This is a genomic window from Sphingomonas sp. (genome assembly GCF_019749955.1).
Classification (GTDB): Bacteria; Pseudomonadota; Alphaproteobacteria; order Sphingomonadales; family Sphingomonadaceae; genus Sphingomonas.
Genome location: NZ_JAIEPC010000025.1, coordinates 1 through 54439 on the forward strand (window position 1 = coordinate 1; position 54439 = coordinate 54439).

Sequence of the window (54439 nt, forward strand, 5' to 3'; positions counted from 1 at the left end):
CCCGCGACCTTCGGTTTACAAAACCGCTGCTCTACCAGCTGAGCTAAACCGGCATCCGCGCCCCAAATGCGTCAGACGACGCCGAAGGTCCAGCCCTCTGTGCGGGCAATTGCGGGCGTCAGCGCTAGCGGTGTCCAAAGGTCGCCCAAATCGGCGTGCCGCCGCAGCCACGCCGCGGTCAGCAAGGCGTCGCTGGCGTGATCGTCGATCGCACCAAATCCAGCGACGGGCGCACTCGCAATCGCAGGCGTGGCGAGCGCGGCATTTAATTCGGCGATCGTGCGCATCTTGCTGCGCCCGCGCGCGCGTCCGGCGGCGATGGCGGCGAGGCTGGTGTAGATTTCGACCACCACCGATCCGCTGGCAGGCAGGGGGTCGAACGGCCATACCGGCAGTCGGTCGCCCAGCCGGTGGAGCAAGCGCATGCCCGTCAGGCTCGACTTGCCGACTTGGGCGGCGCCGACGAGATTGAAGTTTGAATAGGGATTGAGGCCTTGTGCCTGTTGCGCGACTTCGGTGATGCGCAGCCGCCCGCGCCCGCCACCAAAGGCTGCGCCTTCGCGCCCGCCGTGCCGCCGGAAGTGCGGCGCGGCATCGGGATGGTCGACGAAGCGTGATGCGGCTAGGTGCGGCTCGTCGGCGCACAGCCGCTCAACCAACGCCCAAAGCGCGCGGGCATCGGCTGGGCTCGCTTCCCATCCGGGAAAATAGGCGCCTTGGTCCACGAAGGGCAGCGCTGGACCAAGATCGAAACCGACCAGCGAGTCGTCGGGCAGCGTCAGGGTCAGCCAGTCAAGCACCGCGCTGCGTGACCAATAGCGTTCGGGTGGCGGCACCAGCCGTGGGGCGACGTCCCCCGCCGCGCAGGTCGCCACCGCGATCCCGCGCTGGGTCGCCCCGACCGCGCCAGACCAGTCGATCGCCACGAAATGGCCAAAGCGGCTCACGCCTTCTTGCGCGCTTTCGCCTTCGGTTTTGCGGCCGCCTGATCATGCGCCAATTCGATCATCGCGAGCACGCGCTGGGGATCGTCGCTGCCATAGCGGACCAGCACCGCGCCCCAGCCCTCATAATGCGGTGTCTGGTGATAGGTCGCCGGATCGGTTTCCTTGAGCATCTCGATCGTGTCGGGGTCGAGGTGCAGGCAGAAGGAATCGGCCTCGCGCCCCGGCGACAGGAACGGGCGACCGTTGGGTGCGATCTTCGCCGTCGGGCGCCCGTAATAGGGCTCGACGAAGGTATCGGGCAGCCGAAGTGCGGCGGCCAAGGTCTCATCCCAGTCGTTCATTTGACCTCCGCGAGAACATCGGCGGTGAATTTGGAGATGTCGAAACCACTACTCGCCGGGTCCTCGCCGCGCCGGACGATGACGATGCCCCGGCTCGGCACGATCACGACATATTGGCCGCGATTGCCGTTAGCAGAAAAAGTGTCGGCGGGGACGCCCGGCACCTTGTTCATCAGCCAGAAGGTCGCGCCATAGCCAACGCCGCTCGCCGGCTGCGGGCCGCTGGGCGTGGTGACATAGGTCCGCCAGCCCTCGGGCAGGATGCGTTCGCCGTTCCAGACGCCGTCGTCCAGATACAGCAGCCCGAACCGCGCGAGATCGCGCGCGGTCGTCCAGACCTGGCTCGACGAGATGTAATTGCCCTGCCAGTCGGTCTCGGCGACGGTGTGCTTCATCCCGATACGGTCGAACAATGCGCGCGCCGGAAAGTCGCGGTGGCGTTCCTCGCTCAGTGCCGCCCGCAGCGTCAGCATCGCCAGCAAGATGTCGTTGTTGGCATAGCGGAAGCGCGTCCCCGGCTTGGCTTCGACCGGCCAATGGACGGTTTCCTCGGTCACGGCAGTGCCGCCGAAATAGACCGCATCGGTGCGATTACCCGCTGTGTCGCTGTGCAGCCCCGATGCCATGCGCATCAGATTGTCGAGCGTGATGTGGCGCCGCGCGTTGGCGAACGGCTCGGCATCCCATGCGGGAATCCGCACTTGCGCGTCGATGCGGACCCGACCGTCCTTGACCGCGATACCGACCAGCGTGCCAGTGATGCTCTTGGCGACCGACCAGGTGCGTTGCGCGGTGAAGGGGCCGAACCCCTCGGCATAGCTCTCGGCAATCAGCCGCTTGCCGCGCAGTACCACGACTCCGGTGGTCTTGCCGCCATAGCCGCCTGCCAGTGCCTTGCCGACCGCCGGAATGGGGGGATAGGCCATGCGCGGGAGCGAGTCGCCGAGCGGCCACAGCGCCGGGTCGGCAGGGGCGGGACCGAGCTTGGCGTATACGGCGGTCACGGGCGGCGCGACTGCACCGATCGGCTCGTTGGTGCAGCCGGTGCCGGGGTGGAAGACGGCGCGGCGCGGCGGCAGCGCTGGATCGAAGGCGACGGTGACGGTGCCCGTGCGGGCATCGACCTTTGCCTCGAGCGTCGGCACGATCGCATCATATTCGGGATAAATCCCGCTCAGCTCATCCTTGGCGATCTGCGCTTCGGTGCGCCCGCCGATGAATATCGCGCTGCACGTGATCGCAGCCTTGTATCCGGCCGCAATCGCCAACGTGTAAGGAGCCGGCGCCTTGGCCTGTTGCGCGGCCAGCGGCGACGCGATCAGCGCCGCCCCGAGGATCAAAAGTTCAGCCCTTGGCACCCCGCAATTCCTCCCAATAAGCCAGCCGTTCGGCGATGCGCTTTTCGTGGCCGCGCCCGGTCGGCTGGTAAAAATCCTGCCGCGCCATTCCTTCGGGCCAATAGTCACTGCCCGAAAAACCGGTGTCGGTGTCGTGATCATAGGCATAGCCTTTGCCATAGCCGATGTCCTTCATCAGCTTGGTCGGCGCGTTGAGGATATGCGCGGGCGGCATCAGCGATCCGGTCTCACGCGCGCTCTTCCACGCGGCCTTCTGCGCCTTGTACACCGCATTCGATTTGGGCGCGGTCGCGAGGTAAAGGCACGCCTGCGCGATCGCCAATTCGCCTTCGGGCGAGCCGAGAAAGTCATAGGCATCCTTGGCCGCCAAGCATTGCACCAGCGCCTGCGGGTCGGCGAGGCCGATGTCCTCGCTCGCAAAACGCGTCAGGCGGCGAAGGACGTAGAGCGGTTCCTCGCCCGCCGTCAGCATCCGCGCGAGGTAATAGAGCGCGGCCTGCGGATCGCTCCCCCGCAGCGATTTGTGGAGCGCCGAGATGAGGTTGTAATGCCCCTCGCGATCCTTGTCGTACACCGCCACCCGCCGCTGGAGGAAGGCGCCGAGCGCGGCGGGGTCGAGCGGTTCGGGCAGGTCGACCGACCAGAGTGTCTCGGCCTGGTTGAGCAGGAAGCGCCCGTCGCCATCGGCGGATGCTACTAAAGCCGCGCGCGCATCGGGCGTGACGGGCAGGGGGCGGCCCTCAATCGCCTCGGCACGGTCGATCAGCTCGGCCAGCGCGGTCGCGTCGAGCCGGTGGAGGATCAGCACCTGCGCGCGGCTGAGCAGCGCGGCGTTGAGTTCGAACGACGGATTTTCGGTAGTCGCACCGACCAAAGTTACCGTGCCGTCCTCGACATAAGGCAGGAAGCCATCCTGCTGCGCGCGATTGAAGCGGTGGATTTCGTCGACGAATAAAAGCGTACGCTTGCCCGCCCGCGCATGATCACGCGCCTCGGCAAAGGCCTTCTTCAGATCTGCCACGCCCGAGAACACCGCCGAGATCGCGGTGAAGCGCAGCCCGACCGCATCGGCAAGCAACCGCGCGATCGTCGTCTTGCCGGTGCCGGGCGGCCCCCACAGGATCATCGACGACAAGCGCCCAGCCGCCACCATCCGCCCGATTGCGCCCTCGGGGCCGGTCAGGTGCCCCTGACCAACCACCTCGCCGAGCGTGCGCGGGCGCAAGCGTTCAGCGAGCGGCGCATCGGCGGCGGGTGCCGTCGGGGTAGGGGGATCGGCAGGGCCGAAGAGGTCATCCATCCGGGGCAACATAGGCGGCGCGGAAAAATTTGCAGCCCCGCTCTTGCAGAAGTCCATCTATGATATATCTTAGTGCCATCATGAACCATAAAGGAAGCAACATGCTTTACGCATTTCGCCACGGGGGCTGCGGCCCCGAAGGCCATCACATGGGCGGTCGCCGCGGCTCACGCCGTTGGGGCGGCTTCGAAGTCAGTTGGGAAGCCGGACCCGAAGTCGTCGGCGCGCGCGTCCGGCGTCGCGTGTTCGACGGCGGTGAACTCCGCCTCGTGCTGTTGAAGCTCATCGCCGATCAACCGCGCCACGGCTATGACCTGATCCGCGAGATCGAGGAGCTGACCGCAGGCGCCTATGCCCCGAGCCCCGGCATCGTCTACCCGACGCTGACCTTGCTCGACGACATGGGCTTGATCGAGGAACAACAGAGCGAAGGCGCCAAGAAGCAGTTCGCCGCGACCGAAGCAGGTCGCGCGCATCTCGCCGAGCGCGCCGAGGAAGTCGCCGCGCTGATCGCCAGACTGACCGAACTCGGCACCGAGCGGACGCGCACCGAAAGCGCGTCAGTCCGCCGCGCGATGGGCAATTTGCGCCATGTGCTGATGCACCAGCTGCGCGCGGGCGACGTCCCGACCGAAAAGCTGCACGCAATCGTCGCGCTGATCGACGAAGCCGCCCAGAAGATCGAGCGGCTCGATTAATCCCGGCGGCGCGGCGGGGTCAGCGGCCGCGTCGCGCCAGCACGGCCAGATATTTGTCGATCACTTTCTGGTTGATCGCGTCCCAGCCATAGGCGCCCGCCTTGGCTTCGCCTGCGAGCCCGTCGGTATCGGCGAGATCGCGGTCCTCGGCATAGGCTTGCAACGCGTCGGCATAGCCGGGGATGTCGCTGGGGTCGACGATGCGGCCGTTCACGCCGTTTTCGATCAGGCTGGTCGCGCCGGTCGCATTGGCGGCGACGACGGGCACCGCGCAGGCCATCGCTTCGAGCGTCACATTGCCGAACGTCTCGGTGACGCTGGGGTTGAACAGCACATCCATCGACGCGACCGCGCGGCCCAGATCCGTGCCTTCCTGAAAGCCTGCGAACACCGCCGTGGGTACATGGCTGACGAACCAGTCGCGCGCGGGGCCTTCGCCGATCACCATCACCCGGTGCGGTACGCCGCGCCGCATCAACTCGCCGATGACGGCGGCAAACACGTCGAGTCCCTTTTCGAGCACCAGTCGGCCGAGAAAGCCGATCACGAATTCCTGATCGCCAATGCCCAGCTCGCGTCGCCACGCCAGGCTGCGCGCCGAGGGGGTGAAGATCGTGCGATCGACCCCGCGCGACCAGATGCCGATGTCATGGTTCATCCGCTGTTCGCGCAGAAGATCGACCATCGATTGCGACGGCGGCAGAATCGCGTCGCAGCGCCGGTAAAAGCGCCGCAACAGCGCGACGGCGGCGGGCTCCAGGAAGCCACCGCCATAATAGCGCAAATAGGTTTCGAACCGCGTGTGGACCGACGCGACCACCGGAATGTCGCGCCGCCGCGCCCAGCTAACCGCGCGGTGGCCGAGGATGTCGGGCGCCGACACATGCACCAGATTGGGCTTGAACGTATCGAGATCGGCGCGCAGCCGCTTTGGCAGGCCGATCGCCACGCGATATTCGCTGCGGCCGGGGATCGCGAACGAGGGCGCGCTCACCAGATCGCCGGTCGGCTCAAACGCAGGCTTGGCGACCGTCGGCGCATAGACTCGCACGGCCGCGCCCTGTGACAGCAGATAGCCGACCAGCCGATTAAGTGCCTGAGTCGGTCCGTCGCGCACATAATTGTAATTGCCGCTGAACAGCGCGACGCGGAGTTCGGAAGTCATCATCTAGGCGCGCCATAGCGGGGCGATTGGCAAAAGGGAATTGCGCCGCGTCAATCGACCAATCGCTCGGATTCGAATGGCGGCGGTCGTCCGCGCTCCCTATTTAGGCGGGAACCCCGGTTCAGGAGTCCGCATCATGATCGACCCCGTCGCTTTCCCCGCCACCACGCGCTGGCCCGCCGCGCACCCCGACCGGCTGCAATATTATGGCGTGCCGACGCCCAATGGCGTCAAGGTGTCGATCATGCTGGAGGAAACCGGGCTGCCTTATGAGGTGCATCTGGTCGATTTCGCGAAGAACGACCAGAAATCACCTGAGTATCTGGCGCTCAACCCGAACGGCAAGATCCCGGCGATCCTCGATCCGGCGGGGCCGGGCGGCGCACCGCTTGCCTTGTTCGAGAGCGGGGCGATTTTGCTCTATCTGGCCGATAAGACCGGGCTGTTCATGCCGCCGGGCGCAGCCGAACGCTGGCAGACGATCCAATGGGTGATGTTCCAGATGGGCGGCGTCGGGCCGATGTTCGGCCAGCTTGGCTTCTTCACCAAATTCGCCGGCAAGGACTATGAGGACAAGCGCCCGCGCGACCGCTATCTCGACGAAACAAAGCGGCTGCTCGGGGTGATGGATGTGGCGCTGACGGGGCGCGACTGGTTCATGGGCGATTATTCGATTGCCGACATCTCGATGCTGGGGTGGGTCAACGGGCTGGTGAATTTCTACGGCAATGGCCCACTGGTCGGGTTCGACGACTTCGCCAACGTGAAGGCATGGCTCGCGCGCGGGCTGGAGCGGCCGGCGGTACAGCGGGGGTTGGCGATTCCGGCGCGGGGTTGAGGGTAGAAGTAATCGCGTCGGCAGTGTATGTGTTTTTCCCAAGGGAGCGTTGATGATGGCGAAGAACGGGCAGCATGTTGTGCCAAGTTCAAATGGTTGGAGCGTGAAGCGTGCCGGTGCAATGCGGGCAAGTGGAGTCTATGCCACGCAGTCTGAAGCCATTGACGCTGCAACGCGAATCGCACGAAATCAAAAAACTGAATTATACGTCCATGGCCGCGACGGGCGAATTCGGGAGCGAAATTCTTACGGGAATGATCCGTTTCCGCCGAAGGGGTGAAATTGCCCAACTTTGAGCAATCGGTCTTCATTAACTGCCCTTTCGATGACGGTTTTGCGCCGATACTGCAGGCAGTGTCTTTTTGCGTGACGCTGCTCGGCTTTGTGCCAAGATTAGCGCCCGAGAACGCGGATAATGCGGAATCGCGCCTCGACCGCATTGTCGAACTCGTCCGGACCTCGAAATACGGTATTCACGACCTCAGCCGATGCAAGGCTACGGTTGTTGGCGAATATGCAAGAATGAACATGCCATTCGAGCTCGGCCTGGATTTCGCGTGCCGCAAGTTCGGCGTTGCTCAGCTCGCGTCCAAAGCTATCTTGGTGCTGGAAGCTGAGCGATATGAGTACCAGAAGACACTTTCTGATATTTCGGGGTGGGATATTCGTAGTCATCGGGGGGAGTGGCAGCGAGCGTTGGCTCACACTCGAGCGTGGCTCGTTGCAAGCGCGGGGGCGCCTGGGTTAGGAATCTCCAAAATTCAGAGCAAATATTTCGACTTTCAGGAATGGTATTACGAACGCGAGCTGGCGGCAGGCTCATCCGAGGCAGACATCCAGGAATATCCAAATACAGAGGTGCTTAGGGCGATGTCTGAGTGGGTGGCATTAGGGCAACCACCGACGTTCGATTAACGTTGTTCCCTTCCCGTTCCACCTCTGCTAATCCGGCTGCATGGCAAAACCCCAGAAACGCTATGTCTGTCAGTCGTGCGGGTCGGTGTCGCATCGTTGGGCGGGGCAGTGCGCCGATTGCAGTGACTGGAACACGCTGGTCGAGGAAGCGTCGGGTCCGGTTACGCCGTTTCAGGCCAAGCATAATCTGCAAGGCGGCGGACGGACGCTGCAACTCGTTGGGCTCGACAGCGAGATTGCGCTGCCCGACCGGCTGCCTACCGGCATTGCCGAGCTCGACCGCGCGCTTGGCGGCGGCTTCGTCGAAGGCTCAGCGACGCTGATCGGCGGCGATCCGGGGATCGGCAAGTCGACACTGTTGCTCCAGGCCGCCGCGCGGCTCGCGCTCGCCGGACATAGTGTTGCCTATGTCTCGGGCGAGGAAGCTGCCGATCAGGTGCGGTTGCGCGCGCGGCGGCTCGGGCTGGGCAACGCGCCGGTGATGCTCGCCGCCGCCACCTCGACGCGCGACATCCTCACCACGCTCGGCATGGGCACCCCGCCGCGCCTGCTGGTGATCGATTCGATCCAGACGATGCATTCGGATTTGATCGAAGGCGCGCCGGGCACCGTCAGCCAAGTGCGCGCCTCGGCGCAGGAGCTGATCCGCTTTGCCAAGGAACGCGGCACCGCAGTCGTCCTCGTCGGCCATGTTACCAAGGACGGCAGCATCGCGGGGCCGCGCGTGCTCGAACATATGGTCGATACCGTGCTCAGCTTCGAAGGCGAGCGCAGCCACCAATATCGCATCCTGCGCGCGATCAAGAACCGCTTTGGCGGCACCGACGAGATTGGCGTGTTCGCGATGGTCGAGGAAGGACTCAGCGAAGTCGCCAATCCTTCGGCGCTGTTCCTCACCCAGCGCGATGAGGGCGTGAGCGGGACCACCGTCTTCCCCGCGCTCGAAGGCACGCGGCCGGTGCTGGTCGAGATTCAGGCACTGGTGGTGCGGCTCGCCAGCGGCGCCACCCCGCGCCGCGCAGTGGTGGGGTGGGACAGCGGGCGGCTCGCGATGATCCTCGCGGTGCTGGAGGCGCGCTGCGGGCTCAGCTTTTCGTCGAGCGAAGTCTATCTCAACATCGCCGGCGGCTACCGCGTGCAGGACCCCGCTGCCGATCTCGCGGTGGCGGCCGCGCTGATCTCGGCGCTGAGCGAACGCCCGGTGCCCGTCGGCGCGGTCGCGTTCGGCGAAGTCGCGCTGTCGGGGGAGATTCGTCCCGTGGCGCACGCCGGGCTCCGGCTGAAGGAATCGGGCAAGCTCGGATTCGAACGTGCGCTGCTCCCGGCAGCGTCGACCTCCGAAAAGTCATCGCTCAAGCTCGCGGGGTTCAAGTCACTCGCCAGTTTCGTTGACCATATGCTCGGGCGTGGCTAGCGGTCGGCCAATGCGCTGGCGCTAAGGAACACGGATTTCATGGGATTGACCGCTCTCGACATCATCGTGCTCGTGCTCGTGCTCGGCGGCGCGGTGCAGGGCGCGATCAAGGGCTTCGTCACCGAAGTGCTGTCGCTGGTGGCGTGGCTGTTCGTCGTGCTGGCGCTGCGCGTGCTGCACGAGCCGTTGACGAACCTGCTCTCGGCCAAGATTGCGACCTATGGTGGTGCCACAGTGCTGTCGTTCGTGCTGATCGCCGGCGTGACCTATCTCGGCGGGCGCTGGGTCGCTCGCGCCATCGGCGAACGCACGCGTACCTCGATCCTCGGCCCGGTCGACCGCGCGCTCGGCTTCGGCTTTGGCGGGTTGAAGGGATTGGTGTTTGCCAGTCTCGTCTTCCTGTTGATCGTGCTGATCATCGACACCACTTATGGCGGGGCAAAGCAGCGCCCCGAATGGATCACCAAATCGCGCACCTATCCGCTGCTCAAGGTCACGAGCGCGGGGATCGCCGATTTCGTCGATCGGCGGCGGCGCGGGGCGGCGATGTTCGGCAATGACGCGACTCCGGTCGATAATGAAAGCGATTCGAACCCGTGAGCTCGCCGCTCTACAACCAGCAAATCCTCCGCCTCGCCGCGAGCACGCCCGCGACCCGGCTGAGCGCGCCGATGGCAAGCATCGAGAAGCGCTCGCCGGTGTGCGGCAGCCGGGTGACGGTCGACGTCGATGTCGACCGCGACGGACGTGTTGCAGCGATCGGGATGCTGGTGCGGGCCTGCGCGCTGGGGCAAGCGAGCGCGACTCTGATGGCGGATGACGCGGTCGGCAAGTCGCCCGCCGAGCTTGCCGCCGCGCGCGATGCATTGACCGCTTGGCTGGCGGGGGCAGGCGCCATGCCCGACTGGCCGGGAATCGACATTTTCACGCCGGCACTGCCGCACAGCGCGCGCCACGCTTCGATCCGGCTCGCCTTCGAAGCCGTGACCGAGGCCGCTGCGGTCGCCAGCGCCAACGCGCAAGCTGCCGCATGAGCGAATCGGCACTGCGCGACGGCGTCGTCCTGCTCGGCTTCGCGCTGGTTTTCGTCCTGTTGTTCCGGCGCCTCGGCCTTGGTGCGACGCTGGCGTTCCTCGTCGCCGGCGCCGTCGTCGGCCCGCAGGCGCTGGGCCTCGTCGGCAATGTCGAGCAGAAGCGCGGGATCGCAGAGCTGGGCATCACTCTGCTGCTGTTTCTCGTCGGGCTTGAGCTCAGCCCGTCGCGGCTGTGGCGGCTGCGCGACGATATCTTCGGGCTCGGCCTGTTGCAGGTTGGGCTATGCGCGATGGCGCTGACCGGCGTAATCTGGGGCATCGCGAGCTTCTCGCCGACCGCAGCCCTCGCGGTCGCGCTGCCGCTCGCGCTGTCGTCGACGGCGCAGGTGCTGCCGATGCTGCAATCGGCGGGGCGCCTGCGCACCCCGTTCGGCGAGCGCGCCTTTTCGATCCTGTTGTTTCAGGATCTGTCGATCGTGCCGCTGATCACGATCATTGCCGCACTGTCGCGCGCGCCTGCGCCGCCGGGCGCGACGCCGGGGTGGTTGCTGGCGATCTACACGATCCTCGCGGTCGGCGGGTTGGTAGCAGCTGGTCGCTTCGTCTTGCGGCCGATGTTCCGGCTGATCGGCAATCTCGGCGAGCGCGAGATGTTCATTTTTGCCGCGCTCTTCACGGTGATTTCGGCCGCTGCGATCATGGAGTGGCTCGGGCTCTCGACCGCGCTCGGGGCGTTTATCGCGGGCGTGATGCTCGCCGACAGCCCGTATCGCCACGAACTCGAGGCCGATGTCGATCCGTTTCGCTCGATCCTGCTGGGCCTGTTCTTCCTCAGCGTCGGGATGCTGCTCGATCTCCACGCGATTGCCGCGCGGCCGGTGTTCGTGATCGGCATGGCGGCGGCGCTCATCGCCACCAAGACGGTGATCATCACCGGCATCGGCATGATCTTTCGCATGGGCTGGCGCCAAGCGCTCGGGCTTGGCCTGTTGCTGAGCCAGGGCGGCGAGTTCGGCTTTGTGCTGTTCGCGCAGGCCCAAGGCGCGCTGCTGATCGCGCCCGAAGCGGCGAGCTTGTTCGGCGCCATCGTCACCCTGTCGATGGCGACCACGCCGTTCCTGATGGCTTTCACCAAACGCTTCCGTACCGCCCCCGAGCGGACTTCGGAAGGGATGGAAGAACCCCGCGCCGACGGGGCGAGCGCGCTCGTCATCGGCTATGGCCGGTTCGGCCAGACGGTCGCGCAAATGCTGAGCGCCCAGCAGATCAAGGTCACGCTGATCGACCGCGATATCGAGATGATCGAGACCGCCGGCAGCTTCGGCATGAAAGTCTATTATGGCGACGGGATGCGGATGGACCTGCTGCGCCAGGCCGGTGCCGGCGACGCGCAGCTGATCGCCTTTTGCACCGATGGCGACCAGCTCGACCGGGAATTTCTGGAAGCCGTGCACGTCGCTTTCCCCGATGCCGCGATTTTCGCGCGCGCCTTTGATCGCCGCAGCCTGATCAAGATGGATGGCGCGCCGATCGTCGGCACGGTGCGCGAAGTGTTCGAATCGGCGATTGTGATGGCACGCGATGCCATGGCCAATCTGGGCGTCGACAGCGAGCTGATCGCACGCACTGAAGACGAATATCGCCGTCGCGACGCGTCCCGGCTCCGCGCCCAGGCCGACCAGGGCGATCTGCACGCCCAAGCCGACCAGATGTTCACCCACAGATCGATCGCTGAGGCCATCGAACAGGAAAGCACCCCGGGATGAACTGGTTGGTGATTGCCGCCGCGCTCTCCGGCGCCATAGCTGTCGGCGCAGGCGCGTTCGGCGCGCATGGGGCGAGTGGGCAGGCGGCCGAATGGCTCAAGACCGGCGGGCAATATCAGCTCGCCCACGCCGTCGCCGCGCTGGTGGCGGCGCAGATGGGTTTGCGCGGGGCAGGGTGGTGTTTCGTCGCGGGGGGCGCGCTGTTCGCGGGGACGCTCTATCTGATGGCGCTGGGGCTGCCCAAATGGCTCGGCGCGATCACGCCGCTGGGCGGTGCGCTGCTGATCGTCGGCTGGCTATGGTTCGCCTGGGTCAGCGCGCGCAGTTAGCGCCCGACCGCGCGGCATTTGTCCGAGCAATAGACCACCGAGTCCCAGTCACGCGCCCACTTCTTGCGCCACGCGAACGGGCGCCCGCACACCGGACAGGTCTTGCTCGGCAGGTCGCGCTTGGCGACACCGTTCGGCATCAGCACGGCTGATCGTCGAGGAAAGCCGCGACATCGGCGAGATCGACCGACCGGTCGAGGAAGGTCTCGCCGATACCGCGCGCGAGCAGGAAGGGCAGGGTGCCGCCGTCCATCTTCTTGTCGTGCCGCATATGCTCGACCAGCGTCGCCCCGGATGCCGTAATCCCCGCCGCCGCCAGCCCATCGGGCAGCCCGACCGCGCGCAGATGCGCCGCGACCCGTGCGGCATCCTCCGGCGCGCACAGCCCGCGCCGTGCCGAATAGGCGAAGGCCAGCGCCATCCCGGCGGCAACGCCTTCGCCGTGGAGCAGTCGATCCGAAAAGCCCGTCTCAGCCTCCAGCGCATGGCCGAACGTATGGCCGAGATTGAGCAGCGCACGGGTGCCGCTCTTTTCATGCTCATCGGCGGCGACGATCCGCGCTTTTGCCGCCACCGCATGTTCGATGGCATGGGTTCGTGCCGCCAGATCGCCCGCCAGCAATGCGGCGCCATTCGCTTCGCACCAAGCGAAGAAGCCTGCGTCATCGATCAGGCCGTACTTCACGACTTCGGCATAGCCCGCGCCCAGCTCACGCAGTGGCAGCGTGTCGAGCGTCGTTGGATCGATCAGCACCAGCGCGGGCTGGTGGAAGGCGCCGATCAGATTCTTGCCCGCCCGCGCGTTGATTGCGGTCTTGCCGCCGACCGACGAATCGACTTGCGCGAGCAGCGTGGTCGGGATTTGCACGAAACCGCAGCCGCGCTTCAGGATCGCACAGGCAAAGCCGACCAGATCGCCCGTGACCCCGCCGCCGAGCGCAATCACATGATCGCCGCGCTCAACGCCGAAATCGAGCAGACCCTCGCATAATTCCTCAAGCATCGCCCAGCTCTTGGTGCTTTCGCCCGAGGGCAAGACGATCGATTCGCTGCGCACTCCGGCTGCGGCCAGCGCGTCGCGAAGCACCGCCAGATGCGGCGCGACCTGCGCATCGCTGACGATCACCATCGCCCGCCCGCGCGCCAAGGGGGCAAGTCGTGCCGCGCTCCCCGCCAGCAGTCCCGCCTCGATCACTACCGGATAGCGGCGCGCGCCGAGCTCAACCCAGACGTCACTCATGCGTCGATCGCCTCCAAAATCGCGCGCACCGTGGCGTCGTGCGGCGCCTGATGACTCGAAACGCGCACCGGCGCCATCGCATAGATGGGGTTTCGCACCGCAGCGAGCTCCTGCAACACCTTGGCGGCATCGCGCCCACGCAGCAGCGGGCGCGTGTCGCGCCGCTTGACCCGCTCTGCCAGCACAGCGGGATCGGCATCGAGCCAAACCGCAATCGCTTCGGCCAGAATCAGCGCGCGCGTTTCCAGATTGATGAACGCCCCGCCGCCGGTCGCGATCACCTTCGGCGTGCCGTCGATCAGCCGCGCGATCACGCGCCGCTCCCCGTCGCGGAAATAGCCCTCGCCGAACCGGTCGAAAATTTCGGTGATCGTCATCCCCGCTGCCGCTTCGATCTCGACATCGGCGTCGACGAACGGCAGCCGCAGCCGTTGCGCGAGCCGCCGACCCACTGTCGACTTGCCCGCGCCCATGAGTCCGATCAGCACGATCGGCTTGCCGTGCCAGCGTTTTTGCGCCCCGCCATCTTCTAACATTATGACAGGGGCTATACAGCGTCGTTGCCGCTCGGCAAAAGGCCAGCGCACTTCGTCATTGGGTATTGTTTCATGTCTCGGCTGCTTATCGCCCTCGTCGTCGTCATTCTCGTGATCGGGGGTGGCTTGTTCGCGCTCGCCGGTCGCAACAGCGAACGGCCGCAGACGCGCGTCGAAAAGGTCGTGCCGCTTGCGTCGCTCCAGCAATAAGGCTGTTGTCGGCGGCGTCGTCCTCGCGCTCGTCGCGGGGGCGGCGATTGCGCAGGAGCGGCCCGAATCGATCCTGCCGCCCGGCTTCAACGAAACAACTCCGCCACCGCCGGTCGACCGCGCGCCGCCCCGGGCGCAGCCCAACCCGACGGCGCCCGGTCCCACGCCGCTCACGCCGCCGCTGTCGCCGGACGAGAGCGCTGAACTGACTGACAATAGTCTGGCCGATGAGACGGCGGGAACGCCCGCCCCGGTCGATCCGGCGGCGCTCGCGAGTTACGAGCTGCCGAGCTACGCGCGCCGCTCGCTCGACCGGGTCGGGATCATCGGCGCCGCGGACGGTGGCCTGCCCGCCAATGGTTTCGGCACGACGCAAGGGCGTTTCCTCGAAGTTCTGATGGGGCGGCTCAACGCACCGCTGCCGTCACGCTGGTTGTCGATTGCACTGCGGCGTACGCTTGCGTCGCAGCTCGATACGCCCGTGGGCGTCAATGGTGCCGATTTTGCTGCCGAGCGCGCATGGCTGCTGGTCCGCATGGGCGAATCGCAGGTCGCCCGCGCGGTTGTGCAGGCGGTCGATCCCGACAATTTCACCCCGAAACTGCGCGAAGCAGCGATGCAGACGGCGCTTGCGACGGGTGATCCTGGCCTGGTGTGCCCGGTGACCGACGGCGCGCTGGCGGGACCACAAGACCGCGCGTGGGTGCTGATGGCGGCTATCTGCGCCGGGCTCTCGGGCGTCGCCGGGGAGGGCGGTCGCCAGATCGACGCGGCGCGCAAACAGGGTGTCGCCCGGGGCATTGATCTTTTGCTCGCCGACAAGGTGGTGGGCACCAGCAGCAAGCGCCGCGCCGTCACGATCGAATGGGATTCGGTGTCGCAGCTCACCGCCTGGCGTTATGGCCTTGCGACCGCTACTGCGACCGAAATTCCCGAACCTTTGTTCGCGACCGTCGCGCCACGCGTGCAATTCTGGCGCGCGCAGGCACCGATGCTCGACGCGCGCGCGCGGGCGGGCGCCGCCGAACTCGCGGCGGCGCAAGGCGTGTTGTCGAGCACTGCGCTGATCGACCTGTTCGGCGAAATCGACGAGGCCGAGGAAGGCAGCTCGGCCGAGGCCGGCGTCGCCCGTGACTTGCGCAGCGCCTATAGCGAGAATGATCGCGCCCAACGGATCGCGGCGATGACTCGGCTATGGGATGAACCGCGCGGCCCGCGTGGCCAATATGCCCGGTTGGTCCTGACATCGCAGGCCGTCGGTGCGCTGCCCCCGGCGAGCGATGCCGAAGCCGACCGGCTGATCGCGTCGATGCTGTCGGCGGGTATTGAAGGCCGCGCGGCGCGCTGGCGCTCGCTGGTCAGCACCGGTGGCGACGGCTGGGCAATGCTGACGCTTGCCGATCGCTTTGGCGGCACGCTCGGGCGCGGCGACGTGCGGCGCTATGGCGGCGGCGCGCGCGGCGACACCCAGCGCAAGCGCCAGATGTTTTTTGCCGCACTTGCGGGGCTCGGGCGCGTCGATCCGTCGGCGATGGAATCGCTCGCGGGCGATCTCGGTGTCGACTTGACCCGCGACAATAGCTGGACCCGCGCGATCGACCGCGCGGCGGGGCGCGGCGAGCCGGCTACCGTCGTGTTGCTGGCGGCGGTCGGCATGCAGACGGCGAATTGGCACGGCGTTTCCGCCGATGCGCTTTACCGGATCATCGCGGCGTTCCACCGGGTCGGGCTCGATGCCGAGGCGCGGATGATCGCGGTTGAGGCGCTGACCCGGCTTTGAGCCAGCCCGCCGCCGGTGATCGCGCGCTGATCGGGCGCTTTCTTGAAATGATGGCGGCGCAGGCGGGTGCCGCGCGCAACACCGTCGCGGCCTATGAAAGCGATTTGCGGCTGGCATCCGAAGCGCTAGGGGGCGGACTCGCGCAGGCGGACGCAGCGGCGCTGGCCCGACTCGGCGATGGCTGGGCCGACCTGTCCCGATCGAGCGTCGCACGCAAATCGGCGGCACTACGGCGCTTCTTCGCCTTTCTGGCCGAAGAGGGCTTTCGCAGCGATGATCCCGGCGCCGCGCTGCCCCGGCCGGGTGCGGCCCGCGCGCTGCCCAAATCGCTCGATCACGGCGATGTCGACCGACTGTTTGCCGCCATCGCCGCGCGGCTCGATCGCGCGCCGCCCGATCCGCTTGACCTGCGGCTCGCAGCCCTGGTCGAGCTGCTCTACGGGTCAGGCTTGCGCGCGAGCGAGCTGATGACGCTGCCGTTCGCCGCCGTCGCGCCCGATCGCCCCTATCTCATCCTGAAGGGCAAGGGCGGGCGCGAACGACTGGTGCCGATTTCGGATCGCGCGCGCGCCGCCGTCACCGCGTGGCGCGCAACGCTGCCGCCCCGCACCGCGTGGCTGTTCCCGAGCGGCGCAAGCCATCTCAGCCGCATTCGGCTCTATCAGCTCCTCAAGGACCTCGCCGCCGAAGCCGGTATCCCGCCCGACCGCGTCAGCCCGCATGTCTTACGCCATGCCTTTGCCACGCATCTGCTCGAAGGTGGCGCCGATCTGCGCGCGCTCCAGCTCATGCTCGGCCATGCCGATATCGCGACTACCGAAATCTACACCCATGTCGACAGCCGCCGTCTGGTCGAGCTCGTGAACAGTCGCCACCCGCTTGGGGATCGCCCAATCCGTTGACGGCGGGCCGTGCGGCGCCTAACCGAGCGCGCCTGATGGCCAGTTTCCTCGATTTCGAAAAGCCGATCGCCGAGCTTGAAGCCCGGATCGCCGAACTACGCGCAACCGCCTCCGCCAGCGCCGGGGCAATCGACATCGGCCCTGAGGTCGCGCGGCTGCAACTCAAGAGTGATCGGTTGCTGCGCGATACCTATGCCCGGCTGACGGCGTGGCAAAAGACGCAGGTGGCGCGCCACGGGGACCGCCCGCACTTCAAGGATTATGTCGCGGGACTCTTTGAAGATTTCACGCCGCTCGCGGGCGACCGTGCGTTCGGTGATGATCTTGCGATCATGGGCGGGCTGGCGCGCTTTCGCGGGCGCCGCGTGGTCGTGATTGGCCATGAAAAAGGCAATGATACCGCGAGCCGCATCCGCCACAATTTCGGCATGGGCAAGCCCGAGGGCTATCGCAAGGCGATCCGGCTGATGCAGCTCGCCGGTCGTTTCGGCTTGCCGGTCATCACGCTGGTCGACACGTCCGGCGCGTTCCCGGGCATCCAGGCCGAGGAGCGCGGGCAGGCCGAAGCAATCGCGCGATCGACCGAGCAATGCCTCGCGCTCGGGGTGCCGCTGGTCGCCGCGATCGTTGGCGAGGGCGGCTCGGGTGGCGCGGTCGCCTTCTCGGCGGCCGACCGGGTGCTGATGTTCGAGCACGCAATCTATTCGGTGATCTCGCCCGAAGCGGGGGCATCGATCCTATGGCACACTTCCGACAAGGCTGCGGAAATGGCCGAAGCGATGAAGATCACCGCCGGGGATCTGAAGGGCCTTGGCATCATTGATACAATCGTTCCCGAACCCGTTGGCGGCGCACACCGCAATCCGGCGCTGGCGATTGCGACTCTGGGCGATGCGATTGCGACGGCGCTGGACTCGCTGGTTGGCCAGCCCCGCGCTGCGCTGATCGCAGCCCGCCGCGCGAAGTTTCTGGCGATCGGCCGATTCTAGCCGTCGGTTTCTTCGCAACACGCCGTCACCTCGAAACGCGAAAAGGGCAGCAGACCGAAGCCTGCTGCCCTCCTTCGCTACGCTTAAGCTTGGGAGAAGCTTAGTTAGCCTTCATGTTCGACGTCACGTTACCGAACGTGGTCTTCAGCTGGTTGCCCAGGCCCGACATTGCGGCAATGGCGGCAACGGCGATCAGAGCTGCGATCAGGCCGTATTCGATGGCGGTCGCGCCCTTGTTGTTCTTGATGAACTTGCGGATGGTCTGCATTTTCCGGTCTCCAGTTTGAATGTCTTCAGTTACCCGGCCGACCGGATAACCGGTTCAGCTTGGAGACATGTAAGCGGTGGAGCCTAACAAAGGTTTAAGCGATTCGCCGGATTTTGGCGAAAATCTTCAGCCGCCGTTCGCGGTCGTCACTTTGTTGCTCACATTGCCCCACATGCCGACCGTCTGATTAGCCAGCGCGCCAAGGCTCGCGATCATCGCAATAACGACAAGCGCCGCGATCAGACCATATTCGATCGCGGTTCCGCCCGTGCGGTCGGCAATTAGCTGGCGAATTAGCTTGCCCATCAGCGACCCCGTGTCTTTACGCTTTTCACGCCACCCTAAGCTTACCCCCGGGAGGGTTAATGAATGGCGAAGTCGCCGCCTGATTTATCGCTTTTTCCAATTTTGCCGGTGGTGGCGGCCGCGCTGGTCGATCGCGAAGGCCGCGTGTTGCTCGCCCAGCGACCGGCGGGCAAGCAACATGCTGGATTATGGGAATTTCCCGGCGGCAAAATCGACGCGGGCGAGCGCCCCGAAGCCGCGCTGATCCGCGAACTCAACGAGGAACTCGCGATCGACGTCAACGCCGCGTGTCTGGCGCCCGCGACTTTTGCGAGCATGTCGATCGGCGAGCGCCAGTTGCTCCTGTTGCTCTACGTCTGCCGCAAGTGGCACGGCGTGCCGCGCGCGGTCGAGGCATCGGCGCTGCGCTGGGTGCGCCCGGTCGAGATGCACGCGCTGCCGATGCCGCCCGCCGATCGTTCGCTGATCGGGCTGATCGAGGCGCTGCTCTAGCGCCGCATAACTGCATCCACCCGTTCGTTTCGAGCGCAGTCGAGAAACAGGCAAAGGGCGGTGCGCAGCGTGTCTCGACTTCGCTCGACACCAACGGACAGGGCGTGACTCGCGCTAGAGTTCAGTTGCTGTGCTGGGCAATCGCAGCGCATCGGCCAGCGACGTTCGCCCGCTACCGCGCCGTGCGGGTTGGGGTTGCGAGGCGTCGGGGGCCCAGCCGGTCATGAAGACGATCTCGAATCGCTCAGGCGTGCGACCGTCGGGATCCGCCCGCGCGGCAAAGGCTTCGGCGGTGCGCGCGAGCGTGTCGCGGCGCAGTGGTGTGCGGCCGGGCATGATGTTTGCACCCGCCATCCCGCGCAGGTCGCCGAGCAGGCCGAACAGGTCGCGGTAGCGCACCGTCAGCGTCTCGCCATCGGCGACGGGCAGCGCGAAGCCCGCGCGCATTAGCAGGTCGCCCGCCGCGCGGACATCGACCTGCGGGTGCAGCCGCGCCACGGGTCGGTCGCCCTCGGCTTCGCGCAAGCACGCGCGCAGTGTCGCCAGGCTTCCCGCACCGACGAAGGCCGCGAGGAACAGCCCATCGGGCCGGAGCACGCGCCGCGCGAGCGTGAGTGCGCCGGGCAGGTCATTGACGCTGTCGAGCACCCCCGCCGACACCACCAGATCGAACGACGCATCGGCGAAGGGCAGGCAATCCTCGTCACCCTGCACCCCGCTCATTGCTCGGGCAAAGCCGAAGCCGGCGTCGACCCGTGCGATTCGTGCACCTCCAGGGATCGCCAATCCGCCCGCGAAACAGCCGAGATCGAGCACATCGGCAAACTCACGCCGCACCATCGTCAGCCGATCGGCGATGCCTTCGAGCATGAAGTCGCGCAGAAAATCATGCTCGCCATAATTCGCAAGCGCGCGGTCGCGGCGGGCACGGCGCAGGGCGCGGTCGAAGATGTCGGGGGCGATCACGCGTCGAGCTTGTGGCGTGCGCCCGCGCGCGCGACAAGGGGGCGATGGGCCTGATGACTCCCTTGATCGCGCCGTTCCGGTTGATCGCCGACGCGGCCTTGCCCCCGCGCTGCCCCGGCTGCGGCGCGGTAACGCGCACCGATCATCGCTTCTGCGCGGATTGTTGGGGGCAGTTGCGCTTTCTGGCGCCGCCGTGGTGCGCGACGTGCCACACGCCCTTTTCGATCGATCGCGGCGCCGATGCCCGCTGCGCCGACTGCCTCGATCACACGCCGCGCCATGCAGGGGTGCGCGCGGCGGTGGCCTATGGCGATATCCCGCGCGCGATGGTGCTGCGGCTGAAATATGGGCGGCACTTGGCCTATGCTGCGACGATTGCCCAGCACATGGTGCGGCTGGTGCCCGACGATGCGGACTTGCTGGTGCCCGTGCCCTTGCATGCACGGCGGATGTGGGGGCGCGGCTTCAACCAGGCGGCAGAAATCGCGCGCGGCGTGTCGGCTGCTATTGGCGTCCCGACCGACCTCGACGTCCTGGTGCGCCGTGCCGCGACGCCCCTGCTGCGCGGCTTGGGGGCCAAGGCCCGCGCCCGCGCGGTGGCAGGCGCCTTTGCCGTGCCCGCCGACCGGCGCGCGCGGCTCGCGGGGAAGGCCGTGGTGCTGGTCGACGATGTCTATACCAGCGGCGCCACCACCGACGCCTGCACCCGCGTTTTGCGCGCGGCAGGGGCCAAAAGCGTGACGATCCTGTGCTGGGCCCGCGTGCTCGACTCCGCCGCCGCCGATTGACAATCGGCTATCCCGACCACAATTGTGGATAATGGCAAAAGTCGAAATCTACACCAAGGCATATTGTCCCTATTGCGCGCGCGCGCTGCGGCTGCTCGACAGCAAGGGCGCTGCCGTCGAGGAATATGACATCACCATGGGCGGCCCCAAGCGTGCCGAGATGCTCGAGCGCGCACCGGGCGCCTCGACCGTGCCGCAGATTTTCATCGACGGGCGCCATGTTGGCGGGTCTGACGATCTCGCCGCGCTCGACCGCGCGGGCGAGCTCGACGCGTTGCTCGCGGCATGACCCGGCTGGCGCTGCTCCAGATGACGAGCGGCGTTGATCCGGCGGCGAACGCGCGGCTCGTGACGGATGCCATCGCCGAAGCCGCGGCGGGCGGCGCGACGATGCTGTTTACCCCCGAAATGACGGGTCTCGTCGATCGCGACCGCGCGCGCGCGGCTGCGGTACTGCGCAGCGAAGCCGATGACCTCGTCCTTGCCGCCGCGCGCGATGCCGCCGCCACGCACGGCATCTGGCTGCATCTCGGCTCGCTGGCGCTCAAACTGCCCGACGGCAAGCTCGCCAATCGCGGTTTCGTGATTGATGCCGCGGGTGCGATCCGCGCCCGCTACGACAAGCTCCATTTGTTTGACGTCGATTTGCCGACCGGCGAGAGCTGGCGCGAATCGGCAAGTTACACGGCGGGCGAGGGGGCTGTCGTGGTCGATACGCCGCTTGGCACGCTGGGCCTCTCGATCTGCTACGATCTCCGCTTCGCCGCGCTCTATGCGGCGCTCAGCGCGGGCGGCGCGACCATACTCAGCATTCCTGCCGCCTTCACCCAGCCGACTGGCGCGGCGCATTGGCATTTGCTCCAACGCGCGCGCGCGGTCGAATCGGCAGCCTTCGTCGTCGCCGCCGCGCAGACGGGCACCCACGAAGATGGCCGCGCAACCTATGGCCATTCGCTCGTTGTCGATCCTTGGGGTGAGGTGCTGCTGGACATGGGCACTGATCCCGGAGTCGGCTTTGCCGAAATCGATCTCGCGCGCGTTGCCGATGTGCGTGCGCGCGTGCCCGTGCTCGATCATCGCCGCGCAATCCCTGACGTGGCGCGCGCGTGATCGTCTTCGACCTTCGCTGCGGCCAGGATCATGTGTTCGAGGCGTGGTTCGGCTCGTCGGCGGCCTATGAGGATCAGCGCACGCGCGGCCTGGTCTGCTGCCCCATTTGCAACGACAGCGATGTCACCAAAGCTGTGATGGCGCCCAATGTCGGCGCGAAGGGCAATCGTGCATTGGCGGCGCCAACGCCATCCGCGCCCGATGCGAAATCGGTGCTGGCCAAGCTTGCCGAGCTGCAGGCAGCCATCATCGACAAGTCCGAATGGGTCGGGCGCAGCTTCCCCGATCGCGCGCGCGCCATGTACCTTGGCGAGGAGACGGCGGCGCCGATCCACGGCGAAACCACCGCCGCCGAAGCGCGCGAACTGATCGACGAAGGCGTGCCGATTGCGCCGCTGCTCATCCCGTTCGCGCCGCCGTCAGCGCGCAATTGACCGCACGCCTGAGCGCGGATAGTCAAGCGCGCGCGTGCCCCCGTAGCTCAGCCGGATAGAGCGACGGTTTCCTAAACCGCAGGTCGGAGGTTCAAGTCCTCTCGGGGGCACCATTTTGTGGCGCCCCCGATCACACGCATCAGAATTTGAAGCCGACTTCGAACCCGGCGATGCGCGGTTCGTTGACGAAGCCGGTCAGATTGTTGAAATCGACGCCGCCGACCGCCGACTGATCGTCGGCGATGTTGCGGACATAGGCAGCGAAATCGAACGGCCCGGTCTTGTAGCCAACGCGCAAGCCGCCTTCGAGCAGGAAGCGATCGCGATATTCAACCGAGCGATAGAGGAAGAACTGGATTTCCGAACGGAACACCCAGTCGGTCCCGACGTAAAGCTCGCCATTGCCGACCGGATGCGCATAGCGCGCGGTCCAGTTGGCGGTCCACTTCGGCGACTGCGGCAGACGGTTACCGTTGATCGAGAAGATCCCAGGCGATCCGACGCGCTGGGTGTTGAGCACCGTGCAGTTTGAGCCGCAACCCGCGACGAACGCATTGGGATCGTTGATCCGGTTGTTGTTCAGGCTGATGCCGGCCGTGAAGTTCAGTCGCTCGATCGGCGTCGCTTCGAGCTCGGCTTCGAGCCCATAGCCATCGACGTTGCGCGCGTTGAACAGCGTCGTGAAGTTCGACGCGCCGCCCACCGCTGTCAGCTGCAGATCATCGGTGGTGAAGTAGAAGCCGTTGACGTTCAGCCGCAGTTTGCCGCCATAATAGACCGACTTGAAGCCGCCTTCGACCGACAATGTCCGTTCGCTGTTCGCCACCGACAAAGTGCGCCCGAACGCCAGACGGCCCTGGATCGACGGTGCGCGATAGCCGCGCGCGACGCGGGCATAGAAATTGACCTCGTCGGTCACCTTCTGGGTCGCGCTCACGTCCCATGTGACGATGTCGCTGCCGACCCGTGCGGTCTGGAGCGGCACCGGGCCGCCGAAGCCGAGGAAGCCGGGGCGGGTGTCGATCGGGCGCGACGCGGTGAGCGTGCGGCGATCATTGTTGTACCGCACGCCGCCCTGCAGTGTCAGGCCGAAGTCGAACTTATAGGTCGCCGAACCGAAAACACCAAAGGCGTCGCTCGACTGACGCTGGATCGCGATCGCAGCGGGGTTCAGATCACTGGGCGTGCCGAAATCAAGCGAATCGATCCGCAGTTTTTCGTTGAAGTAGAAGAAGCCGCCCTGCCAGTTGAACGGCCCGCTGCCGTTCGACGCCAGCCGCAGTTCCTGCGTAAACTGGTCGAGGCTCGGGATATTGTCCTGCGACTGTGCTGAGAAGGGGATGAACCCGGGGCCGAAGGGCGGCGCGAACTGGTTGCCAAAGCCGCCATCGATGTCGCCGCGCGTGAAGATCGTCCCATTCCAATAGGACGATACCGACGTCAGCGTGACAGGTCCAAAGTCATAATCGACCGTCAGGCCGCCATTATAATTGCGCAGCCGTTGGAAATTGACGCCGTCCTGGCGGACCTGGTCGCGGCGGAACGGCGTGCCGGGGCCGCCCAGTCCGATCAGCTGGCTGCTGCCGCGGGCAAACAGATTTGCGCGGAACACGCGTGCGGTGCCGTCAAGAATACGGACCTGACCGGTCGCCCGCGCGGTCAGCGCGTCGGTCGGCTTCCATTCGAGCTGCACGCGGCCGGCCCAATCGCTGTAACCTTCGAGGTCGCCGCGCTGGGGCGTCGCGACATTGTCGACCCAATTGCCGCGCCGCTGATAGATCGTCGAGAAGCGCGCCGAGAAGGTGTCGCTGACCTTCAGCGTCGCGGCGCCTTCGATATTGACGGTGCCATAGCTGCCGCCGCTGGCGCGCAAATAGCCGCCCGGCGTGCTCGGGCGGACCGAATCGAACTTGACGATACCCGCAGGCGTGTTGCGCCCGAACAGCGTGCCCTGCGGCCCGCGCAGCACTTCGACGCGCTGGAGATCGAAGATCGGGAAACCCTTCAGGATCGGGTTTTCGAGCACGACATCGTCATAAACCAGGCTGACCGGCTGCGATGCGTTGAGATCGAAGTCGGTATTGCCGAGGCCACGAATGTAGAAACGCGGGAAGGCGCGCCCGAACGAGCTTTCGATGTTGAGGCTGGGCACGCGACCGGCCAGCGCGCGAATGTCATTGCCGCCCGACTGAACCAGATCGAGTCGGTCGCCGGAGATTGCCGCAACCGAGACCGGCACGTCCTTCAGCCGTTCTTCGCGCCGCTGCGCGGTGACCACGACGTCGTCGCTGCTGGCCTTGGCCTCAGGCGTGGCAGGCGCGTCCTGTGCAATGGCCGGCGCTGCCACTGAACCCAGCAACGCCGCTGCCAGCAGCCGCTTGCGAACCGAAAAACCGATCATCGAGCTTGTTTCCCCACTCAGGTTGCAAAAATTGCGAAGTGAGCAAGTGCCGCGACGAGGCATTCCCGGTCAAGCATTTGACCGGGTCGTTTCGCGTTTGATCATCGGAGTTGCAAAATTGTGACACCCCGCGCGTCGTGGCGCGCGGGGCAGCGATACTCAGGCCTTCACATGCGCCGAGATGTATTTGTTCATCTCGAACATCGTCGCCGATTTCTTGCCGAACACCTTCTCCAGCGCCGAATCAGCCAGAATCTCGCGCTTGTTGGCGGGGTTCTGCAGGTTATGCGCCTTGATATAGGCCCAGACCTTGCTGATAACTTCGCTGCGCGGCAGCCGATCGGCGCCGACAATCGCGGCGAGCTCGGGCGAGGGGGTGACAGGCGCGTGGATGCCGCCGGTCTTGGGCGCAGTCGACGTCGCAGGTGCTTTGGCCATGAGTAATCCTCCCGCAGGTCGACTTTGGCGTCGACCCATTGCGATCCCGACGCGGGTCGCTTCTTGTTTACCTCTCGCCTTTTAGCCCTTGTTGCGCGCGCCGCAACGGGGCGGCGCAGGAAAATTGTCATAATTGGGTCGCAGTCGATTCGGCCTGGTCGCGCGCCTTGACGACCAGACGATGGACCGTGATGACAGGCATGCGGCAGCCAGCATCCGATTGGTCACCGTGGACGCATCAAGGAGCAATCTGCATGTTTTCGCATATCATGGTCGGCGCGAACGATCTCGAAAAGTCGCGCACCTTTTACGACGCACTGCTCGCCACGCTCGGCGCCAAGCCGGGCTTCAGCAATGGCAACCGCTATTTCTGGCGGCAAGGCGGCGGCACCTTCTCGATCAGCATTCCGATCGACGGCAATGAGGCGTGCCACGGCAATGGCGCGACGGTGGGCTTTGCCGCCGAAAGCCCCGAACAGGCTGATGCGTGGCACGCGGCCGGGCTCGCAGCAGGCGGCAGCACCTGCGAAGATCCGCCCGGCTGGCGCGAAGGTGCGATGGGCAAGCTGTACCTTGCCTATCTGCGTGATCCCGACGGCAACAAGCTGTGCGCGCTGCACCGCCCGGCGGCATAGGCCCCGGCATCTCATTAGCCGCACAAGAAAAAGGCCCCCGGTTCGCACCGGGGGCCTTTCGCATTTGGGTAGGTAGCGATCAGAACTTGAAGCGCACCGTGCCGCCATAAGTGCGCGGCTGGCTCGGATAGCCCGACAGGCTGCCCGCCTGCGCCACCGACGGGAAAATCGTCGAGATAAACTGCTTGTCGAACAGGTTACGACCCCAGAGCGACAGTTCCAGCCCGTTCTTGAACTGCAACGACACCGATGAGTTGAGCGACGTGATCTGGCGGCGGAACTGCGGCGCCCCTTCAGCGATCTGGGTGTTGCTCGACCATTGATAGTCGCTGCGCAGGAACAGCTTCACATCCTGCGCGATGTCGCGCTTGTAGGTGAAGCCCGTCGACAGCGAGATTTCGGGGATGCCCGCTGGCGTCAGACCGGTCAGGTTCGCCGGGCTGGTGGTGAACCCGGCATTGATTGCCGCGCCATTGACGAACGAGTCGTAACGCGGCTTCAGATAGGTGATGTCGAAGTTGAGTGTCAGCGCGCGCACCGGCGAGTAGTTGCCGTCGAATTCGATACCGAAGGTCGACTGCTTGCCGGCGTTGGTGAGGACGAAGCCGGTCCCGGTGAAGATGTTCCCTTGGAAGTTGTTAATCTCCTGCTGGAACACCGCAAGGTTGAACGCGCCCTTGGGGAACTGGCCCTTGATGCCGCCTTCGATCACGCGCGCCGTTTCAGGCGCTGCGAAGCGCGACCCGGTGGTAAGGTTTGGCAGCGCCAGCCCGGCCGAGCGAATGCGCGAGGCGCCAGGTGCCGGCGTTGCAGCCGATGAACCGGGGGTGAAATCGGCCGCAGTCGGGCGCGAATCCGGCCCCAGGTTGATCGACGACGCTTTGAAGCCCGTGCCATAGGTAAAATAGAAGCTGAAGTTGTTGGTCGCCTTCCAAGCCAGCCGCAGCGAATAGGCAACATTGTCATCGGCCGTCCGACCCGGCTCGACCGCGTTTGGCACGTTGAGGAACGGCGGCAAGAACTGGAGCGCCTGGAGGCCGAGCAGCGGGTTGACCGCCGCATTGGTCGCGTTGGTTGCGCCAAACGCATTGGCGCCCGCCTGGACCTGCGCGAAGGCTGCCGGGTTGGCTTGCGCGAAGGCACCGATCTGGGCTGCCGAAGCCAGCCTGCCTGCGGGGAGGCCAATCAAGCCGCCGACGGTGGTTGCCAATGCCTGCTGCGACAATACGTTCCGACCGATCGCGACGAAATCGAGCGCCGAGAAGCTGTCGGTGCTGAAGCTCGCCGACGAGAAGCGCTTCTTGTCATTGGTATAGTTGACGCCGCCGGTGAAGATCAGGCGATTGGTGATCTTGAAATCGGCGCTGCCGAAGAATGAATAGGCGTTGTTGCGATAGACCCAGTTTTCAAACCGGCCCTGGCCACGCTGGCTGAAGGTGTTGGCGGGCACGCCAATCAGGCCCTCAACCGTGCTGATGCCATTGCCGCTGAGGGCCTGCGCATAGTTGCGGAAATCGCGACCGAAGGTCAGATCGGCTTTAACGTCGATGCTTTCGTTGAAATAATAGCCGCCAACGAGGAATTCGAACCGACCACCGAAATTCGATGCGAGCCGGACTTCGTGGGTCAGCGTGCGAATGTTGGTCCGGTTATTGTTGGTACCGATCAGGTCGGCACTGGTGAAATCCGAATCCTGGTTGGTCAGGCTGTCGACGCCGCGTGCCGAAGAGATCGACGTCAGCGTAAACTTGCCAAAATCCTTGTCGCCCTGCAGCGAGATACCGTAATTGTCGATCCGGTTGGTCGACCTGAAGTTATTGAAAACCGTATATGAGAACGGATTACCGGTCACGACATTGCCGCCAATCGCGCGGATGGCGCCGACCGTCGGGCCAGCAACCAGATTGACGACCGCGCAGCAATTTTCGTCGATGCTGTCGAAGTCGGCGATCAAGCGGAATTTCAGGTCGGCGCTCGGCTGGAACAGCAACTGCCCGCGGAAACCATAGCGATTGCGATCGTTGAAGTCGGTGTTGAGCGCGAGATCGCGAATATAGCCGTCGCGGCGGTTGTAATTGCCGCCAATCGAGAAGGCGACGGTATCAGTGATCGGGCCGGTAATGTCGCCCTTCAGGATGAAGGCGTTGAAGTCGCCATAGGTCGCTTCGATGTTGCCGCCAAACTTGAACGCGGGCTCTGCCGTCACGATCGAGATGATACCGGCCGATGCGTTCTTGCCGAACAGCGTCGACTGCGGCCCGCGCAGCACTTCGACGCGCTTCACATTGGGCAAGTCGGCGATCTGTGCGGCCGAGCGCGAGCGATAAACGCCGTCGATGAACACGCCGACCGAAGGCTCGATACCCGCGTTGTTCGCGCCGTTGCCGAAGCCGCGGATGATGAAGTTGGTATTGGCCGAGCTCTGGAGCTGCGAGACGCGGAGCGACGGGACCACGGTCTGCAGATCGATCAGGTCGCGAATCTGCGCTTCCTGGATCGTCGCGCCGGTGGTGACCGACACCGAAATCGGCGTGTCGAGCAGCGTCGTCTCGCGCTTGGTGGCGGTCACGACGACATCGTCGGCCGGCGATGGCTCTTCCTCTGCGACGGGTGCAGGCGCCGGCGCGGGTGCCGTCTGGGCCATGGCGGGCGTCGCGGCGAGCATCGCAATCGCGGTTGCAGCCAATAGGTCAATCTTGGTCATTATTATCCCCTCCTGATGCCCCGACCGCTATGTGCCGGATGCGCGATGGCATTTGTGCCGTATTGCGTTGAATCTACCCCCGGAGGATTCACCGCGTCAACGGGAGATGCGCCAAATTCTGCGGGCTTGCGTGAATGTTGCTCAAATGAGACAGTTTCTTTTGACAACGGAATTACACCAGAATGACGGTTGACGTAGCGTCTGACCTGAATCGCGGTTTGAGGAGGGCAGATGAACGGGCATTTCGACCATGACGATACTGGCGATCTGGTGGCGTCGCCGACCAAGATTCCCGTGCCCGACGATATCGCTGACGCCATTCGCACGCTGATTCGCTGGACCGGCGACGATCCGGCGCGCGAAGGGTTGATCGACACGCCGCAGCGCGTGGCGCGGGCGTGGAAAGAATATTGCCAAGGCTATCAAGACGATCCCGCCCAGCATCTGGCGCGTGTGTTCGAAGAGGTCGGCGGCTATGACGAAATCGTGCTGCTGAAGGACATTCCGTTCCAGTCGCACTGCGAACATCACATGGCGCCGATCATCGGCAAGGCGCACATCGCTTATCTGCCGTCGAACTGGGTGGTCGGCATCTCAAAGCTCGCGCGCGTGCTCCACGCTTATGCCCGGCGCCTGCAAATCCAGGAGCGGCTGACCGCCGAAGTCGCCAATTGCATCTGGGATAACCTGAAGCCGCAAGGCGTCGCGGTGGTGATCGAGGCGAGCCACGCGTGCATGACCGCGCGGGGTGTCCGCACGCCCGGCGTCAGCATGGTCACCAGCCGGATGATGGGCATTTTCCGCGATGACGAACGCAGCCGCAAGGAAGTGCTGGCGCTGATGGGGGTCGGCAAAGTCGCGTGACCAAGCCTGTTGCAATCGTAACAGGCGGTGCGCGGCGAATCGGCGCGGGTATCGCGGCGCGTCTCGTCGCGGGCGGTTGGCGGGTCGTGGTGCATCATCACCGCTCCGCCGCCGATGCAGCGGCGCTGGTGGCGCGGCTCGGCGCGGAGGCGGTTGCGCTCGATCAGGACCTAGCCGAGCCCGATGCCGCTGGTGCGCTGCTGCTGGCGGCGCGCTCGGCCTTTGCCGCGCCCGTTTCCGCGATCGTCAACAATGCCTCGCTGTTCGCGCATGATTATCCGCCCGATGTCGAGGCCGCCGCGATCGACCGCAACCATGCGGTCAATCTGCGTGCGCCGGTGTTGCTCGCCGAAGCGCTCGCGCGGCAGGACGATCTCGCGCGCGGCGCGGTGGTGAATATTCTCGACCAGAAAATCGCTAATCTGAATCCCGATTTTTTTGCCTATAGCTGCGCGAAGATCGCGCTTGCGGGCGCGACGGTGATGCTGGCGCAGGCGCTGGGGCCTCGGATCGCGGTCAATGCCGTCGCTCCCGGCCTGACCTTGCCGAGCGCCGACCAGACGGACGATGAGTATCGCACCGTTGCTGCGATCAACCTGCTCCGGCGCCCAGTCCCAGCCGAAGCTGTCGCTGATGCGGTCGCGTTCCTGCTCGGTGCGCGCGGGGTGCATGGCCAGACGCTCTATGTCGACAATGGCCAGCGTTTCCTGCCAAGGGCGCGCGACGTGATGTTTGCGACGCGGGGACATTGATGGCCGAGTTTACGACTTTTCTCGATGGGCTGGACGTGCCGATGCGGATCGGCATCCACCCCGAGGAGCGCGCCGGACCACAGCGGGTGACGCTGAGCGTCTGGCTGCACTGCGACTATGGCACGGCGCCGATGACCGACACGATCGGCGCGGTCGTCGATTATGATTTCCTGCGCCGCGAGATTTTGTCGCTCGCCGCGAGCCGCCATTTCGACTTGCAGGAAACCTTGGTCGAGGCCGTCGCCGCGATCGCGCTGGCCGACCCGCGCGTGCGGCGCGTGCGCGTGCGATCGGTCAAGCCCGACATCTATCCCGACGCCGCGATCGGCTGCGAGATCGAACGCATCAACCCGCAGCCGATTGCCTGAAGTCCAAGATACTTCCCCTGCATCCGCTTCCCCGCCGCCGCCCAGGCCCCAGCAGCGACGAGCCGGACGCGACCCCGCGACCAGCAATGCGTATGCTCGCAGTTTTTTAGCGCTTTTTGGTTAGTGCTGACATCGGCGACACTGTTTTTCTGCGCTGCCGAGTTGGGAAAATGACTGCCATGACTGAACAAAATCGGGTTCCTGCATCTTTAAACGGCTCAATCGATGCGGCAAAGGACCAGATCGACGATCCAGATATGCTAGCATTCGTTGGACGGCGCACGCCGCTCGAGCGCCATGCCATTGCGAGGCTTCTCGATATCGATGGCGCAGCGCTGGCCGTTTTGAAATGGATTGCCGAACAGGCGGATTGCGATCCCGCCACAAGGGCGATGATCTTCTGGCGTTTGCGCGGCGTGCCTCCGCGAGACGATCAGGGGCTTGATTTCGTCGATGCCCGAAATGACGTGCTTCGGTCGATCAAGGCGAAGGCATTTGACGATGCAGCGTCGACCGCGCGCATCGCTTGGAACGGTCTGGAGGCCTGGACCCAGTTCCCGCTCATTAACGCGGCACCTTTTGCGGGCATCGAAGACGATCCCGATGCCTGCAGGCGATTTTGCGGCCCGTTTGGCGAAGAAAGAGCTGAACCGGCCTGCTTCGCTTTCCTGGATGAAGACTATAGCAGCGACGACATGTTCGATGCGCTTTGGCGGGTTCATTATCATGAAGCGGCGGTGGTGGATTGGCTTCGGGGCAAGTCAGCCGACATATGGTTGGCTGCAGTCGGCGATCTGCTTGGCAGCCATCCCGATGCCGTTTTTGAGTGGATGGTTGTGCAGCCCGATTGCCCGGATGCCGTCGCGGCGCGAATCTTCTGGGAATATGAAACACCGTCGCTTCGGTCTTCGATCCTGAAACGGTGGCGCTCCAGCGGCTTCGTCAAGTCGGGACTCGATTTTCGGCGATATGTCGGTGATGGGGATGGTGCGCTGGCCGATGACCTGCCCGCTGACCTCACATCCCCGCAACCCGGTCGGGCGCCGCTGGATGGGAATTTGTCCGAGGACTTCATCTGGTGGGTCGCATCGGTCAGTATCGGCGGGCTGGTCGAACGGCCCCGACAAAAGGCTGAAGCAGACTGGCAAGCAACGCTGTCGACAAGAAGGGATTCAGATGAGCCAATGCCTCCGCCCACGCGCGCGGAAGTTGACAGCAACTATCGATGGCTCAATCTGATCACGGCTTTAGCGTTCGGCGTGACAATCGCACTCTGGAGGACAGGGTTTACAAAGCCAGCCACGATCGCGTTCATCGCGTTTCTCATCATTATCCCGCTTTACATGGGGGCCGTGACAACCGGGGGTTTCTGGCGAACGGTGAAATGGCTCGCTACCGTCGCGGTCGCATCGATCGCGCTCGCCTTTCTATTTCGCTTCATCGACACAGGTGCCTTGATATAGCATTGCGGCGACAATTTACTGCGTACACCCGACGTCGTCTGCTTCGATCTCCAACAGCGCCAGCAGCGCGCCTACATTGCCGACGCCCCGTCGCGGCCAATCCTCGGGCGGCTGGTTGCGGAACCAGGTATATTGCCGCTTGGCATATTGGCGGGTTGCGAGCCGGGCGCGGTCGAGCGCTTCGTCGCGGCTCCACACGCCCGCCAGCCAGCCGCCGATCTCGCGCACGCCGATGGCGCGGCGCACAGGGGCGGAGTCAGCTACATCGCAGCGATCGAGCAGCGCGCGGACGTCGGCCTCGGCGCCGCCGTCGAACATCGCTTCCAGCCGCGCATCGCACCGGGCCATCAGCCAGTCGCGCTCGGGCAGCAGGATTAGCGGCGCGAGCGTGACCTTGTCGGCGATGCCACCGGCCCGCTCAGCCTGCCATACCGCCAGCGTCCGCCCCGTCGAGCGCACCACTTCGAGCGCGCGGGCCACCCGCGTCGTGTCGGCAGCGTTCAGCCGCGCGGCGGCGTCGGGGTCGAGCACGGCGAGGTGGGCATGCGCAGCAGCGACGGGCAGCGCGCGCACCTCCGCACGGATTTGCGGGTCGATGTCGGGTACCGGCGCAATCCCATCGAGCAGCGTGCGCAGATAAAGCCCCGTGCCGCCGACGAGGATCGGCAGCTTGGCTTCGGCTATCGCCGCATCAATCGCGATTTTGGCATCCGTTGCCCATGCAGCCGCAGAATAATCCTGTGCTGCATCGACATGGCCGAACAACCGGTGCGGCACACGGGCTTCATCTTCAGGCGTCGGTCGCGCCGACAGCACCCGAAGATCGGCATAAACTTGCGCGGAATCGGCGTTGATCACAACGCCGTTCGCGCGTTCGGCAAGATCGATTGCCAGCGCGGACTTGCCGCTCGCGGTCGGCCCTGCAATGAGCGCGAGCTTGGGGCGGGAAGGACCATCCATGTTCATCGCAACACTGATAGCAGCCGGGACGATCGATCAAGGCCAGATTTCAGAAGGCGTCGACCGGCTGGCGGCGGCCGGGTGTGCGCCATCGGGCTGGGGCTGGATCGATGCGGGGCGCGCCGCCGACATCTTCATCGGTGTGTCAACCGGCGCGCGGGCCGCGCTCGAAGGCGCTTTCACCGGCGTCGACATCGTCGTTCAGTCGATCATCACCCGCAGCAAGTGCCTGCTCATCGCTGATATGGATTCGACGATGATCACCGTCGAATGCATCGACGAGCTTGCCGACTTTGCCGGGATCAAGCCGCAGATCGCGGCGATCACCGAAGCGGCGATGCGCGGAGACCTTGATTTTGAGGGTGCGCTCGATGCGCGGGTGGCGCTGCTCGCCGGGCTCGACGAGGGCGTGATTGATCGCTGCCTCGCCGAACGGGTCAGGTTGATGCCGGGTGCGCGCACGCTCATCCAGACGATGAAGGCTCGCGGTGCGGCGGCGGTGCTGGTGTCGGGCGGTTTCACGCGCTTTGCCGATCCGGTTGCGGCGATGATCGGCTTCGACCGTGCGGTCGCAAACCGGCTCGGTATCGTCGGCGGCAAGCTCGATGGCACCGTCGCGCGGCCGATCGTCGGCGCGCAGACCAAGCTCGACATGTTGCTTGAGACAGCAAAAGCAAAGTCGATTCCGATCGAATCAACGCTGGCGGTCGGCGATGGCGCCAATGATCTGCTGATGATCGGCGCAGCGGGGCTCGGCATCGCCTATCACGCCAAGCCCGTGGTCGCCGCCGCTGCCGATGCGCGGGTTGACCACAACGATCTCACCGCGCTGCTTTACGCACAGGGCATCCCAACGCGCGAGTGGGTTCGCTAGCGTCTCGACAGCCAGGTTCACCCAGTCCCCGTTTGCCCTGAGCTTGTCGAAGGGCTGCTCTTCTTCTGCGATGCCGTCCAAGAAGAAGGACGGTGCTTCGACAAGCTCAGCACGAACGGATGGGGGTATTGGCCCCGTGTTTTCGGTGTCGTGTTAAGGCGCGACCGGGACGCAGGCGGTTCCCGGCACTGACGTTTTTACCGCTGCGCAGACCCGCGCAGCATCGGCGCTCGACGCGAACGGTCCCGCCTGAAGCCGAGTCAGATCGCCGCTGCGTGCGAACACTGGCGATGCCCCGGAAAGCGCGCTGACCCGACCGCGCAGCGTCGCCCAGAGATTGCGGGCATTGCCGTCATCGCGAAACGCGCCGAGCTGGACGCGCCAGCCCTTGCCCGGTGCCGGCTTGGCGACGGGCGACGTCGACGGAACGCGCGGTGGCGGCGCGACCGCTGGGGGAGGGGTCGGCACGGCGACCGGCTGCGGCGGCTTGCTGGCGACGCGCGGCGGTTTGGCTGGGCCGGGCTTGGGCCGTCCGAGCAGTGCGGGATCGTCGCCGACCTGCGACGGCGGTAGTTCAGCGCCGCGAATCCCCCGGTCGCTGCCGGCAAGCTCAAGCGGCGTCGTGGTACCGGGCGCCTGCGTTTCATATTGCCGCGCGAGTGCAATGCCCTTTTGGCGCATATCGGTGTCGATATACTGGTCCAACTGCGCTTGCGTCTCGGCGGCTTTCGGAATGCCGGCCGCCGCCGCCCGCGTGATCAGCGCATAGGCGCGTACCCAGTCGCGCGGCACGCTATCGCCGTTGAACAGCATCGTGCCGAGCACGAGCTGCGCGCGGGGTTCACCGCGCGTCGCCGCCTTGTCGAGCCACGGTGCGGCTTCGTCATGCTTGCCGTTCTGGAATAGCGCGAGGCCGTAGTTGACTTCGGCCTGCGGGTGCTTCTGGGCGGCGGCCTTGCCAAACCATTGCTCGGCGAGACCCGGATCGAGCGGGACACCGCGCCCGAGCTTATAGGCCTGCCCCAGGTTGAACTGTGCGTCGGCATCGCCCGCAATGGCGAGCGGGCGCCATTCGTCGACCGCTTTGCGATAATCGCCGCGCTGCCAGGCTTCGACGCCTGCGCGCACATCCGCCAGCGCCGGTGTTGCGGTTGCCGCCAGCGCCACCAGCACCGGCATCATCCAAGCTGCCTTCATTCCCACGCTCCACTCCCGCCCCACGCACCTTGGTTAAGCGCGTTATAGCGTGCTTGGCAAAGATTTGGTTAGCAAGTTCGGCGAGACTGGCGCGCGATGTTAACCAGTTCTTATCTCTCAGCGTGGCATCCCCCGTTTGGACTAGGCAAGACCAGGGGAAATAATGCGCGTTCTGGCAATGGCTTCGCAAAAGGGCGGTTCGGGCAAGACGACCTTGTCGGGCCACCTTGCCGTGCAGGCCCAACGTTCGGGCGCTGGCCCGGTCGTGCTGATCGATATCGATCCGCAAGGGTCACTGTCGGATTGGTGGAACGAACGCGAGAGCGAGTTCCCGGCTTTTGCGCAAACGACGGTCGCGCGACTCGCCGCCGATCTCGAAGTCTTGCGTCAGCAGGGCTTCCGCCTCGCGATGATCGACACGCCGCCCGCCATCACGATGGCGATCCAGAGCGTGATCGCCGTCGCCGAACTCATCGTCATCCCGACCCGCCCGAGCCCGCATGATCTGCGCGCCGTCGGCGCCACGGTCGATTTGTGCGACCGCGCGGGCAAGCCACTGATTTTCGTCGTCAATGCCGCGACGCCCAAGGCCAAAATCACCTCCGAAGCTGCCGTCGCGCTGTCGCAGCATGGCACGGTCGCGCCGATCACGATCCACCACCGCACCGATTTCGCCGCATCGATGATCGACGGGCGCACCGTGATGGAAGTCGATCCCAAGGGCAAATCGGCCGCCGAAGTCGAAGCGCTTTGGACCTATATCGCCGACCGGCTTGAAAAGAATTTCCGCCGCACCGTGTTCAGCGCGCCCGCCGCGCCGGGCGGCTTCGTCCCCAATCGTTTGGCAGGCGGCGGCTTTGGTCGCCGCGTGGTGAGCTGAGATGAGCTCGCTGATCGGCCAGACCAAGAGCTTTGCGTCGCTGTCGTCGACCTTGCTCGCGCGCAAGGGTCAGGCGCGTCCGGCGATGCGCCCGCAAGGGTTTTCGGGCTTCGGCAATGTTGCCGAAGTGGTCGACGATCTTGGCTGGAATGACATGGGCCACGCCGAATCGGCGGCACCACCGCCACCGGTCGTCGTGCCGCCCGTGCTGCGCCAGCGCGAAGCCCTGATCGAAGAATTTGCGGCGCCGGCCACTGCGCCCAGCGTCGATCCGACTCCGGCCGCGCCCGTCGCCGCGCCGCCCAAGCCGCGCGCCGCCGTCGGGCTGAAGGCCAAGGCGGCGTTCACGCTGCGGCTCGATCATGAGCGCCACTTGCGGCTGCGGCTTGCAAGCGCGGTCGCCAACCGCTCGGCGCAGCAGATTGTGACGCAGGCGCTCGACGATTTTCTCAATGCACTGCCCGATCTTGATGCGCTCGCCAAGCAGGCGGCGGGCCGGGGCGACACTGACATGGATATGGGGGACTGATCCGATGAAGAGCCGGGCTATCGCAACCTTGGGCGCATCGGCGCTCGTTCTGACCAGCAGCCTTGTGGGCGGGGCGTTGATGACGGGCACGACTGCCTTTGCCGGTGGCCCAAGCGAGAGCGCGAAGGCGCAGGCCGCCGCCGCTGATGCAGCAGAGGCGCGCAAGGCGCTGGTCGATGGCAAAGCCGTCACTGCGGTCGGCTTCGCCGAAGCTGCGGTGCAGGCCGCGCCGCAGAACCAGTCTTATCGTGCCCTGCTTGGTCAGGCCTATCTGCTGTCGGGGCGCTTCGCTTCGGCACGCGACGCTTTCGGGGACGCGCTGGCGCTGTCGCCCAACGATGGCCGCAGCGCACTCAGCTTCGCGCTCGCTCAGGTCGCCAACGGCGACTGGACCGGCGCGCGCCAGACGCTCGACAGCCATGCCGAAACCATTGCGGTCGCTGATCGCGGGTTGGCGATTGCGCTGGCAGGCGATCCCGCAAGCGCTGTCGAATTGCTGACGCCGGCTGCACATGCGCCCGGCGCCGACGCCAAGACGCGCCAGAATCTCGCGCTCAGCCTTGCACTTGCCGGTCGCTGGCAGGAAGCGCGTTCGGTCGCGGCAGTCGATCTGGCGCCGAACGAACTGGACAAGCGGATGGTCGACTGGGCGATCTTCGCGCGCCCTGCCGGGGCCGCCGATCAGGTCGCGTCGCTGCTGAAAGTGATTCCGGTGCAGGATGGTGGCCAGCCGGTGGCGCTTGCGCTCAACGCCCGCGTCGCCGCGCAGCCGGTCGCGGTCGCCAAGGCTGAACCCGCCCCTGTCGAAACCCCGGTCGAAGTCGCCGCCGCGCCGGTGACCGAAGCACCGCGCCCGGGCATTGTCTTCGGGCCGCGTCAGGAAGTCGTGCAGGCGCTGCCCGCCGCCCCGGTGAAGCCGGTCCGCGTTGCCGCCAAGCCCGCCGTAGCCAAGCCCATGGTTGTCGCCAAGCTTGCCGCCAAGCCGGCCAAGGTGATGGCGGTCGCCGCCACCGTGCCGGCGGCGCCGGTCGCTCAGCCCGTGAAGGGCAAGTTCTTCCTTCAGCTCGGCGCCTTCGAAAGCGCTGGTGTCGCACAGGACGGCTGGAAGCGCGCCGTGCGCCGCTTCCCGGCGTTCGCTGGCCAGGCGCCATCGGGCATGAACTTCAAGACCGCGGCGGGCAATTTCTACCGCCTGTCGGTCGGCGGTTTCTCGCGGGCTGATGCCGTGTCGCTGTGCCAGAGCTATCGGAGCCACGGCGGCATGTGCTTCGTGCGCGAAGGCGCTGGGGACCAGAATGCCAGCTGGGTCGCGACCGCCAAATCTGCGCCCAAGCAGCTCGCGTCGCGCTGATCAAACGAGCCGCGTGCCGCCCTTGTAGAGCTGGCGCGCGCGGCCCTGCGTCGGCATGCCGTCGAACGGCGTATTGCCAGCGAGGCCGCTGAAGCGATCGGCGCTGATCTGCCACGGCGTGTCGGGATCGATCACCACCAGATCGGCGGGCAGGCCCGGCGCGAGCACGCCGGTCTCAACGCCCAGCATCCGCGCCGGATTGGCCGCGAGCAACGCGAACAGCCGGGGCAGATCGATCACCTCGTCGCGCACCAGCCCTAAGCCGAGCGCCAGGAGAGTCTCGGCTCCCGCCGCACCGGGGCTCGAATCGGCGAACGGCAGCCGCTTTTCTTCCGGCCCGCGCGGATCATGGCCCGAACTCAGCACATCAATCGTCCCGTCGGCGAGCGCCGCCAGCGCCGCCTGCCGGTCGCTTTCGGTGCGCAGCGGTGGGGAGAGATGCGCGAAGGTGCGGAACCCCGACATCGCAATGTCCGACAGCAGCAGATGCGCAGGCGTAATCCCGCAGGTGACGCGCACGCCACGCCGCTTGGCGGCACGGATCAGGTCGAAGCTCGCTGCTGTCGTGACGGTACGCAGGTGGAGTGCCGCGCCGGTTTCCTCCGCCAGCATCAGGTCGCGCGCCACCGCGAGCGCTTCGGCGAGGGCAGGGGCGGCGGCGAGGCCCAGCCGGGTCGCGGTCTCGCCTTCGGTCGCCACCGCACCGGCGGCGAGTCCGCCATCCTCGGCATGCGCCACCACCGCGAGGCCCAAGTCGCCCGCATAGGCCAGCACCTTGCGCATCACGCCCGCATCGGCGATCCAGCCACGCCCGGTGCCGACCGCGCGCGCGCCCGCGCCGATATTGACGGCCATTTCAGCAAGATCGCGCCCGGCCAGTCCCTTGGTCGCGGCGGCAATTGGGTGAATCCAGAGCTTGGGGCGGCCGATCAGCGCGGCGCGCTGGACGATGCCGGGATCGTCGAGCACGGGCGACTGATCGGGCATCAACCCGATCCGCACGATCCCGCCCGCATGGCACGCCGCGACATCGACCGCGAACACGCCGAGATCGACGATCGCAGGCGCGAGGATCAGCCCGCCCAGATCGACCACTTCAGCCATCGATGGCACCTCGATCGTGCCGAGTGCCGCGATCCGGTCGCCCTCGACCAGCAGCGCGCCGGGCCGCGCGCCCTCAGGCGTCACCAGCCGCGCGTTGACGAAAGCGAGGGGGGGACCGTTCATGCCCAACCCTCGACGCCGCGTGCTTGCCGGGTCAGCACGTCGAGGCACGCCATCCGCACCGCGACGCCCATCTCAACCTGTTCGGTAATCGCCGATCGTTCGTGATCAGCCACGCTCGACGAAATCTCGACGCCCCGGTTCATCGGCCCCGGATGCATCACCAGCGCGTCCGGCTTGGCGCGCGCCAGCCGCGCGGAATTCAAGCCATAACGCGCATGAAACTCGCGGGTCGACGGAATGAACGCACCGTCCATCCGCTCATTCTGCAGCCGCAGCATCATCACGACGTCGGCACCCTCTAAAGCGGCATCGAAGTCGGTGAAGGGGGTGACCCCCATCCGCTCGATCGCGGCAGGCATCAACGTGGTCGGCGCGACCACCCGAACTTCGGCGGCAAGCGCGGTGAGTGCGAGGATGTTCGACCGCGCGACCCGGCTGTGCATCAAATCGCCGCAGATCACCACGCGCTGGCCCGCCACCGACCCGCGCCGCCGCCGGATCGTCAGTGCGTCGAGCAGCGCTTGCGTGGGATGTTCGTGCCGCCCGTCGCCGGCATTGAGCACCGGGCAATCGACCTTGCCCGCGATCAGCTTGACCGCGCCCGAGCTCTGGTGGCGGATCACAATCGCATCGGCGCGCATCGCGTTAAGCGTCATCGCGGTGTCGATCAGCGTCTCGCCCTTTTTGACGCTCGATTGCGCGGCATGCATGTTGACGACATCGGCGCCGAGCCGCTTCCCCGCGATTTCGAACGACAGCAACGTCCGCGTCGAATTCTCGAAAAAGGCATTGATCACCGTTAGCCCGGCGAGCCGGTTGTCGCTCTTGGCGCGGCTGCGATTGATCTCGACCCAATGCTCGGCCTCGTCGAGCAGAAACATGATCTCGTGCGGCTGAAGCCCGTCGATTCCCGTCAGGTCATGATGCGGGAAGACGGCGCGGCCCGGAATGAGCGTCGCGGGGGCATGATCGGATGCGTGCATTAAAGCGGCTGGGTAGCGGGGCGGAGGCGGGGGCGCAAGCGGGCGCAGCTTGGCAAAAGCCATCGCAACGAGTCGTTGCCGCGCTGCGCCCGCGCGACTAGGCGGCAGGGGCATGCTGTCGGCGTCCTTTCAAACCCATGCGGATCGCGAACGCACGCCGCTGCGGCGGCGGCTCGGCGGCATATTGTTCGCGCTGCTGATCGAACTGCTGCTCGTCATCCTGCTGTTGACACTCAACAACCGCCAGCCCGAACCGAAGAAACTGGGGCCGCCGCTGTCGTTTCAGCTTATCCCGGCGCCTGAAAAGGGCGGCGGCGAAAAGGCTGCCAAAGAGGCACCCGCCAAACGATCGAAGCCTGCGCCCAGCAAGACCGAAGTCGACTCAAGCCCCGTGCCGCCCATCGTCCCGCCACCGCCGCAAACGGTGCCGCCGCCCAAAGCCGATCCATTCCCCGATCTGGTCCGGGTCGACAAGGACACTCTGGCGGCGTCGGACATCTCGAAGATTCCGTCGACCCGGGCGGAGGGGAGCGGCAGCGGCAAAGACAGCGTCGCGGCCTATGGCCCGGGGCAGGGGCCAGGCGGCCAGCCGCTCTACAATGCCGAATGGGTGCGCGAGCCGACGCAGGCCGAGCTCGCTTTCTATCTGCCGAAAGTCAGCGAAAGCGGTTGGGCGCTGATCGCGTGCAAGACCGCGCCCGACAATCGCGTCGAAAATTGCCGCACCATGGGCGAATCGCCGCTCGGTTCAGGGCTGTCGCGTGGCTTTCGCGAAGCGGCGTGGCAATTCCGCGTGTATCCGCCGCGCGTCGGTGGCAAGAAGCTGATCGGTGCGTGGGTGCGCATCTATTATCAGCTCACGGTGACGGTGAAGAAATAGCGCGGTCAGGCCGGCGCAAAATCGCCGTTCGCGTCCATCACGTGCAGCAACCCGTCGGCGATCGAGAAAAAGGCGCCGCGCACGATCAACCGGCCATCGGCTTCGCGCGGCGGAATGAAGGGGAAGCTGCGCAGGTTCGCGATGCTGACGCGAACCGTTTCGAGCTCGAGCGCATGGACTGCCTCGGCGCCCGTGCCGTGCTCCTCGATGATCCTGTCGCGGGCCGTGTCGAGCAGATCGACCCAATGCGCGATAAAACCGCCGTCACCGGGCTTGCGCCCCTCGAAATGGCGCGACAGCGCCGCCTGCACCCCCCCGCACGATCCATGCCCCATCACCACGATCTGGCGCACATCGAGCTGGGTGACCGCGAATTCGACCGCCGCCGACACGCCGTGCCGCGCGGTGTCATTCTCGAACGGCGGGACCAGATTGGCGACGTTGCGGACGACGAAAATCTCGCCGGGCGATGTGTTGAACACCTGCGCGGGATCGACCCGGCTGTCCGAACAGGAAATGACCATCACGCGCGGGCGCTGGCCTTCGGTCAATTCTTCCCAGCGCGCGCGCTCACGCGGCCAATCGGTGTCGCGAAACCGGTGGTAACCGTCGACGAGCTTTTGGAAATCGGGCATCGTCCGCGCTTCTGACTCGAACGCATCCCAGTGGCAAGCGCCCCTGCCCCAAGGAAGGGGTGGCAAGGGGGGGCGGCAATCGCTATTTGCCGTCGCATGAACGAGATTACCCCGCTTGTCCGCCCCCCGCGCGAGCGCAAGCCCGACTGGATCCGCGTCAAGGCGCCGACCTCGACCGGCTTTGCCGAAACCCGCGCGCTGATGCGCCGCCTGAACCTCGCCACCGTGTGCGAGGAAGCGGCTTGCCCGAACATCGGCGAATGCTGGACGAAAAAGCACGCGACGGTGATGATCCTGGGCGACACCTGCACCCGCGCCTGCGCCTTTTGCAACGTCAAGACCGGTATGCCGCGCGCGGTCGATCCGCTCGAGCCCGAACATGTCGCGACCGCGGCGGCCGAGCTGGGGCTTGAGCATATCGTCATCACCTCGGTCGACCGCGACGACTTGCCCGACGGCGGCGCGAGCCAGTTCGTCAAGGTGATCGAGGCGCTGCGCCGCAATACGCCCAGGACGACGATCGAAATCCTCACCCCTGATTTTCGCAACAAGCATGAGCGCGCGGTCGAATCGATCGTCGCGGCGCGGCCCGATGTCTATAATCACAATCTGGAGACGGTCCCGCGGCTTTACCCGACCATCCGCCCCGGCGCGCGTTACTATGCTTCGCTGCGCCTGCTCGAAAGCGTCAAGCGGCACGATCCGTCGATCTTCACCAAGTCAGGCGTGATGATGGGGCTGGGCGAGGAGCGGATGGAAGTCCACCAGGTGATGGACGACATGCGCTCCGCCGACATCGATTTCCTGACGATGGGGCAATATCTCCAGCCGACGCCGCGCCACGCCAAAGTCGCCGATTTCGTGACGCCCGCCGCGTTCAATGCCTATGCCGCGATCGCGCGCGCGAAGGGCTTCCTGCTCGTCGCCGCTTCGCCGCTCACGCGGTCGAGCTATCACGCCGGTGATGATTTCGCCGCCTTGCGCCAGGCGCGTGAGGCGAAGCTGGCGCGCACCTGATGCCGCGCCATACCGAGACGCGGCATCTACCCTATTCGCCGGAGCAGATGTACACGCTGGTGGCTGATGTCGCGAAATACCCCGATTTCCTGCCCTGGGTGTCGGCGATGCGCATCCGCTCCGAAAGCGAGACGACGGTGATTGCCGACATGATTGTCGGCTTCGGCGCTCTGCGTGAGAAATTCACCTCGCGGGTGGAGAAGGAAAGGCCGAGCCGGATTCACGTCGATTATCTCGACGGGCCGCTCAAATATCTGCGCAACGAATGGGGATTCCGCAGCGATGGCGCGGGCGGCTGTCATGTCGATTTCGCGGTCGACTTCGCGTTCAAGAACCGCGTGTTCGAAATGATCGCGGGGCAAGTGTTCGATCGTGCGCTCAGGAAGATGATCGGCGCGTTCGAAACGCGCGCGGCCAAGCTCTATTCGGGGTCGAGCGACGCCCCCGGCAACAGCAGTTCGAGCGCACACAACGCCGCCTGAAGCCGCACGCCACCGCGCCCGAGATCGCCGAACTGGCGCAGATCGGCCACGACATGCGCCGGATCGCCGCCGCGTTCGGCGAGCGCAAACACGACTGTGCCGACTGGCTTCTTCGGTGTCCCGCCACCGGGGCCAGCGACGCCAGTAATCGCCACCGCGACATCAGCGTCGCTCGCCTCAAGCGCGCCCTGCGCCATCGCCCAGGCCACCGCGACCGATACCGCGCCGAAGGTATCGATGATGTCGGGGCTGACCTTCAGCGTCGCGGTTTTCGCGGCGTTCGAATAAGTGGTGAAGCCCGATTGCAGCACTTCGGACGAGCCCGCAATCTCCGTAATCGCCGCCGACACCAGCCCGCCGGTGCAGCTTTCGGCGACCGTGATGCGGCGCCCGGCCGCGCGATTGGCCTCAACCACGCGGCGCGCAACGTCGACCAACCGCGTCGGCAGGATCGTCTCGGCCCAATCGGGGCTTTTGTCGTCGACGTCGCTCATGAGGACCTCGGGCAAATGGTCAAAGCGGGGCGCTTCTCGCCGGGTTTGCGCCGCGCATCGGCGAGTTGCCATACCGACACAAGTAACCCCGCCAGATTGCGCGGCGGCAGCGGCTGGGCGAGTGCCACGATCCGGTCATAGGAGGCGCACTCGCCCGGCTGGACCTGCTTGACGATCGCCGGCGCCAGCAGCGAGGCGATGACGGGGCGCGCGACATTGCTGCCGAGAATCCCCGACGCATCGGCGCCGATCACCCGCGACACTGCCTTTTGTGCATTGGGCCACACCGCATCGGCATCGCTGCGATAGCGCGCGATGAAGCCCGCGTTCGAACCGCGAAGCACCGCACTCGGCGGCAATTGCTTCGCACAGGCTGCCGACAGCGCCTCGATTGTTTCGGGCAGGATCGCGGTGACGAGCGCCTCGGCTTCGGGCGCGGTGACGCAGGGGAGCTGGAGGTCGGCCGCAAAATTCTGCGCACTGCTCGCCGATGCGCCGAGCGCGAGCGCGCAGGCCGCGAGCGACCGGCGCCAGCTCATGCGGGACGCCCAGCGACCGGCAGCCGCACCGTCGCGCAGGCCTGCGCGGCGATGCCTTCACCGCGCCCGGTGAAGCCCAATCGCTCGGTGGTGGTCGCCTTGATGCTCACCTGATCTTCGCCCAGCGCCAGCAGTTCAGCGATCTTCGCGCGCATTGCCGCACGGTGCGGGCCGATCTTGGGTGCTTCGCAGATCAAGGTCAGGTCGACGAAATCGATGACGCCGCCCTTGGCCGTGATGATCGACGCGGCATGCTGGAGGAATTTGTACGAAGCGGCGCCTTTCCACTGCGGATCGCTCGGCGGGAAATGCGTACCGATATCGCCTTCACCCGTGCAGCCGAGCAACGCATCGGTGATCGCGTGGAGCGCGACATCGGCGTCGCTATGCCCGCTCAGGCCCTTGTCGTGCGGGATCAACACGCCGCCGAGCCACAATTCCTCGCCGACTTCTAGCCGGTGGACGTCATAGCCGACAGCACTTCGGCTGATCAGCGTGGCGGCATGGCGCGCTTCAGCAGCGGCGATGTCGGCGGGGTAAGTGACTTTGTCGAGCATGATGTCGCCTTCTACCATTGCCACGCTCGATCCGAAACGGCGAAGCATCTGCGCGTCATCGGTAGCGTCTTCGCCCTCGGGCCAGCGGCGGTGCGCGTCGAGAATGGCGTCGAAGTGAAACGCTTGCGGCGTCTGGACCCGCCAGAGCCCGTCGCGCGGTACCGTCTCGCCGAGCACTTCGATCCCGCGCGCGAGCGTATCGGCGACGGGCAGGGCAGGGACCGTGCCGGGATCAGTGTCGAGCGCGGCGATCAGCCGGTCGATCACCTCGGCACTCAGGAACGGCCGCGCTGCGTCATGGATCAGCACCAGATCGGCGCCCCCATCCGCCGCAATCGCTTCGAGCCCTGCACGCACCGACTCGCGCCGCGTGGCGCCGCCGGTCACCGACCGGGCATCGCCAACGGCGTCAGCGAGCATCGCTTCCTGCCCGGCGCCGATTGCGACGATCGTTTCGCTTATCATTGGATGTGAGGAAAATGCGGCAAAGCTATGCGCCAACATCGGTTTGCCAGCCAATGCCGCAAACTGCTTCGGCAGTTCACCCCCCAGGCGCGTGCCGCTGCCCGCAGCGACGATCAGCGCGACGATCCGTCTCGGTTCCATCGCGCCCGCCTAGCGCAAGCCCTGTCGCCCCGCCAGTCCCCGCCCGTCTTGCCCGCTCCCCGCATTTCGCCTATGCGCTGCCTAAATTTCAGGCAGATCATGACCAAGCTTTCCCCCATCCAAATCGGTCCCGTGCGGATCGACGATCCCGTCATTCTGGCGCCGATGACCGGCGTCACCGACATGCCGTTCCGCACTGTCGTGCGCCGCTTCGGCTCGGGCCTCAACGTCACCGAGATGATTGCGAGCCAGGCGATGATCCGCGAAACGCGCCAGTCGCTCCAGAAGGCGGCATGGGACCCGGTCGAGGAGCCGGTGTCGATGCAGCTTGCGGGTTGCTCGCCTTACGAGATGGCGGAGGCCGCCAAGCTCAATGCCGATCGCGGCGCGGCGATCATCGACATCAACATGGGCTGCCCGGTCAAAAAGATCGTCAACGGCGATGCCGGGTCGGCGCTGATGCGCGATCTGCCCAATGCGACCGCGATCATCGCCGCGACCGTCAAGGCGGTCGATGTGCCCGTCACGGTCAAGATGCGGATGGGCTGGGACCACGCCAGCCTCAACGCCCCCGAACTCGCGCGCATCGCCGAGGATCTCGGCGCGAAGATGATCACCGTCCACGGACGCACCCGCAACCAGATGTACAAGGGCTCGGCCGACTGGGCGTTCATCCGCCGGGTGAAGGAGGCCGTCACGATCCCGGTGATCGCCAATGGCGACATTTGCTCGATCGAGGATGCCGAGACTGCGCTTGAACAATCGGGCGCGGATGGCGTGATGATCGGGCGCGGCGCTTATGGCAAGCCGTGGCTGCTCGGCCAGGTGATCGAATGGTTCCGCACCGGTCGCCGCGTGCCCGATCCGGGCATCGAGGAACAATATCACCTGATTGTCGAGCATTACGAGGCAATGCTCGCCCTTTATGGCAACGAGACCGCCGTCGGGATCGCGCGCAAGCACATCGGTTGGTACACCAAGGGGCTGCACGGCTCGGCCGAATTCCGCAACCGCGTGAATGCGCAGAACGACCCCAAGCTGGTGCTGACGATGCTCGCTGAATTCTACGCGCCGTGGCGCTCGCGACAGGCGGCGTGAGCGCGGCGTCAGCGCCACCCTTTGCCGAGCTGATCGCCGCGCTGCCGATGGCGGTGATCCTGATCGCGCCCGACGATCGCATTGCCTTTGCCAACAGCGGCGCCGAACAGCTGCTCAACACATCGGAACGCGCGATGTTGGGGCAAAAGCTGGCGAGCATGATGATCCTCCCGCCTGATTATCTGGAACGCCGCGAAGGACTAGGTTTCGCGGCCTTTGATACCCGCCTCGACACCAGGCGTGGCGGGCGGGTGCGGGTCGATTTCAGCGAAGTCGCGGTGCCCGAACATTCCGGCTGGCGGATCGTGACGCTGCACGAAGCGGCTGCCTCGCGCCGGATGGGCCAGCCCGACCGCGCCGCTGCGCGCGCGGCGGTTGGTGCCGCCGCCATGCTCGCGCATGAAATCAAGAACCCGCTGTCGGGCATTCGCGGCGCCGCGCAGCTGCTCGGGCTGACCGCAAGCGGCGAGGATGCGGCGTTGCCCGAACTCATCATTGCCGAGGTTGATCGCATCGCCGCGCTGATCGACCGCATGCAGGATTTCACCGATACGCGGCAGCGCACGCTCGAGCCGCTCAACATCTATCCGCTGCTCGATCATGCTCGCCGCGTCGCCCGCGCCGGATTCGCGCGCGATGTCGCGATTGAGGAGCGCTTCGATCCGTCGCTGCCGCTGGTGCAGGCCAATCACGACGCACTCGTCCAGGTGCTGCTCAATCTGCTCAAGAACGCCGCTGAAGCGACCGCGTCCCAGGCCGATCGCCGCATCACGCTCGCCACCGCTTATCGCCACGGCATGGCCGTGAGCGCGACCGCCGGCAAGCCGCGCCGCCCGCTACCGATCGAGCTGCTGGTCATCGACAACGGCCCCGGCGCGCCTGCCGACATCGCCGATCATCTGTTCGATCCATTCGTATCGGGCAAACCCGAAGGGCAGGGGCTTGGCCTGGCGCTGGTCGACAAGCTCGTCCGCGACATGGGCGGGATCGCTCAATATGCCCGCGAAGGCAGCCCCGAGACGACCGTGTTCCGCATTCTGCTGCCGAGGGCCGCATGAAGGGCCGGATCCTCGTGGTCGATGACGACGCGGCGATCCGCACGGTCGTCGCGCAAGCGCTGCGGCGTGAGGGTCATGACGTCAAGACGGCGGCGAGCCTCGCCGAACTCGACGTGGCGCTGCGGGGCGGCCTGCCCGATGTGCTGATTACCGATGTCATACTGCCCGACGGCAATGGCATCGACCGCGTGCGCGCGCTGCTGGAGCATCATCCACAATTGCCCGTGATCATCCTGTCGGCGCTCAACACGCTGTCGACGGCGGTGAAGGCCAATGAGGCTGGCGCTTATGACTATCTGCCCAAGCCGTTCGACCTCGACATACTGTCGCGTGCGGTGCGTAGTGCGCTCGCGCGCGGCGGCGAGCAGGCGGCTGACCCGGCCGAGCTGCTCGACGGCGGTCTGCCGCTGATTGGCCGGTCGCCCGCGATGCAGGAGGTTTACCGCGTCATCGCCCGCGTCGTCGGCAATGATCTGACCGTGCTGGTGACGGGCGAATCAGGCACCGGCAAGGAGCTGGTCGCGCGCGCGATCCACGACCTCGGCCCGCGCCGTTACGCGCCCTTCGTCGCGATCAACATGGCCGCGATCCCGCGCGAGCTGATCGAGGCCGAGCTGTTTGGGCACGAACGCGGTGCGTTCACCGGCGCGCAGGCGCGGTCGGCGGGGCGGTTCGAACAAGCAGCGGGCGGCACTTTGTTCCTCGACGAAATCGGCGACATGCCGATCGAAGCGCAGACGCGCCTGCTGCGCGTGCTGCAGTCGGGCGAATTCACCACCGTCGGCGGCGCGCGGGCGATCCGCGCCGACGTCCGCATCGTCGCCGCGACCAACCGCGACCTGACCTTGCTGGTGGGCGAGGGGCGCTTCCGCGAAGATCTGTTCTACCGGCTCAATGTCGTGCCGGTCGCGCTGCCCGCCTTGCGCGCGCGACGGCAGGATGTCGCGTTGCTGGCGCGTCATTTCCTCGATCGCGCGGCCGAAGCCGGATTGCCGCGCAAAAGCCTGCGCGACGAAGCGATCACCGTGCTCGAGGGGCATGACTGGCCCGGCAATGTCCGTGAGCTCGAAAATGTCATCCGCCGGATTGCCGCGCTCAGCCGCGACGAGCAGGTGGGTGCCGATGATGTCCGCGCCATGCTCGGCAGCAGCCCCGGGCCGACAGTTACGCCTGCCGATTCAGGGATCGACACCGCGATCCGCGCCCGGATCGACCGGCTCGCGCGCGAAGAGCCAGCCGCGCTCGACGACGGCACGCTCTACGACCGGATTATTGCCGAAGTCGAACGCCCGCTGATCGAAGCCTTGCTTGCGCGCCACGGCCAGAACCAGCTCCGCGCCGCGCGCGCGCTCGGCATCAATCGCAACACGCTGCGCAAGCGGCTCGATGATCTGGGCATCGAGCCCGGTCGCTAACGCCTTTTTTGTGCCATTTGCGCGCCCGATAGATCGGCCAGCGCGACAAGCCACCGATCGCCGCGCCAATTATGTGTGTTATCGGCAACGCTAATGTTGTAAGAATACCACGATGAATGATCCAGTCGCCGTCGCGACGCCCGAGAGACCCGGGGTTCGACCCGTTGCCCCGCTGATTGAGATCGGCGTTCTGGCGGTTGCGGTCGCAGTGGCGATCGGCAGTTACCTGCTGATCGCGCGCGGTAGCAGCGCCCCGACACCCCTATCATCACCGCTGATCGCGGCGATGCTGATCGCCAATCTGCTGCCGTGGATTGCGCTGCTCGTGCTGGGCGGACGGCGGATCGCGATGCGGCGCGCGGCGCGATCGCCGATGGGCGGGCGCGGGCGGCTGCACGTGCGGCTCGTCGCGACTTTCTCGATCCTCGCCAGCGTGCCGATCATCCTGACCGTGATCGCGGCCTCGGTGATGTTCGAACTCGGGGTCGATTACTGGGTGTCCGATCGCGCGCGCAATGCCTTCAACGCGACGATGGGGATGGTCGACGAAGGGCAAAAGGAAATCATCAAGCGCTGGCTCGCCGAAACCAACCAGCTGGTGAAAGACATCGACCGCTATTACCCCACGATCCCGAAGCAGCAGGAAGATTTCCAGCTCTTCTTCAACCGCGAAACCTATTTCCGCAATCTCGAGCAGTCGGTGCTGTTCCGCTACCAAAAGGGCGCGGGGATTCAGGTTCTCTACGTCTTCAACCCGCCGACCGAAGCGCAGTTCGCGCAGCGCATTAACCCCGCGATGCTCGACCTCGTCGGCCGCGACAAGACGCCCTACATCAACCGCACCACTGACACCGTCTGGCTGATAGCACCAGTCCCGAACCGGAAGGACACGTTCGTATACGCCGGGACCAGCGTGACGGCGGCGTTCCTCAGCCGTCAGCACATCGCCGCCTCAGCGTTGGTCAAGGATTATGCAGCGCTGCAGAAGCGCACGCGCTCGATCCAGCTGACCTTCAACCTCATCCTGTTCGCGGTTGCGTTGCTGATCGTCGCGGTGGCGGTGTGGATCGCGCTGCAGGTCGCTGACCGGCTGGTGCGGCCGATCGACGCGCTGGTGGGGGCCGCGCACCGCATCGCCAGCGGCGAGCTCAGCGCGCGTGTGCCGACACCCAAGGTTGAGGACGAAATCGGTGCGCTCGGCAATGCCTTCAACAGCATGACCGAACAATTGCAGGCGCAGACTGACGCGCTCGTCGCCGCCAACGACCAGCTCGACAGCCGTCGTGCGCTGATCGAGGCGGTGGTGTCGGGGGTGTCGGCCGGCGTTATTTCGGTCGATCGCGAGCGCCGGATCCGCCTCATCAATCGCTCGGCGCTGGCACTGCTGCGCGCGGGCGAGGCCGCGCCGATCAGCGCCAAGCTCGCCGATCTGTCGCCCGAGCTTGACGCGCTGCTCGACGCTGGCAATCCCGAAGCCGTGATCCAGATCGCCGCGCAGGGCGAAGCGCGCACGCTGGCGGTGAAGATCGCGGTCGCCGATGCCGGGCCGATCCTGACTTTCGACGACATCACCCAGCAATTGCTCGATCAGCGTCGCGCGGCCTGGTCCGATGTCGCGCGCCGGATCGCGCATGAAATCAAGAACCCGCTGACGCCGATCCAGCTCGCCGCCGAACGGCTTCAGCGCCGCTATGGCAAGCAACTGCCCGAGGATGACGGCACCTTCGCCCGCCTGACCGAGACGATCGTGCGCCAGGTCGGCGATCTGCGACGGATGGTCGATGAATTTTCGTCCTTCGCACGCATGCCCAAGCCGGTCTTCCGCGAGGAATCGCTGCTCGACATCGCGCGCCAGGTGATGTTCCTGCACGAAGTCGCGCATGGCAGCGTCACGTTCGAGCTGGTGCACGACGAGCCGCCGCCGTCGCTCGTGTGCGACCGCCGCCAGCTCGCCCAGGCGCTGACCAACATCGTCAAGAACGCGGTCGAGGCCGTGCAGAGCCAGGACGAGGGCGCGGCCGGCAACGTCACGCTGACGATCGCCGCCGGGGACAATGGCCGCGTCACGATCTTCGTCGCCGACGATGGTGTCGGCCTCCCGGTCGAGCGCGACCGCATCGTCGAACCTTATATGACCACGCGCGCACGCGGCACCGGCCTTGGCCTCGCGATCGTCAAGAAGATCGTCGACGAACATCTCGGCACGATCACATTCGCCGATCGACCCGGCGGCGGCACGATCGTCACCCTGTGTTTCGACCCCCATGCGCTCGCGCAGCTCGCGGCCAGCGACACCGACCGCGCCGATCTGAGCGCCAATTCGGGCGAAGAGCGCGCGCCCGTCCTCACCCGTATCCGAAAGTAGCAGCGTATGGCTCTCGACATCCTGGTCGTCGACGACGAGAAAGACATCCGCGAACTCGTGGCCGGCGTGCTCGAAGACGAAGGCTATGAGACGCGGCTTGCCGCCGACAGCGACGCCGCACTCGAAGCGATTGCCGCGCGGCGCCCGTCGCTCGTCCTGCTCGATGTGTGGCTGCACGGCTCGCGGCTCGACGGGCTCGATCTGCTCGACGAACTCAAGCGCCGCGACCCCAGCATTCCGGTGATCGTGATTTCCGGCCACGGCAATCTCGACACCGCCGTCGCCGCGATCCGGCGCGGCGCCGTGGATTTCATCGAAAAGCCGTTTGAGGCCGAACGCCTGCTGCTGCTCGTCGAGCGCGCGACCGAGACCGAACGCTTGCGCCGCGAAGTTGCGAGCTTGCGCGAGACGGCGGGGCGTGAAGACGACCTCACCGGCAATTCCGCCGCCATCAACGGCGTGCGCGCGACGCTCAAGCGCGTGGCGGCAACCGGCAGCCGCGTGCTTATCACCGGCGGCGCGGGTGTCGGCAAGGAAGTCGCCGCGCGCCTGCTCCACGGCTGGAGCCAGCGCGGCGTTGCGCCCTTCGTTGTCGTGAGTGCCGCGCGGATGACGCCCGAGCGTGTCGAGGAGGAATTGTTCGGGGTGGAGGAGGGCGGCAATGTCGTGCGCCCCGGCTTGCTCGAGCAAGCGCATGGCGGCACGCTGTTCCTCGACGAGATCGCCGACATGCCGGTGCAGACGCAGGCGCGCATCCTGCGCGTGCTGACCGACCAGAGCTTCACCCGCATCGGTGGCCAGCGGATCGTCCGCGTCGACCTGCGCGTCGTCTCCGCCACCGCACGCGACCTGGCCGTCGAAATCGCCGAGGGGCGCTTCCGCGAGGACCTCTATTACCGGCTCAACGTCGTCCCCGTCGTCATCCCCGGCCTCGCCGAACGACGTGAAGACATCCCGCCGCTGGTCGAGCATTTCGTCGCGCATTATGCCGCCCAGCGCCGTGTACCGACCCCCGAAGTCGCGCCTGAAGCGATGGTCGCGCTCCAGAGCCACGAATGGCCCGGCAATGTCCGCCAGCTCCGCAATGTCGTCGAGCGCACCGTCATCATGGCGCCGGGCGAGCGGATCGGGCGGATCGACATCGATCTGCTGCCGGCCGAAGTGCTTGGCGATCAGCGCGATCTCGGCATCGGGGCGGCGACCACCGCGATCATGGGCGCGCCGCTTCGCGAAGCCCGCGAATATTTCGAACGCGAATATCTGCGCGTCCAGATCAGGCGTTTTTCGGGCAATATCTCGCGCACCGCGACCTTTATCGGCATGGAACGCTCGGCGCTGCACCGCAAATTGAAGCTGCTGGGGATTACCGAGACGCGCGGCGAGGATTGAACGCGGGATATGGACGCACGCCGGTCGCCTTCCTACATTAGGTCAATCGGACGCCGCCAACCGGCGCCTCGCGGGGCATTTCCTCGCCAAGAACAAGGAACGATCATCATGGCCGAAAAATCCGCCTCGCTGCAGGACTTGTTCCTCAATTCGCTGCGCCGTTCGAAAACGCCGGTGACGATGTTCCTGGTGAAGGGCGTCAAGCTGCAGGGGATTGTCACCTGGTTCGATAATTTCAGCGTGCTGCTGCGCCGCGACGGCCAGTCGCAGCTCATCTACAAGCATGCGATTTCGACGATCATGCCGGCCTCGACGATCGACGTTGATGCGATCCTCGACACAATCGGCGAAGCGCAGAAAAAGGCGCCGCTGCTGCAGGAAATTTTCCTGAACGCGGTTCGCAAGTCCGAAGAGCCGGTGACAATGTTCCTCGTCAACGGCGTGATGTTGCAGGGGTATATCACCGCGTTCGATCTTTTCTGCATGCTGCTCCAGCGCGATGGCATGGCCCAGCTCGTCTATAAGCATGCCGTCTCGACCGTGCAGCCCGCGCACCCGCTCAACCTCGCCGAGGAAGCGACCGAGTCGGACGATTGAGTAGCGGGTTCGAGCGCGACAAAAGTGAATTCGCCCGCGGCGGCCGCGCGGTGGTGGTGCTGCCCGATCAGGGTGGCGCCAGCCGCGACCCCGACGCGCGACTTGCCGAGACGGCGGGCTTGGCCGAGGCCATTGGCCTGATCGTTACCGACAAGATCGCGGTCCGGCTGCGCAGCCCCAAGGCCGCGACGTTGATCGGACAGGGGCAGATCGAACAGATCGCCGCCGCTGTGCGGATGGAGGAAGCCGATCTCGTCATCTTCGACGCCGCGCTCACGCCGGTGCAGCAGCGCAATCTCGAAACCGGGCTCAGCGCCAAGGTGATCGACCGCACCGGCCTGATCCTCGAAATTTTCGGCGAGCGCGCCGCGACCGCCGAGGGGCGGCTGCAAGTTGAACTCGCGCACCTCGATTATCAGGCGGGGCGGCTGGTGCGCAGCTGGACTCACTTGGAGCGCCAGCGTGGCGGCTTCGGCTTCCTCGGCGGCCCCGGTGAAACGCAGATCGAGGCCGACCGCCGCTTGATCCGCGACCGCATGGCGCGGTTGCGCCGCGAACTCGAACAAGTCAGCCGCACGCGCGGCCTGCACCGCGAACGCCGCCAGCGCGCACCGTGGCCGGTGATTGCGCTCGTCGGCTATACCAATGCCGGCAAGTCGACGCTGTTCAACCGGCTGACCGGCGCGCATGTGATGGCCGAGGATCTGCTGTTCGCCACGCTCGACCCGACCCTTCGGCAGATTTCGCTCCCCGGCATCGACAAGGCGATCCTGTCTGACACGGTGGGCTTTGTGTCCGACCTGCCGACGCAGCTCGTCGCCGCCTTCAAGGCCACGCTTGAGGAAGTCGTGTCGGCCGATCTGCTCGTCCATGTGCGCGACATCGCCCACCCCGATACCGAAGCGCAGCGCGCCGATGTCGAGAAAGTGCTGTCGGAACTGGGGGTTGCCGAGACCACGCCGCGTTTCGAAGCGTGGAACAAGCTCGATCTGCTCGAAGGCGATGCGCGCGCCGATGTGATCCTCGAAGCCGCCAAACGCGACGATGTTATCGCGATTTCGGCGCTGAGCGGGGAAGGGGTCGATCTTATGCTGACGATCGTTGCCTCACGGCTCACCGAAGCGCATCGCCGCTACACGATCACGCTGGAGACGGGCGACGGGGCGGGGGCGGCATGGCTGCACCAGCATGGCGAAGTGATCGAGCATTGGGTCGACGGCGAGGCGGCGGTGTACGAAGTGCGCTTAAGCGAGCGCGATTGGGCGCGGTTCGGCGAACGCGCCGTCTGATCCCTTTTTGTTCTTGACAATTGCAACCAGATAGGTTATACGCCGCAGCCATCTGCTCGACCCGGCGTGGCCTGTCGGGGCAAGCGGATGGAGCGGTTGGGGGCGTCAAGCCTTCGGCCATCGACCGGCGCGGAATCGTTCGGGTTATAGACGGATCCGCAACCAGCGAGCGATGGGCTCACCGGCACGTAGGCTTGAGGGGGCAACCCCGAAGCCTCGCAAGCGCCACACACGTCCGGTCGCACCGGCAAAGGCGTGCCAACCAT

General features: G+C 65.8%; 59 protein-coding genes and 1 tRNA gene. 38 read left to right on the top strand and 22 right to left on the bottom strand.

Annotated features, from left to right (window positions below; genetic code table 11):
- Window positions 1-71: 71 nt before the first annotated feature.
- Genes K2W81_RS07680 through K2W81_RS07695 form a run of 4 tightly spaced genes read right to left on the bottom strand, consistent with a single transcriptional unit; the run spans window position 72 to window position 3946 of the window.
- Entirely contained in the window at window positions 72-947 is an 876-nt protein-coding gene (locus K2W81_RS07680) for a hypothetical protein (RefSeq protein ID WP_294102952.1), read from the bottom strand.
- The gene (locus tag K2W81_RS07685; protein ID WP_294102955.1) at window positions 944-1288 is read right to left on the bottom strand and encodes a hypothetical protein; all 345 of its coding nucleotides are present in this window, start codon (window positions 1286-1288) and stop codon (window positions 944-946) included. Before K2W81_RS07685 ends, K2W81_RS07680 begins: the two co-directional genes overlap by 4 nt.
- A complete protein-coding gene (locus K2W81_RS07690; RefSeq protein ID WP_294102957.1) occupies window positions 1285-2646 on the bottom strand; it encodes a serine hydrolase in 1362 nt (453 codons plus the stop codon). The genes K2W81_RS07685 and K2W81_RS07690 overlap by 4 nt, the downstream gene beginning before the upstream one ends.
- The gene (locus K2W81_RS07695) at window positions 2633-3946 is read right to left on the bottom strand and encodes a replication-associated recombination protein A (protein ID WP_294102959.1); all 1314 of its coding nucleotides are present in this window, start codon (window positions 3944-3946) and stop codon (window positions 2633-2635) included. Before K2W81_RS07695 ends, K2W81_RS07690 begins: the two co-directional genes overlap by 14 nt.
- 101 nt (window positions 3947-4047) lie before the next feature.
- On the opposite strand from K2W81_RS07695, the gene K2W81_RS07700 reads away from it, so the two are divergent.
- Entirely contained in the window at window positions 4048-4644 is a 597-nt protein-coding gene (locus K2W81_RS07700; protein WP_294102962.1) for a PadR family transcriptional regulator, read from the top strand.
- Window positions 4645-4663: 19 nt separating this feature from the next.
- Here K2W81_RS07700 and K2W81_RS07705 read toward each other — a convergent pair whose 3' ends face one another.
- Window positions 4664-5812 (bottom strand): glycosyltransferase family 1 protein, encoded by a 1149-nt coding sequence (locus K2W81_RS07705; protein ID WP_294102965.1) that lies wholly within the window; start codon window positions 5810-5812, stop codon window positions 4664-4666.
- A gap of 133 nt (window positions 5813-5945) precedes the next feature.
- Here K2W81_RS07705 and K2W81_RS07710 point away from each other — a divergent pair, with 133 nt between their 5' ends.
- From K2W81_RS07710 to K2W81_RS07745, 8 genes are read left to right on the top strand one after another with little or no spacing between them, the layout of a single operon-like run.
- Window positions 5946-6647: a glutathione S-transferase N-terminal domain-containing protein gene (locus K2W81_RS07710; protein ID WP_294102968.1), complete on the top strand. Its 702-nt coding sequence runs from the start codon at window positions 5946-5948 to the stop codon at window positions 6645-6647.
- A gap of 52 nt (window positions 6648-6699) precedes the next feature.
- Window positions 6700-6927, top strand: coding sequence for a DUF2188 domain-containing protein (locus tag K2W81_RS07715; RefSeq protein WP_366932221.1), 228 nt, complete (start codon window positions 6700-6702; stop codon window positions 6925-6927).
- Between the two features lie 2 nt (window positions 6928-6929).
- Window positions 6930-7562 (top strand): hypothetical protein, encoded by a 633-nt coding sequence (locus tag K2W81_RS07720; protein ID WP_294102973.1) that lies wholly within the window; start codon window positions 6930-6932, stop codon window positions 7560-7562.
- A gap of 40 nt (window positions 7563-7602) precedes the next feature.
- Window positions 7603-8976, top strand: coding sequence for a DNA repair protein RadA (gene radA / locus K2W81_RS07725; RefSeq protein WP_294102976.1), 1374 nt, complete (start codon window positions 7603-7605; stop codon window positions 8974-8976).
- 39 nt (window positions 8977-9015) lie between these two features.
- Window positions 9016-9576 (top strand): CvpA family protein, encoded by a 561-nt coding sequence (locus K2W81_RS07730; protein ID WP_294102979.1) that lies wholly within the window; start codon window positions 9016-9018, stop codon window positions 9574-9576.
- Window positions 9573-10010 carry an iron-sulfur cluster assembly scaffold protein gene (locus K2W81_RS07735; RefSeq protein WP_294102982.1) on the top strand — a complete coding sequence of 146 codons (438 nt, stop codon included), beginning with the start codon at window positions 9573-9575 and terminating at the stop codon, window positions 10008-10010. Before K2W81_RS07730 ends, K2W81_RS07735 begins: the two co-directional genes overlap by 4 nt.
- Window positions 10007-11776 carry a cation:proton antiporter gene (locus K2W81_RS07740; RefSeq protein WP_294102985.1) on the top strand — a complete coding sequence of 590 codons (1770 nt, stop codon included), beginning with the start codon at window positions 10007-10009 and terminating at the stop codon, window positions 11774-11776. The genes K2W81_RS07735 and K2W81_RS07740 overlap by 4 nt, the downstream gene beginning before the upstream one ends.
- Entirely contained in the window at window positions 11773-12105 is a 333-nt protein-coding gene (locus K2W81_RS07745) for a DUF423 domain-containing protein (protein ID WP_294102987.1), read from the top strand. The genes K2W81_RS07740 and K2W81_RS07745 overlap by 4 nt, the downstream gene beginning before the upstream one ends.
- Here the strand turns inward: K2W81_RS07745 and K2W81_RS07750 are convergent.
- The 3 genes from K2W81_RS07750 to K2W81_RS07760 are packed head-to-tail and all read right to left on the bottom strand — an operon-like array spanning window position 12102 to window position 13881.
- The gene (locus tag K2W81_RS07750; protein WP_294103149.1) at window positions 12102-12245 is read right to left on the bottom strand and encodes a DUF2256 domain-containing protein; all 144 of its coding nucleotides are present in this window, start codon (window positions 12243-12245) and stop codon (window positions 12102-12104) included. The two genes, K2W81_RS07745 and K2W81_RS07750, sit on opposite strands and share 4 nt — an antisense overlap.
- The gene (gene aroB, locus K2W81_RS07755; RefSeq protein WP_294102990.1) at window positions 12245-13345 is read right to left on the bottom strand and encodes a 3-dehydroquinate synthase; all 1101 of its coding nucleotides are present in this window, start codon (window positions 13343-13345) and stop codon (window positions 12245-12247) included. Before aroB ends, K2W81_RS07750 begins: the two co-directional genes overlap by 1 nt.
- Window positions 13342-13881: a shikimate kinase gene (locus tag K2W81_RS07760; RefSeq protein ID WP_294102993.1), complete on the bottom strand. Its 540-nt coding sequence runs from the start codon at window positions 13879-13881 to the stop codon at window positions 13342-13344. Before K2W81_RS07760 ends, aroB begins: the two co-directional genes overlap by 4 nt.
- A gap of 72 nt (window positions 13882-13953) precedes the next feature.
- Here K2W81_RS07760 and K2W81_RS07765 point away from each other — a divergent pair, with 72 nt between their 5' ends.
- From K2W81_RS07765 to K2W81_RS07780, 4 genes are read left to right on the top strand one after another with little or no spacing between them, the layout of a single operon-like run.
- Window positions 13954-14091 carry a hypothetical protein gene (locus K2W81_RS07765; protein WP_294102996.1) on the top strand — a complete coding sequence of 46 codons (138 nt, stop codon included), beginning with the start codon at window positions 13954-13956 and terminating at the stop codon, window positions 14089-14091.
- Window positions 14072-15871, top strand: coding sequence for a hypothetical protein (locus K2W81_RS07770; RefSeq protein WP_294102999.1), 1800 nt, complete (start codon window positions 14072-14074; stop codon window positions 15869-15871). Before K2W81_RS07765 ends, K2W81_RS07770 begins: the two co-directional genes overlap by 20 nt.
- The gene (locus K2W81_RS07775) at window positions 15868-16773 is read left to right on the top strand and encodes a tyrosine-type recombinase/integrase (RefSeq protein WP_294103002.1); all 906 of its coding nucleotides are present in this window, start codon (window positions 15868-15870) and stop codon (window positions 16771-16773) included. The genes K2W81_RS07770 and K2W81_RS07775 overlap by 4 nt, the downstream gene beginning before the upstream one ends.
- A gap of 35 nt (window positions 16774-16808) precedes the next feature.
- Entirely contained in the window at window positions 16809-17762 is a 954-nt protein-coding gene (locus tag K2W81_RS07780; RefSeq protein ID WP_294103004.1) for an acetyl-CoA carboxylase carboxyltransferase subunit alpha, read from the top strand.
- Between the two features lie 100 nt (window positions 17763-17862).
- Here the strand turns inward: K2W81_RS07780 and K2W81_RS07785 are convergent, their stop codons facing one another.
- Together K2W81_RS07785 and K2W81_RS07790 are read right to left on the bottom strand one after the other, a co-directional pair.
- On the bottom strand, window positions 17863-18030 hold the full coding sequence (locus tag K2W81_RS07785; RefSeq protein WP_294103007.1) for a Flp family type IVb pilin: 168 nt from the start codon (window positions 18028-18030) through the stop codon (window positions 17863-17865).
- 126 nt (window positions 18031-18156) lie between these two features.
- A complete protein-coding gene (locus K2W81_RS07790; RefSeq protein ID WP_294103010.1) occupies window positions 18157-18336 on the bottom strand; it encodes a Flp family type IVb pilin in 180 nt (59 codons plus the stop codon).
- Window positions 18337-18399: 63 nt separating this feature from the next.
- Here K2W81_RS07790 and K2W81_RS07795 point away from each other — a divergent pair, with 63 nt between their 5' ends.
- Window positions 18400-18828, top strand: coding sequence for a (deoxy)nucleoside triphosphate pyrophosphohydrolase (locus K2W81_RS07795; RefSeq protein WP_294103013.1), 429 nt, complete (start codon window positions 18400-18402; stop codon window positions 18826-18828).
- A 114-nt stretch (window positions 18829-18942) separates the two neighbouring features.
- On the opposite strand, the gene K2W81_RS07800 is transcribed toward K2W81_RS07795, so the two are convergent.
- Window positions 18943-19794, bottom strand: coding sequence for a class I SAM-dependent methyltransferase (locus K2W81_RS07800; protein ID WP_294103014.1), 852 nt, complete (start codon window positions 19792-19794; stop codon window positions 18943-18945).
- Between the two features lie 53 nt (window positions 19795-19847).
- Between K2W81_RS07800 and K2W81_RS07805 the strand changes: the two genes are divergently transcribed.
- The 5 genes from K2W81_RS07805 to K2W81_RS07825 all read left to right on the top strand — a co-directional run bounded on the left by K2W81_RS07805 (window position 19848) and on the right by K2W81_RS07825 (window position 22239).
- On the top strand, window positions 19848-20582 hold the full coding sequence (locus tag K2W81_RS07805; RefSeq protein ID WP_294103017.1) for a ComF family protein: 735 nt from the start codon (window positions 19848-19850) through the stop codon (window positions 20580-20582).
- Window positions 20583-20613: 31 nt separating this feature from the next.
- Window positions 20614-20871, top strand: a complete 258-nt coding sequence (gene grxC, locus K2W81_RS07810; RefSeq protein ID WP_294103020.1) for a glutaredoxin 3 — start codon at window positions 20614-20616, stop codon at window positions 20869-20871.
- Window positions 20868-21692 carry a carbon-nitrogen hydrolase family protein gene (locus K2W81_RS07815; protein WP_294103023.1) on the top strand — a complete coding sequence of 275 codons (825 nt, stop codon included), beginning with the start codon at window positions 20868-20870 and terminating at the stop codon, window positions 21690-21692. The genes grxC and K2W81_RS07815 overlap by 4 nt, the downstream gene beginning before the upstream one ends.
- Complete coding sequence (locus tag K2W81_RS07820) at window positions 21689-22126, top strand: DUF1178 family protein (RefSeq protein WP_294103025.1); 438 nt, start codon at window positions 21689-21691, stop codon at window positions 22124-22126. The genes K2W81_RS07815 and K2W81_RS07820 overlap by 4 nt, the downstream gene beginning before the upstream one ends.
- Before the next feature lie 36 nt (window positions 22127-22162).
- Window positions 22163-22239 (top strand) — tRNA-Arg (locus K2W81_RS07825).
- A gap of 26 nt (window positions 22240-22265) precedes the next feature.
- On the opposite strand, the gene K2W81_RS07830 is transcribed toward K2W81_RS07825, so the two are convergent.
- Both K2W81_RS07830 and K2W81_RS07835 read right to left on the bottom strand, forming a co-directional pair.
- Entirely contained in the window at window positions 22266-24527 is a 2262-nt protein-coding gene (locus K2W81_RS07830; RefSeq protein ID WP_294103027.1) for a TonB-dependent receptor, read from the bottom strand.
- Window positions 24528-24686: 159 nt separating this feature from the next.
- Complete coding sequence (locus K2W81_RS07835) at window positions 24687-24965, bottom strand: SWIB/MDM2 domain-containing protein (RefSeq protein WP_294103029.1); 279 nt, start codon at window positions 24963-24965, stop codon at window positions 24687-24689.
- Between the two features lie 254 nt (window positions 24966-25219).
- Here K2W81_RS07835 and K2W81_RS07840 point away from each other — a divergent pair, with 254 nt between their 5' ends.
- Complete coding sequence (locus K2W81_RS07840) at window positions 25220-25600, top strand: VOC family protein (RefSeq protein WP_294103031.1); 381 nt, start codon at window positions 25220-25222, stop codon at window positions 25598-25600.
- A gap of 79 nt (window positions 25601-25679) precedes the next feature.
- Here K2W81_RS07840 and K2W81_RS07845 read toward each other — a convergent pair whose 3' ends face one another.
- Window positions 25680-28304 (bottom strand): TonB-dependent receptor, encoded by a 2625-nt coding sequence (locus K2W81_RS07845; protein WP_294103033.1) that lies wholly within the window; start codon window positions 28302-28304, stop codon window positions 25680-25682.
- Window positions 28305-28535: 231 nt separating this feature from the next.
- Between K2W81_RS07845 and folE the strand changes: the two genes are divergently transcribed.
- The 4 genes from folE (at window position 28536) to K2W81_RS07865 (ending at window position 31751) form a co-directional block, all read left to right on the top strand.
- Window positions 28536-29168, top strand: coding sequence for a GTP cyclohydrolase I FolE (gene folE / locus K2W81_RS07850; protein WP_294103036.1), 633 nt, complete (start codon window positions 28536-28538; stop codon window positions 29166-29168).
- On the top strand, window positions 29165-29920 hold the full coding sequence (locus K2W81_RS07855) for an SDR family NAD(P)-dependent oxidoreductase (RefSeq protein ID WP_294103038.1): 756 nt from the start codon (window positions 29165-29167) through the stop codon (window positions 29918-29920). Before folE ends, K2W81_RS07855 begins: the two co-directional genes overlap by 4 nt.
- On the top strand, window positions 29920-30288 hold the full coding sequence (locus K2W81_RS07860; RefSeq protein ID WP_294103040.1) for a dihydroneopterin aldolase: 369 nt from the start codon (window positions 29920-29922) through the stop codon (window positions 30286-30288). The genes K2W81_RS07855 and K2W81_RS07860 overlap by 1 nt, the downstream gene beginning before the upstream one ends.
- A 179-nt stretch (window positions 30289-30467) precedes the next feature.
- The gene (locus K2W81_RS07865; RefSeq protein WP_294103043.1) at window positions 30468-31751 is read left to right on the top strand and encodes a hypothetical protein; all 1284 of its coding nucleotides are present in this window, start codon (window positions 30468-30470) and stop codon (window positions 31749-31751) included.
- Window positions 31752-31766: 15 nt separating this feature from the next.
- Here the strand turns inward: K2W81_RS07865 and miaA are convergent, their stop codons facing one another.
- Entirely contained in the window at window positions 31767-32711 is a 945-nt protein-coding gene (gene miaA / locus K2W81_RS07870; RefSeq protein WP_294103046.1) for a tRNA (adenosine(37)-N6)-dimethylallyltransferase MiaA, read from the bottom strand.
- Between miaA and serB the strand changes: the two genes are divergently transcribed.
- The gene (gene serB / locus K2W81_RS07875; RefSeq protein ID WP_294103049.1) at window positions 32710-33585 is read left to right on the top strand and encodes a phosphoserine phosphatase SerB; all 876 of its coding nucleotides are present in this window, start codon (window positions 32710-32712) and stop codon (window positions 33583-33585) included. The two genes, miaA and serB, sit on opposite strands and share 2 nt — an antisense overlap.
- Window positions 33586-33738: 153 nt before the next feature.
- On the opposite strand, the gene K2W81_RS07880 is transcribed toward serB, so the two are convergent.
- Window positions 33739-34782 carry an SPOR domain-containing protein gene (locus K2W81_RS07880; RefSeq protein ID WP_294103052.1) on the bottom strand — a complete coding sequence of 348 codons (1044 nt, stop codon included), beginning with the start codon at window positions 34780-34782 and terminating at the stop codon, window positions 33739-33741.
- 163 nt (window positions 34783-34945) lie between these two features.
- Between K2W81_RS07880 and K2W81_RS07885 the strand changes: the two genes are divergently transcribed.
- From K2W81_RS07885 to K2W81_RS07895, 3 genes are read left to right on the top strand one after another with little or no spacing between them, the layout of a single operon-like run.
- Complete coding sequence (locus K2W81_RS07885) at window positions 34946-35662, top strand: ParA family protein (protein WP_294103054.1); 717 nt, start codon at window positions 34946-34948, stop codon at window positions 35660-35662.
- A 1-nt stretch (window position 35663) separates the two neighbouring features.
- Window positions 35664-36191, top strand: a complete 528-nt coding sequence (locus K2W81_RS07890; protein ID WP_294103056.1) for a hypothetical protein — start codon at window positions 35664-35666, stop codon at window positions 36189-36191.
- Window positions 36192-36195: 4 nt separating this feature from the next.
- Window positions 36196-37542 carry a tetratricopeptide repeat protein gene (locus tag K2W81_RS07895; protein ID WP_294103058.1) on the top strand — a complete coding sequence of 449 codons (1347 nt, stop codon included), beginning with the start codon at window positions 36196-36198 and terminating at the stop codon, window positions 37540-37542.
- On the opposite strand, the gene K2W81_RS07900 is transcribed toward K2W81_RS07895, so the two are convergent.
- Window positions 37543-38769: an amidohydrolase family protein gene (locus K2W81_RS07900; protein WP_294103060.1), complete on the bottom strand. Its 1227-nt coding sequence runs from the start codon at window positions 38767-38769 to the stop codon at window positions 37543-37545. It abuts the gene before it with no gap.
- Window positions 38766-39752, bottom strand: coding sequence for an aspartate carbamoyltransferase catalytic subunit (locus tag K2W81_RS07905; RefSeq protein ID WP_294103064.1), 987 nt, complete (start codon window positions 39750-39752; stop codon window positions 38766-38768). Before K2W81_RS07905 ends, K2W81_RS07900 begins: the two co-directional genes overlap by 4 nt.
- 112 nt (window positions 39753-39864) lie before the next feature.
- On the opposite strand from K2W81_RS07905, the gene K2W81_RS07910 reads away from it, so the two are divergent.
- Window positions 39865-40632 carry a hypothetical protein gene (locus tag K2W81_RS07910; RefSeq protein ID WP_294103067.1) on the top strand — a complete coding sequence of 256 codons (768 nt, stop codon included), beginning with the start codon at window positions 39865-39867 and terminating at the stop codon, window positions 40630-40632.
- 5 nt (window positions 40633-40637) lie between these two features.
- Here K2W81_RS07910 and K2W81_RS07915 read toward each other — a convergent pair whose 3' ends face one another.
- Window positions 40638-41267: a carbonic anhydrase gene (locus K2W81_RS07915; RefSeq protein ID WP_294103070.1), complete on the bottom strand. Its 630-nt coding sequence runs from the start codon at window positions 41265-41267 to the stop codon at window positions 40638-40640.
- A 96-nt stretch (window positions 41268-41363) separates the two neighbouring features.
- On the opposite strand from K2W81_RS07915, the gene lipA reads away from it, so the two are divergent.
- Window positions 41364-42284, top strand: coding sequence for a lipoyl synthase (lipA, locus tag K2W81_RS07920; protein ID WP_294103073.1), 921 nt, complete (start codon window positions 41364-41366; stop codon window positions 42282-42284).
- Window positions 42284-42766, top strand: coding sequence for a type II toxin-antitoxin system RatA family toxin (locus tag K2W81_RS07925; protein ID WP_294103076.1), 483 nt, complete (start codon window positions 42284-42286; stop codon window positions 42764-42766). The genes lipA and K2W81_RS07925 overlap by 1 nt, the downstream gene beginning before the upstream one ends.
- Here the strand turns inward: K2W81_RS07925 and K2W81_RS07930 are convergent.
- From K2W81_RS07930 to K2W81_RS07940, 3 genes are read right to left on the bottom strand one after another with little or no spacing between them, the layout of a single operon-like run.
- The gene (locus tag K2W81_RS07930) at window positions 42706-43260 is read right to left on the bottom strand and encodes a CinA family protein (RefSeq protein WP_294103079.1); all 555 of its coding nucleotides are present in this window, start codon (window positions 43258-43260) and stop codon (window positions 42706-42708) included. The genes K2W81_RS07925 and K2W81_RS07930 overlap by 61 nt on opposite strands.
- The gene (locus K2W81_RS07935) at window positions 43257-43799 is read right to left on the bottom strand and encodes a hypothetical protein (RefSeq protein WP_294103081.1); all 543 of its coding nucleotides are present in this window, start codon (window positions 43797-43799) and stop codon (window positions 43257-43259) included. Before K2W81_RS07935 ends, K2W81_RS07930 begins: the two co-directional genes overlap by 4 nt.
- Window positions 43796-44962 (bottom strand): bifunctional 2-C-methyl-D-erythritol 4-phosphate cytidylyltransferase/2-C-methyl-D-erythritol 2,4-cyclodiphosphate synthase, encoded by a 1167-nt coding sequence (locus K2W81_RS07940; RefSeq protein ID WP_294103083.1) that lies wholly within the window; start codon window positions 44960-44962, stop codon window positions 43796-43798. Before K2W81_RS07940 ends, K2W81_RS07935 begins: the two co-directional genes overlap by 4 nt.
- A 99-nt stretch (window positions 44963-45061) precedes the next feature.
- Here K2W81_RS07940 and dusB point away from each other — a divergent pair, with 99 nt between their 5' ends.
- The 7 genes from dusB to hflX all read left to right on the top strand — a co-directional run bounded on the left by dusB (window position 45062) and on the right by hflX (window position 54173).
- Window positions 45062-46060: a tRNA dihydrouridine synthase DusB gene (gene dusB / locus K2W81_RS07945; protein WP_294103084.1), complete on the top strand. Its 999-nt coding sequence runs from the start codon at window positions 45062-45064 to the stop codon at window positions 46058-46060.
- 47 nt (window positions 46061-46107) lie between these two features.
- Entirely contained in the window at window positions 46108-47118 is a 1011-nt protein-coding gene (locus K2W81_RS07950; RefSeq protein ID WP_294103151.1) for an ATP-binding protein, read from the top strand.
- On the top strand, window positions 47115-48533 hold the full coding sequence (ntrC, locus tag K2W81_RS07955) for a nitrogen regulation protein NR(I) (protein WP_294103086.1): 1419 nt from the start codon (window positions 47115-47117) through the stop codon (window positions 48531-48533). Before K2W81_RS07950 ends, ntrC begins: the two co-directional genes overlap by 4 nt.
- A gap of 112 nt (window positions 48534-48645) precedes the next feature.
- Window positions 48646-50898 carry an ATP-binding protein gene (locus tag K2W81_RS07960; RefSeq protein WP_294103088.1) on the top strand — a complete coding sequence of 751 codons (2253 nt, stop codon included), beginning with the start codon at window positions 48646-48648 and terminating at the stop codon, window positions 50896-50898.
- A 6-nt stretch (window positions 50899-50904) separates the two neighbouring features.
- Window positions 50905-52287 carry a sigma-54 dependent transcriptional regulator gene (locus tag K2W81_RS07965; RefSeq protein ID WP_294103091.1) on the top strand — a complete coding sequence of 461 codons (1383 nt, stop codon included), beginning with the start codon at window positions 50905-50907 and terminating at the stop codon, window positions 52285-52287.
- Between the two features lie 108 nt (window positions 52288-52395).
- Complete coding sequence (gene hfq / locus K2W81_RS07970; RefSeq protein WP_294103093.1) at window positions 52396-52884, top strand: RNA chaperone Hfq; 489 nt, start codon at window positions 52396-52398, stop codon at window positions 52882-52884.
- On the top strand, window positions 52881-54173 hold the full coding sequence (gene hflX, locus K2W81_RS07975) for a GTPase HflX (protein ID WP_294103096.1): 1293 nt from the start codon (window positions 52881-52883) through the stop codon (window positions 54171-54173). The genes hfq and hflX overlap by 4 nt, the downstream gene beginning before the upstream one ends.
- The last annotated feature ends 266 nt before the right edge of the window (window positions 54174-54439 follow it).

Bases quoted from the DNA above. Each gene is read 5' to 3' on its own strand.
- K2W81_RS07815 (WP_294103023.1), top strand. From the start codon at position 20,868: ATGACCCGGCTGGCGCTGCTCCAGATGACGAGCGGCGTTGATCCGGCG.
- K2W81_RS07700 (WP_294102962.1), top strand. From the start codon at position 4,048: ATGCTTTACGCATTTCGCCACGGGGGCTGCGGCCCCGAAGGCCATCAC.
- hfq (WP_294103093.1), top strand. From the start codon at position 52,396: ATGGCCGAAAAATCCGCCTCGCTGCAGGACTTGTTCCTCAATTCGCTG.
- K2W81_RS07750 (WP_294103149.1), bottom strand. From the start codon at position 12,245: ATGCCGAACGGTGTCGCCAAGCGCGACCTGCCGAGCAAGACCTGTCCG.
- K2W81_RS07935 (WP_294103081.1), bottom strand. From the start codon at position 43,799: ATGAGCTGGCGCCGGTCGCTCGCGGCCTGCGCGCTCGCGCTCGGCGCA.
- K2W81_RS07790 (WP_294103010.1), bottom strand. From the start codon at position 18,336: ATGGGCAAGCTAATTCGCCAGCTAATTGCCGACCGCACGGGCGGAACC.
- K2W81_RS07965 (WP_294103091.1), top strand. From the start codon at position 50,905: ATGGCTCTCGACATCCTGGTCGTCGACGACGAGAAAGACATCCGCGAA.
- K2W81_RS07895 (WP_294103058.1), top strand. From the start codon at position 36,196: ATGAAGAGCCGGGCTATCGCAACCTTGGGCGCATCGGCGCTCGTTCTG.
- K2W81_RS07840 (WP_294103031.1), top strand. From the start codon at position 25,220: ATGTTTTCGCATATCATGGTCGGCGCGAACGATCTCGAAAAGTCGCGC.
- K2W81_RS07760 (WP_294102993.1), bottom strand. From the start codon at position 13,881: ATGTTAGAAGATGGCGGGGCGCAAAAACGCTGGCACGGCAAGCCGATC.
- ntrC (WP_294103086.1), top strand. From the start codon at position 47,115: ATGAAGGGCCGGATCCTCGTGGTCGATGACGACGCGGCGATCCGCACG.
- K2W81_RS07785 (WP_294103007.1), bottom strand. From the start codon at position 18,030: ATGCAGACCATCCGCAAGTTCATCAAGAACAACAAGGGCGCGACCGCC.
- K2W81_RS07925 (WP_294103076.1), top strand. From the start codon at position 42,284: ATGCCGCGCCATACCGAGACGCGGCATCTACCCTATTCGCCGGAGCAG.
- K2W81_RS07880 (WP_294103052.1), bottom strand. From the start codon at position 34,782: ATGAAGGCAGCTTGGATGATGCCGGTGCTGGTGGCGCTGGCGGCAACC.
- K2W81_RS07795 (WP_294103013.1), top strand. From the start codon at position 18,400: ATGGCGAAGTCGCCGCCTGATTTATCGCTTTTTCCAATTTTGCCGGTG.
- miaA (WP_294103046.1), bottom strand. From the start codon at position 32,711: ATGGATGGTCCTTCCCGCCCCAAGCTCGCGCTCATTGCAGGGCCGACC.
- aroB (WP_294102990.1), bottom strand. From the start codon at position 13,345: ATGAGTGACGTCTGGGTTGAGCTCGGCGCGCGCCGCTATCCGGTAGTG.
- K2W81_RS07960 (WP_294103088.1), top strand. From the start codon at position 48,646: ATGAATGATCCAGTCGCCGTCGCGACGCCCGAGAGACCCGGGGTTCGA.
- K2W81_RS07885 (WP_294103054.1), top strand. From the start codon at position 34,946: ATGCGCGTTCTGGCAATGGCTTCGCAAAAGGGCGGTTCGGGCAAGACG.
- K2W81_RS07685 (WP_294102955.1), bottom strand. From the start codon at position 1,288: ATGAACGACTGGGATGAGACCTTGGCCGCCGCACTTCGGCTGCCCGAT.
- K2W81_RS07845 (WP_294103033.1), bottom strand. From the start codon at position 28,304: ATGACCAAGATTGACCTATTGGCTGCAACCGCGATTGCGATGCTCGCC.
- K2W81_RS07905 (WP_294103064.1), bottom strand. From the start codon at position 39,752: ATGCACGCATCCGATCATGCCCCCGCGACGCTCATTCCGGGCCGCGCC.
- K2W81_RS07930 (WP_294103079.1), bottom strand. From the start codon at position 43,260: ATGAGCGACGTCGACGACAAAAGCCCCGATTGGGCCGAGACGATCCTG.
- folE (WP_294103036.1), top strand. From the start codon at position 28,536: ATGAACGGGCATTTCGACCATGACGATACTGGCGATCTGGTGGCGTCG.
- K2W81_RS07710 (WP_294102968.1), top strand. From the start codon at position 5,946: ATGATCGACCCCGTCGCTTTCCCCGCCACCACGCGCTGGCCCGCCGCG.
- K2W81_RS07805 (WP_294103017.1), top strand. From the start codon at position 19,848: ATGACTCCCTTGATCGCGCCGTTCCGGTTGATCGCCGACGCGGCCTTG.
- K2W81_RS07865 (WP_294103043.1), top strand. From the start codon at position 30,468: ATGACTGAACAAAATCGGGTTCCTGCATCTTTAAACGGCTCAATCGAT.
- lipA (WP_294103073.1), top strand. From the start codon at position 41,364: ATGAACGAGATTACCCCGCTTGTCCGCCCCCCGCGCGAGCGCAAGCCC.
- K2W81_RS07910 (WP_294103067.1), top strand. From the start codon at position 39,865: ATGCTGTCGGCGTCCTTTCAAACCCATGCGGATCGCGAACGCACGCCG.
- radA (WP_294102976.1), top strand. From the start codon at position 7,603: ATGGCAAAACCCCAGAAACGCTATGTCTGTCAGTCGTGCGGGTCGGTG.
- K2W81_RS07940 (WP_294103083.1), bottom strand. From the start codon at position 44,962: ATGGAACCGAGACGGATCGTCGCGCTGATCGTCGCTGCGGGCAGCGGC.
- K2W81_RS07915 (WP_294103070.1), bottom strand. From the start codon at position 41,267: ATGCCCGATTTCCAAAAGCTCGTCGACGGTTACCACCGGTTTCGCGAC.
- K2W81_RS07705 (WP_294102965.1), bottom strand. From the start codon at position 5,812: ATGATGACTTCCGAACTCCGCGTCGCGCTGTTCAGCGGCAATTACAAT.
- K2W81_RS07765 (WP_294102996.1), top strand. From the start codon at position 13,954: ATGTCTCGGCTGCTTATCGCCCTCGTCGTCGTCATTCTCGTGATCGGG.
- dusB (WP_294103084.1), top strand. From the start codon at position 45,062: ATGACCAAGCTTTCCCCCATCCAAATCGGTCCCGTGCGGATCGACGAT.
- K2W81_RS07860 (WP_294103040.1), top strand. From the start codon at position 29,920: ATGGCCGAGTTTACGACTTTTCTCGATGGGCTGGACGTGCCGATGCGG.
- K2W81_RS07745 (WP_294102987.1), top strand. From the start codon at position 11,773: ATGAACTGGTTGGTGATTGCCGCCGCGCTCTCCGGCGCCATAGCTGTC.
- grxC (WP_294103020.1), top strand. From the start codon at position 20,614: ATGGCAAAAGTCGAAATCTACACCAAGGCATATTGTCCCTATTGCGCG.
- K2W81_RS07715 (WP_366932221.1), top strand. From the start codon at position 6,700: ATGATGGCGAAGAACGGGCAGCATGTTGTGCCAAGTTCAAATGGTTGG.
- K2W81_RS07890 (WP_294103056.1), top strand. From the start codon at position 35,664: ATGAGCTCGCTGATCGGCCAGACCAAGAGCTTTGCGTCGCTGTCGTCG.
- K2W81_RS07695 (WP_294102959.1), bottom strand. From the start codon at position 3,946: ATGGATGACCTCTTCGGCCCTGCCGATCCCCCTACCCCGACGGCACCC.
- K2W81_RS07730 (WP_294102979.1), top strand. From the start codon at position 9,016: ATGGGATTGACCGCTCTCGACATCATCGTGCTCGTGCTCGTGCTCGGC.
- serB (WP_294103049.1), top strand. From the start codon at position 32,710: ATGTTCATCGCAACACTGATAGCAGCCGGGACGATCGATCAAGGCCAG.
- K2W81_RS07780 (WP_294103004.1), top strand. From the start codon at position 16,809: ATGGCCAGTTTCCTCGATTTCGAAAAGCCGATCGCCGAGCTTGAAGCC.
- K2W81_RS07900 (WP_294103060.1), bottom strand. From the start codon at position 38,769: ATGAACGGTCCCCCCCTCGCTTTCGTCAACGCGCGGCTGGTGACGCCT.
- K2W81_RS07950 (WP_294103151.1), top strand. From the start codon at position 46,108: ATGGCGGTGATCCTGATCGCGCCCGACGATCGCATTGCCTTTGCCAAC.
- K2W81_RS07835 (WP_294103029.1), bottom strand. From the start codon at position 24,965: ATGGCCAAAGCACCTGCGACGTCGACTGCGCCCAAGACCGGCGGCATC.
- K2W81_RS07740 (WP_294102985.1), top strand. From the start codon at position 10,007: ATGAGCGAATCGGCACTGCGCGACGGCGTCGTCCTGCTCGGCTTCGCG.
- K2W81_RS07830 (WP_294103027.1), bottom strand. From the start codon at position 24,527: ATGATCGGTTTTTCGGTTCGCAAGCGGCTGCTGGCAGCGGCGTTGCTG.